Origin of the sequence: Rhizobium sp. L1K21 (assembly GCF_024055895.1) — a bacterium.
In the GTDB taxonomy this organism is placed as follows: Bacteria; Pseudomonadota; Alphaproteobacteria; order Rhizobiales; family Rhizobiaceae; genus Ensifer_A.
This window is the reverse complement of sequence record NZ_JAMXLE010000004.1, coordinates 230,687-285,745: the sequence shown is the minus strand read 5'-3', so window position 1 is coordinate 285,745 and position 55,059 is coordinate 230,687. Positions and strand designations below refer to the sequence as shown.

60 protein-coding genes and 1 tRNA gene (2 of these 61 only partly in view) are annotated in these 55,059 nt (G+C 57.3%); 35 read left to right on the top strand and 26 right to left on the bottom strand.

Going from position 1 to position 55,059, the window contains the following annotated elements; translation table 11 throughout:
- The 4 genes in view from mutT to NHF56_RS18400 are tightly spaced (at most 56 nt apart) and all read right to left on the bottom strand, a layout consistent with a single transcriptional unit that may run on beyond the window.
- Nucleotides 1-219: the 5' portion of an 8-oxo-dGTP diphosphatase MutT gene (gene mutT / locus NHF56_RS18415; protein WP_252807296.1), read on the bottom strand. Its footprint begins 192 nt before the window's first position; the window shows 219 of its 411 coding nt (coding positions 1-219); the start codon lies at nt 217-219; its stop codon lies beyond the left edge, outside the window.
- A complete protein-coding gene (locus NHF56_RS18410; protein WP_252807294.1) occupies nt 219-992 on the bottom strand; it encodes a GNAT family N-acetyltransferase in 774 nt (257 codons plus the stop codon). The genes mutT and NHF56_RS18410 overlap by 1 nt, the downstream gene beginning before the upstream one ends.
- Nucleotides 993-1,010: 18 nt before the next feature.
- Nucleotides 1,011-2,252, bottom strand: coding sequence for a bifunctional glutamate N-acetyltransferase/amino-acid acetyltransferase ArgJ (gene argJ, locus NHF56_RS18405; protein WP_252807292.1), 1,242 nt, complete (start codon nt 2,250-2,252; stop codon nt 1,011-1,013).
- A 56-nt stretch (nt 2,253-2,308) separates the two neighbouring features.
- On the bottom strand, nt 2,309-3,163 hold the full coding sequence (locus NHF56_RS18400) for a peptidylprolyl isomerase (protein ID WP_252807290.1): 855 nt from the start codon (nt 3,161-3,163) through the stop codon (nt 2,309-2,311).
- Between the two features lie 460 nt (nt 3,164-3,623).
- On the opposite strand from NHF56_RS18400, the gene secA reads away from it, so the two are divergent.
- From secA to NHF56_RS18385, 3 genes are all read left to right on the top strand, one after another.
- The gene (secA, locus tag NHF56_RS18395) at nt 3,624-6,305 is read left to right on the top strand and encodes a preprotein translocase subunit SecA (protein WP_252807289.1); all 2,682 of its coding nucleotides are present in this window, start codon (nt 3,624-3,626) and stop codon (nt 6,303-6,305) included.
- Between the two features lie 138 nt (nt 6,306-6,443).
- On the top strand, nt 6,444-7,859 hold the full coding sequence (locus tag NHF56_RS18390) for a lipopolysaccharide biosynthesis protein (protein WP_373456336.1): 1,416 nt from the start codon (nt 6,444-6,446) through the stop codon (nt 7,857-7,859).
- A gap of 37 nt (nt 7,860-7,896) precedes the next feature.
- Nucleotides 7,897-9,126, top strand: coding sequence for a GNAT family N-acetyltransferase (locus tag NHF56_RS18385; RefSeq protein ID WP_252807350.1), 1,230 nt, complete (start codon nt 7,897-7,899; stop codon nt 9,124-9,126).
- Nucleotides 9,127-9,143: 17 nt separating this feature from the next.
- Here the strand turns inward: NHF56_RS18385 and NHF56_RS18380 are convergent, their stop codons facing one another.
- Together NHF56_RS18380 and NHF56_RS18375 are read right to left on the bottom strand one after the other, a co-directional pair.
- Complete coding sequence (locus tag NHF56_RS18380; protein WP_252807287.1) at nt 9,144-10,778, bottom strand: AMP-binding protein; 1,635 nt, start codon at nt 10,776-10,778, stop codon at nt 9,144-9,146.
- Nucleotides 10,779-11,034: 256 nt separating this feature from the next.
- Nucleotides 11,035-11,119, bottom strand: a tRNA-Leu gene (locus tag NHF56_RS18375).
- 176 nt (nt 11,120-11,295) lie between these two features.
- Here NHF56_RS18375 and NHF56_RS18370 point away from each other — a divergent pair.
- Entirely contained in the window at nt 11,296-11,877 is a 582-nt protein-coding gene (locus NHF56_RS18370; RefSeq protein WP_252807285.1) for a YqaA family protein, read from the top strand.
- A gap of 12 nt (nt 11,878-11,889) precedes the next feature.
- Nucleotides 11,890-12,402: a disulfide bond formation protein B gene (locus NHF56_RS18365; protein ID WP_252807283.1), complete on the top strand. Its 513-nt coding sequence runs from the start codon at nt 11,890-11,892 to the stop codon at nt 12,400-12,402.
- Nucleotides 12,403-12,423: 21 nt separating this feature from the next.
- Here NHF56_RS18365 and NHF56_RS18360 read toward each other — a convergent pair whose 3' ends face one another.
- Nucleotides 12,424-12,981 carry an HNH endonuclease gene (locus tag NHF56_RS18360; protein WP_252807281.1) on the bottom strand — a complete coding sequence of 186 codons (558 nt, stop codon included), beginning with the start codon at nt 12,979-12,981 and terminating at the stop codon, nt 12,424-12,426.
- Between the two features lie 101 nt (nt 12,982-13,082).
- The gene (locus NHF56_RS18355) at nt 13,083-13,730 is read right to left on the bottom strand and encodes a DNA-3-methyladenine glycosylase (RefSeq protein WP_252807278.1); all 648 of its coding nucleotides are present in this window, start codon (nt 13,728-13,730) and stop codon (nt 13,083-13,085) included.
- A 47-nt stretch (nt 13,731-13,777) separates the two neighbouring features.
- Here NHF56_RS18355 and gluQRS point away from each other — a divergent pair, with 47 nt between their 5' ends.
- A complete protein-coding gene (gene gluQRS, locus NHF56_RS18350) occupies nt 13,778-14,668 on the top strand; it encodes a tRNA glutamyl-Q(34) synthetase GluQRS (RefSeq protein WP_252807276.1) in 891 nt (296 codons plus the stop codon).
- Here gluQRS and NHF56_RS18345 read toward each other — a convergent pair.
- A complete protein-coding gene (locus NHF56_RS18345) occupies nt 14,624-15,511 on the bottom strand; it encodes a YihY/virulence factor BrkB family protein (RefSeq protein ID WP_252807274.1) in 888 nt (295 codons plus the stop codon). The genes gluQRS and NHF56_RS18345 overlap by 45 nt on opposite strands.
- Before the next feature lie 63 nt (nt 15,512-15,574).
- Here NHF56_RS18345 and NHF56_RS18340 point away from each other — a divergent pair, with 63 nt between their 5' ends.
- The 7 genes from NHF56_RS18340 to NHF56_RS18310 all read left to right on the top strand — a co-directional run bounded on the left by NHF56_RS18340 (nt 15,575) and on the right by NHF56_RS18310 (nt 20,915).
- Entirely contained in the window at nt 15,575-16,417 is an 843-nt protein-coding gene (locus tag NHF56_RS18340; protein ID WP_252807272.1) for an SDR family oxidoreductase, read from the top strand.
- Between the two features lie 36 nt (nt 16,418-16,453).
- Complete coding sequence (locus NHF56_RS18335; protein ID WP_252807270.1) at nt 16,454-16,654, top strand: twin transmembrane helix small protein; 201 nt, start codon at nt 16,454-16,456, stop codon at nt 16,652-16,654.
- Between the two features lie 4 nt (nt 16,655-16,658).
- Complete coding sequence (locus NHF56_RS18330) at nt 16,659-17,237, top strand: cob(I)yrinic acid a,c-diamide adenosyltransferase (RefSeq protein WP_252807268.1); 579 nt, start codon at nt 16,659-16,661, stop codon at nt 17,235-17,237.
- 24 nt (nt 17,238-17,261) lie between these two features.
- Nucleotides 17,262-18,023: a rhomboid family intramembrane serine protease gene (locus NHF56_RS18325; protein ID WP_252807266.1), complete on the top strand. Its 762-nt coding sequence runs from the start codon at nt 17,262-17,264 to the stop codon at nt 18,021-18,023.
- 207 nt (nt 18,024-18,230) lie between these two features.
- A complete protein-coding gene (locus tag NHF56_RS18320) occupies nt 18,231-18,983 on the top strand; it encodes an electron transfer flavoprotein subunit beta/FixA family protein (RefSeq protein ID WP_252807264.1) in 753 nt (250 codons plus the stop codon).
- Nucleotides 18,984-19,007: 24 nt separating this feature from the next.
- Nucleotides 19,008-19,937, top strand: coding sequence for an electron transfer flavoprotein subunit alpha/FixB family protein (locus tag NHF56_RS18315; RefSeq protein ID WP_252807262.1), 930 nt, complete (start codon nt 19,008-19,010; stop codon nt 19,935-19,937).
- 102 nt (nt 19,938-20,039) lie between these two features.
- The gene (locus NHF56_RS18310; protein WP_252807260.1) at nt 20,040-20,915 is read left to right on the top strand and encodes a 3-hydroxybutyryl-CoA dehydrogenase; all 876 of its coding nucleotides are present in this window, start codon (nt 20,040-20,042) and stop codon (nt 20,913-20,915) included.
- 19 nt (nt 20,916-20,934) lie between these two features.
- Here NHF56_RS18310 and NHF56_RS18305 read toward each other — a convergent pair whose 3' ends face one another.
- The gene (locus NHF56_RS18305) at nt 20,935-21,609 is read right to left on the bottom strand and encodes a TlpA disulfide reductase family protein (protein WP_252807258.1); all 675 of its coding nucleotides are present in this window, start codon (nt 21,607-21,609) and stop codon (nt 20,935-20,937) included.
- Between the two features lie 22 nt (nt 21,610-21,631).
- Between NHF56_RS18305 and argH the strand changes: the two genes are divergently transcribed.
- From argH to NHF56_RS18285, 4 genes are all read left to right on the top strand, one after another.
- Nucleotides 21,632-23,026 (top strand): argininosuccinate lyase, encoded by a 1,395-nt coding sequence (gene argH / locus NHF56_RS18300; RefSeq protein WP_252807256.1) that lies wholly within the window; start codon nt 21,632-21,634, stop codon nt 23,024-23,026.
- Between the two features lie 71 nt (nt 23,027-23,097).
- Entirely contained in the window at nt 23,098-23,334 is a 237-nt protein-coding gene (locus NHF56_RS18295) for a lipoprotein (protein WP_252807253.1), read from the top strand.
- A 12-nt stretch (nt 23,335-23,346) separates the two neighbouring features.
- Nucleotides 23,347-24,612 (top strand): diaminopimelate decarboxylase, encoded by a 1,266-nt coding sequence (gene lysA / locus NHF56_RS18290; protein WP_252807251.1) that lies wholly within the window; start codon nt 23,347-23,349, stop codon nt 24,610-24,612.
- A 110-nt stretch (nt 24,613-24,722) separates the two neighbouring features.
- A complete protein-coding gene (locus tag NHF56_RS18285; RefSeq protein WP_252807243.1) occupies nt 24,723-27,323 on the top strand; it encodes a TIGR02302 family protein in 2,601 nt (866 codons plus the stop codon).
- On the opposite strand, the gene NHF56_RS18280 is transcribed toward NHF56_RS18285, so the two are convergent.
- From NHF56_RS18280 to NHF56_RS18270, 3 genes are all read right to left on the bottom strand, one after another.
- Nucleotides 27,324-27,683, bottom strand: a complete 360-nt coding sequence (locus tag NHF56_RS18280; RefSeq protein ID WP_252807241.1) for a response regulator — start codon at nt 27,681-27,683, stop codon at nt 27,324-27,326.
- A 128-nt stretch (nt 27,684-27,811) separates the two neighbouring features.
- Complete coding sequence (gene hpt / locus NHF56_RS18275) at nt 27,812-28,354, bottom strand: hypoxanthine phosphoribosyltransferase (protein WP_252807239.1); 543 nt, start codon at nt 28,352-28,354, stop codon at nt 27,812-27,814.
- A gap of 65 nt (nt 28,355-28,419) precedes the next feature.
- Nucleotides 28,420-29,079, bottom strand: coding sequence for a hypothetical protein (locus tag NHF56_RS18270; RefSeq protein WP_252807237.1), 660 nt, complete (start codon nt 29,077-29,079; stop codon nt 28,420-28,422).
- 160 nt (nt 29,080-29,239) lie between these two features.
- Between NHF56_RS18270 and ftsE the strand changes: the two genes are divergently transcribed.
- The 4 genes from ftsE to NHF56_RS18250 all read left to right on the top strand — a co-directional run bounded on the left by ftsE (nt 29,240) and on the right by NHF56_RS18250 (nt 32,569).
- The gene (gene ftsE / locus NHF56_RS18265) at nt 29,240-29,899 is read left to right on the top strand and encodes a cell division ATP-binding protein FtsE (RefSeq protein ID WP_252807236.1); all 660 of its coding nucleotides are present in this window, start codon (nt 29,240-29,242) and stop codon (nt 29,897-29,899) included.
- Nucleotides 29,892-30,902: an ABC transporter permease gene (locus NHF56_RS18260; RefSeq protein WP_252807233.1), complete on the top strand. Its 1,011-nt coding sequence runs from the start codon at nt 29,892-29,894 to the stop codon at nt 30,900-30,902. The genes ftsE and NHF56_RS18260 overlap by 8 nt, the downstream gene beginning before the upstream one ends.
- Nucleotides 30,903-30,984: 82 nt before the next feature.
- Complete coding sequence (locus NHF56_RS18255) at nt 30,985-31,692, top strand: YdcF family protein (RefSeq protein WP_252807231.1); 708 nt, start codon at nt 30,985-30,987, stop codon at nt 31,690-31,692.
- Nucleotides 31,693-31,783: 91 nt separating this feature from the next.
- A complete protein-coding gene (locus NHF56_RS18250) occupies nt 31,784-32,569 on the top strand; it encodes a 1-acyl-sn-glycerol-3-phosphate acyltransferase (RefSeq protein ID WP_252807229.1) in 786 nt (261 codons plus the stop codon).
- Here NHF56_RS18250 and NHF56_RS18245 read toward each other — a convergent pair.
- Entirely contained in the window at nt 32,553-33,098 is a 546-nt protein-coding gene (locus NHF56_RS18245; protein WP_252807227.1) for a gamma-glutamylcyclotransferase, read from the bottom strand. The genes NHF56_RS18250 and NHF56_RS18245 overlap by 17 nt on opposite strands.
- A 37-nt stretch (nt 33,099-33,135) precedes the next feature.
- Between NHF56_RS18245 and NHF56_RS18240 the strand changes: the two genes are divergently transcribed.
- On the top strand, nt 33,136-34,137 hold the full coding sequence (locus tag NHF56_RS18240; protein ID WP_252807225.1) for a DUF2125 domain-containing protein: 1,002 nt from the start codon (nt 33,136-33,138) through the stop codon (nt 34,135-34,137).
- On the opposite strand, the gene NHF56_RS18235 is transcribed toward NHF56_RS18240, so the two are convergent.
- The 3 genes from NHF56_RS18235 to NHF56_RS18225 are packed head-to-tail and all read right to left on the bottom strand — an operon-like array spanning nt 34,121 to nt 36,980.
- Nucleotides 34,121-35,044 carry a prephenate/arogenate dehydrogenase family protein gene (locus NHF56_RS18235; protein WP_252807223.1) on the bottom strand — a complete coding sequence of 308 codons (924 nt, stop codon included), beginning with the start codon at nt 35,042-35,044 and terminating at the stop codon, nt 34,121-34,123. The two genes, NHF56_RS18240 and NHF56_RS18235, sit on opposite strands and share 17 nt — an antisense overlap.
- Before the next feature lie 13 nt (nt 35,045-35,057).
- Nucleotides 35,058-36,161, bottom strand: coding sequence for a histidinol-phosphate transaminase (gene hisC / locus NHF56_RS18230; protein ID WP_252807222.1), 1,104 nt, complete (start codon nt 36,159-36,161; stop codon nt 35,058-35,060).
- Between the two features lie 57 nt (nt 36,162-36,218).
- On the bottom strand, nt 36,219-36,980 hold the full coding sequence (locus NHF56_RS18225) for a class I SAM-dependent methyltransferase (RefSeq protein ID WP_252807219.1): 762 nt from the start codon (nt 36,978-36,980) through the stop codon (nt 36,219-36,221).
- Nucleotides 36,981-37,067: 87 nt separating this feature from the next.
- Here NHF56_RS18225 and gloB point away from each other — a divergent pair, with 87 nt between their 5' ends.
- Together gloB and NHF56_RS18215 are read left to right on the top strand one after the other, a co-directional pair.
- Nucleotides 37,068-37,799 carry a hydroxyacylglutathione hydrolase gene (gloB, locus tag NHF56_RS18220; RefSeq protein ID WP_252807218.1) on the top strand — a complete coding sequence of 244 codons (732 nt, stop codon included), beginning with the start codon at nt 37,068-37,070 and terminating at the stop codon, nt 37,797-37,799.
- On the top strand, nt 37,796-38,221 hold the full coding sequence (locus NHF56_RS18215; RefSeq protein ID WP_252807216.1) for a cupin domain-containing protein: 426 nt from the start codon (nt 37,796-37,798) through the stop codon (nt 38,219-38,221). Before gloB ends, NHF56_RS18215 begins: the two co-directional genes overlap by 4 nt.
- A gap of 19 nt (nt 38,222-38,240) precedes the next feature.
- Here the strand turns inward: NHF56_RS18215 and NHF56_RS18210 are convergent, their stop codons facing one another.
- A complete protein-coding gene (locus NHF56_RS18210; RefSeq protein WP_252807214.1) occupies nt 38,241-39,116 on the bottom strand; it encodes a DMT family transporter in 876 nt (291 codons plus the stop codon).
- Between the two features lie 33 nt (nt 39,117-39,149).
- Complete coding sequence (locus NHF56_RS18205) at nt 39,150-39,923, bottom strand: DUF3108 domain-containing protein (protein WP_252807212.1); 774 nt, start codon at nt 39,921-39,923, stop codon at nt 39,150-39,152.
- A 262-nt stretch (nt 39,924-40,185) separates the two neighbouring features.
- On the opposite strand from NHF56_RS18205, the gene rpmB reads away from it, so the two are divergent.
- Nucleotides 40,186-40,476 carry a 50S ribosomal protein L28 gene (gene rpmB, locus NHF56_RS18200; RefSeq protein WP_252807210.1) on the top strand — a complete coding sequence of 97 codons (291 nt, stop codon included), beginning with the start codon at nt 40,186-40,188 and terminating at the stop codon, nt 40,474-40,476.
- A gap of 123 nt (nt 40,477-40,599) precedes the next feature.
- Nucleotides 40,600-41,238 (top strand): queuosine precursor transporter, encoded by a 639-nt coding sequence (locus NHF56_RS18195; protein ID WP_252807208.1) that lies wholly within the window; start codon nt 40,600-40,602, stop codon nt 41,236-41,238.
- 65 nt (nt 41,239-41,303) lie between these two features.
- Here the strand turns inward: NHF56_RS18195 and NHF56_RS18190 are convergent, their stop codons facing one another.
- On the bottom strand, nt 41,304-42,296 hold the full coding sequence (locus NHF56_RS18190; RefSeq protein WP_252807206.1) for an esterase-like activity of phytase family protein: 993 nt from the start codon (nt 42,294-42,296) through the stop codon (nt 41,304-41,306).
- A gap of 168 nt (nt 42,297-42,464) precedes the next feature.
- On the opposite strand from NHF56_RS18190, the gene NHF56_RS18185 reads away from it, so the two are divergent.
- Nucleotides 42,465-42,791 carry a hypothetical protein gene (locus tag NHF56_RS18185; protein ID WP_252807204.1) on the top strand — a complete coding sequence of 109 codons (327 nt, stop codon included), beginning with the start codon at nt 42,465-42,467 and terminating at the stop codon, nt 42,789-42,791.
- A 21-nt stretch (nt 42,792-42,812) separates the two neighbouring features.
- On the opposite strand, the gene cobT is transcribed toward NHF56_RS18185, so the two are convergent.
- The 3 genes from cobT to NHF56_RS18170 all read right to left on the bottom strand — a co-directional run bounded on the left by cobT (nt 42,813) and on the right by NHF56_RS18170 (nt 46,403).
- The gene (gene cobT / locus NHF56_RS18180; RefSeq protein ID WP_252807202.1) at nt 42,813-44,711 is read right to left on the bottom strand and encodes a cobaltochelatase subunit CobT; all 1,899 of its coding nucleotides are present in this window, start codon (nt 44,709-44,711) and stop codon (nt 42,813-42,815) included.
- Nucleotides 44,712-44,720: 9 nt separating this feature from the next.
- Nucleotides 44,721-45,710, bottom strand: a complete 990-nt coding sequence (cobS, locus tag NHF56_RS18175) for a cobaltochelatase subunit CobS (RefSeq protein ID WP_252807200.1) — start codon at nt 45,708-45,710, stop codon at nt 44,721-44,723.
- A gap of 66 nt (nt 45,711-45,776) precedes the next feature.
- A complete protein-coding gene (locus tag NHF56_RS18170; RefSeq protein WP_252807198.1) occupies nt 45,777-46,403 on the bottom strand; it encodes a J domain-containing protein in 627 nt (208 codons plus the stop codon).
- 124 nt (nt 46,404-46,527) lie between these two features.
- Between NHF56_RS18170 and NHF56_RS18165 the strand changes: the two genes are divergently transcribed.
- The 4 genes from NHF56_RS18165 (at nt 46,528) to NHF56_RS18150 (ending at nt 48,441) form a co-directional block, all read left to right on the top strand.
- Entirely contained in the window at nt 46,528-46,809 is a 282-nt protein-coding gene (locus NHF56_RS18165; RefSeq protein ID WP_252807195.1) for a BolA family transcriptional regulator, read from the top strand.
- A 30-nt stretch (nt 46,810-46,839) separates the two neighbouring features.
- Nucleotides 46,840-47,478: a TetR/AcrR family transcriptional regulator gene (locus NHF56_RS18160; RefSeq protein ID WP_252807193.1), complete on the top strand. Its 639-nt coding sequence runs from the start codon at nt 46,840-46,842 to the stop codon at nt 47,476-47,478.
- A 107-nt stretch (nt 47,479-47,585) separates the two neighbouring features.
- Nucleotides 47,586-48,068 carry a DUF2852 domain-containing protein gene (locus NHF56_RS18155; RefSeq protein WP_252807190.1) on the top strand — a complete coding sequence of 161 codons (483 nt, stop codon included), beginning with the start codon at nt 47,586-47,588 and terminating at the stop codon, nt 48,066-48,068.
- Between the two features lie 199 nt (nt 48,069-48,267).
- A complete protein-coding gene (locus tag NHF56_RS18150; RefSeq protein ID WP_252807188.1) occupies nt 48,268-48,441 on the top strand; it encodes a DUF1328 domain-containing protein in 174 nt (57 codons plus the stop codon).
- 86 nt (nt 48,442-48,527) lie between these two features.
- Here NHF56_RS18150 and NHF56_RS18145 read toward each other — a convergent pair whose 3' ends face one another.
- From NHF56_RS18145 to NHF56_RS18135, 3 genes are read right to left on the bottom strand one after another with little or no spacing between them, the layout of a single operon-like run.
- Nucleotides 48,528-49,826 (bottom strand): HlyC/CorC family transporter, encoded by a 1,299-nt coding sequence (locus tag NHF56_RS18145; RefSeq protein WP_252807349.1) that lies wholly within the window; start codon nt 49,824-49,826, stop codon nt 48,528-48,530.
- Nucleotides 49,826-50,947 (bottom strand): 3-dehydroquinate synthase, encoded by a 1,122-nt coding sequence (gene aroB, locus NHF56_RS18140; RefSeq protein WP_252807185.1) that lies wholly within the window; start codon nt 50,945-50,947, stop codon nt 49,826-49,828. Before aroB ends, NHF56_RS18145 begins: the two co-directional genes overlap by 1 nt.
- Nucleotides 50,937-51,536 (bottom strand): shikimate kinase, encoded by a 600-nt coding sequence (locus tag NHF56_RS18135; RefSeq protein ID WP_252807183.1) that lies wholly within the window; start codon nt 51,534-51,536, stop codon nt 50,937-50,939. Before NHF56_RS18135 ends, aroB begins: the two co-directional genes overlap by 11 nt.
- A 71-nt stretch (nt 51,537-51,607) precedes the next feature.
- Between NHF56_RS18135 and NHF56_RS18130 the strand changes: the two genes are divergently transcribed.
- The 4 genes from NHF56_RS18130 to NHF56_RS18115 form a co-directional block, all read left to right on the top strand.
- Nucleotides 51,608-51,763 carry a hypothetical protein gene (locus NHF56_RS18130; RefSeq protein ID WP_252807181.1) on the top strand — a complete coding sequence of 52 codons (156 nt, stop codon included), beginning with the start codon at nt 51,608-51,610 and terminating at the stop codon, nt 51,761-51,763.
- 12 nt (nt 51,764-51,775) lie between these two features.
- A complete protein-coding gene (gene xerD, locus NHF56_RS18125) occupies nt 51,776-52,723 on the top strand; it encodes a site-specific tyrosine recombinase XerD (protein ID WP_252807179.1) in 948 nt (315 codons plus the stop codon).
- Between the two features lie 44 nt (nt 52,724-52,767).
- On the top strand, nt 52,768-53,715 hold the full coding sequence (locus NHF56_RS18120) for an acetyl-CoA carboxylase carboxyltransferase subunit alpha (RefSeq protein ID WP_252807177.1): 948 nt from the start codon (nt 52,768-52,770) through the stop codon (nt 53,713-53,715).
- Between the two features lie 207 nt (nt 53,716-53,922).
- Nucleotides 53,923-55,059, top strand: partial view of a L,D-transpeptidase family protein gene (locus NHF56_RS18115; RefSeq protein WP_252807175.1) — the 5' portion only. It continues 54 nt past the right edge of the window; the window shows 1,137 of its 1,191 coding nt (coding positions 1-1,137); it begins with the start codon at nt 53,923-53,925; the stop codon falls past the right edge of the window.

Here is a 55,059-nt window from a genome sequence, read left to right as displayed (position 1 = left end):
CGGCGCAAGACAGGCCGCCTTTGTGGAAATTCCCAGCTCTTCCTGCAGTTCGCGGATCAGCGTCTCTTCGGGCGTTTCGCCGGGCTCCACCTTGCCACCCGGAAACTCCCAAAGTCCGGCAAGGTTCTTTCCTTCTGGCCGCTGGGCCAACAACACCCGATTGTCCGCGTCCACCAACGCGCAAGCCGCAACAAGCAGGATTTTGCGTTCTTCAGCCATCAGATTTTTGCCCTTCGCCAATACCGGTAACGATAGGCTTCCTCAAAACCAAGTTTCTTGTAGAGGGCTATGCCCGCTTCGTTGGACGCCTCCACCTGAAGCCAGGCCGTCAAGGCGCCGCGCAGCTTGGCCCAGCGCAAGGCACCCGCAGTAATGGCAAGACCAATGCCCTTGTGGCGCATTTCCGGCAGCACAGCCACCTGCTGAAGACCTGCCAGATTGCCGTCGCGCACACAAAGTGTCACGGCTTGAACGCCCGCCCCTTCATGCTCCGTAAAGAACATGCCCTTTTCCGGCTCAATCGCTTCAATCATACGCAACATCGCATCGTAGGACCGGGCAAATTTTGAATCGATCTCGGCACAGGCGTCGGCAAACAGCACAGCATCCTGGCTCGGCAGAAGATCGACACCTGCGTCGATCTGACTGCCTTCAAGACGCATGGTTTGAACGATCGATTCCGCCTCAGCAACGAAACCGTTTTTCTCAAGCACTGCATTGACGTCAGGCGCGCAAAGCGGCGTCTCTTTCACCACAAAAGGAATGTCCGCCGCTGCAAAAGAGGCTTCGATTGCAGCGAGCCGCTGTTCAATATTGCCGGTATCACCCGGATCGAGCGGCACAAGGCAATTGGCACGCTTTGTCAGGTTACCGGGCGACTGCCGGATCTGCCAGCTGCCATCATAGCGCACCACCTCTGCCGGCCAGGCACGAAACCCTGCTGCCTCAAAACGCCTGACAGTTGGCAAATTGTTCCTTGCAGGTGTCTGCATCAAGGGGGCACTCACTGATCAGCTGCGGTAGTCACCATTAATGGCGACATATTCCTTTGTTAGGTCGCAGGTATAAACCGTGGCCGTCCCCTCTCCGAGCCCCAGATCCACACGAACCGGTATATCCTCCAGCTTCATGACGGCAGACGCGGCAGCCTCCGAATAATCCGGATCGCGCTCCCCATCAACGGCCACCCGCACATCACCGAACCAAATGGCGAGCCGGTCGCGGTCGGCCTTCTCCCCGGCCTTGCCAACAGCCATGACAATACGGCCCCAATTGGCGTCCTCGCCGGCAACCGCTGTCTTCACGAGCGGCGAGTTGGCAATCGAAAGCGCAATCACCTTCGCCGCCGCATCGCTTTCAGCGCCCGTCACGGTGATTTCCACCATCTTGCGCGCACCCTCGCCGTCACGCACCACCTGCAGAGCAAGGTCCTTCAGGAGATCGTTCAGCGCGCTACGGAACGCAGAAAGCACTTCATCGGATGCACTTTCAATCTTTGGCTGACCCTCATCAGCGGCAGCGCCCGTCGCAAACAGCATCAGCGTATCGGATGTCGAGGTATCGCTATCGACGGTGATGGAGTTGAACGAGGGGCCAACCCCTTGCGAAAGCAGAGCCTGAAGCACCACTGACGGGATGGCGGCATCCGTAACCACGAAAGACAGCATCGTTGCCATATCCGGCGCAATCATGCCCGCACCCTTGGCAATCCCGTTGATCGTGACTTGAGTTTCGCCGATCTTGACGCTGCGTGTTGCCACCTTGGGATAGGTGTCGGTGGTCATGATTGCCTTTGCAGCTTCAAACCAGCCGTCTTCCTGCGCATCCACGACCAGCGTATCGAGAACACCGGCAAATTTCGTCGCATCAAGCGGCTCGCCGATAACACCCGTCGAAGCGAGAAAAATCTCACCCTCGCTGCAGCCTGCTGCTGCGGCAGCCGCGCTGGCTTCCAGTGCGGTAGCTGCCGCCCCCTTCTTGCCGGTAAAAGCATTTGCATTGCCGGAATTTACCACGAGCGCACGCGCAACCCCGCCAGCCAAATTCTTGCGGCAGAAATCGACCGGAGCCGAAGGGCATTTGGACTTGGTGAAGACGCCTGCGACCGAGGCCGGCTGGTCGAACACCATCATCATCAGATCTGTGCGGTTGTTGTATTTGATGCCTGCAGCCGCTGTGGCCATTCGCACACCGCGCACAGGCGGCATTTCGGCAAAGCTTTTCGGTGCAAGGGGTGAGACGCTCGCGGACATGGCAAAACCCTGATCAAAGAAACCGGGGCGGCCAAAACCGCCCCGCAACGACAATATTACTGTTGTGCCTTGGTGACTTCGTCGTAACCCTTTTTCAGGTCTTCATCCTTGATGTCGATTGTCGTCTCGGACTTGAGCTTCTTCAAAAGGTCGACATAACGGTCACGCACGATCAATTGGCGGATCTGATCCTTCACCTGATCAAGCGGCGGCGGTGCAGCTTCACGCTTGTCTTCCACCTTGATCACATGAAAACCGAACTGCGTTTGAACCGGCGTCTTTGTATATTCGCCCGGATTGAGCGCGAATGCAGCCTCTTCAAACGGCTGTACCATGCGGCCAGGGCCGAAATAGCCGAGATCACCACCATCGTCCTTGCTCGGACCTGTGGATTTTTCCTTGGCAAGCGTCACGAAGTCGGCACCCTTGTCGAGTTCGGCGATAATCGCCTTGGCCTCATCTTCGGTCTTCACGAGAATATGGCGGGCATGCACCTCGGTTTCCGCCGGCGCTGCAGCAACTTCCTTGTCGTAACGCGCCTTGATGTCCTCGTCGGAAACATCACCGACAATATTGGTGCGAAAATAGGTATTGTGAAGCTCGTGCTCGCGAAGAAACTGCATACGGCTCTTGAAGTCCGGCGTGTCGGCAAGGCCTTCTGAAGCTGCAAGCGCTGCAACAACCTTCACATCAATGGCTGCCGAAAGCGCCGCGATGCGCTTCTGCTCCGGCGGCAGGTTGGCCAGCTGCGGATCGAGATTGGCAACACCCAGCGCCAGTTCGGATTCGTGGATTTCCATGTCGCCAACCTTGGCAACCACCGGATCGTCACCAGCAGCATAAGCGGTGGAAACCTGCACACCCATGGCAGCGGCCAAAACCAGCCCGGCAATTCCTGTCTTGAAGAACATTACGTACCTTTCGCTCCAAAAACCGATCTTTACATCTCCGGCCCGTCGCCGTTTCGACGCAAAAACCATCTAAATTCAAACCTCGTAGCGCTTCAAAAAAGGCATTTTCAAGCTGAACAGCCATGTTTGAGCCGCTTTAATCGTCTGACGCACATTGCAAAAATCGAAGCCAATTGCTCGGCTCTGATTATCCCAATGCCTGGAAAACAGCCTTTAGGCACTGAAAACAAAGGTTTTTTTACCCATGTTTTGCGCCAAGCACCATGTGTTGAGCGGGTTACGGAGGTAACATTTGCCGCAGACACGAGTGGCAAGTCCCGTTGACATCAAATTGCCCCCCTCTTATCTGTCACGCAACTTCAAGTCCAGAACAGTTTCAGGGCGGGAGCGAAAACGGGCTTCATTCTTGAGTCTGCAGTCACGCTCTCCTCACGGATTAAAGATTAGAAAGGACCATTCAATGGTCAGCCTTGGCGGTATTGCCAGTAAGATTTTCGGCTCGTCCAACGAGCGTAGAATTAAGTCATACAGGCCAAAGGTGGCTGCAATCGGCGCTCTGGAAGAGGAGATGCAGGCACTCACCGACGAGCAACTCACCGCCAAAACGGCAGAATTCAAAGCAGCGCTCGCCGACGGCAAGACACTAGATGACATTCTCATCCCGGCATTCGCAGTCGTCCGCGAGGCAGCGAAACGTGTTCTCGGTATGCGTCCCTTCGATGTACAGCTCATCGGCGGCATGATCCTTCACGAAGGCGGCATTGCAGAAATGAAGACCGGTGAAGGTAAAACGCTGGTCGCTACCCTTCCCGTTTATCTGAATGCACTTGCCGGCAAGGGCGTCCATGTCGTGACGGTCAACGACTATCTGGCAAGCCGTGACGCCGGCCAGATGGGCAAGCTTTACGGCTTCCTCGGCCTGACCACCGGCGTGATCGTTCATGGTCTCGACGATCAGCAGCGCGCAGCCGCTTATGCCTGCGACATCACATACGCCACCAACAACGAGCTTGGCTTCGACTATCTGCGCGACAATATGAAATATGAGCGCCGCCAGATGGTTCAGCGCGGCCATTTCTTCGCCATCGTTGACGAGGTGGACTCCATTCTCGTCGATGAGGCGCGCACGCCGCTCATCATTTCAGGCCCGCTGGACGATAAATCCGATCTCTACACCACCATTGATGCTTTCATCCCGAGGCTGACCGAGGACGATTACGAGATCGACGAAAAACAGCGTTCTGCCAACTTCTCAGAAGAAGGCACCGAAAAGCTGGAAAACCTCTTGAAAGAGGCCGGCCTCCTGAAGGGCGAAAGCCTCTACGATGTGGAAAACGTCGCGATCGTTCACCACATCAACAATGCCTTGAAGGCCCACAAGCTTTTCACCCGCGACAAGGACTACATCGTCCGCAACGACGAAATTGTCATCATCGACGAATTCACGGGCCGCATGATGCCGGGCCGCCGCTATTCCGAAGGCCAGCACCAGGCGCTCGAAGCCAAGGAACACGTGGCCATCCAGCCCGAAAACCAGACGCTGGCGTCCGTCACCTTCCAGAACTATTTCCGCATGTATGACAAACTGGCCGGCATGACCGGCACGGCCTCCACGGAAGCGGAAGAATTCGCCGACATCTACGGCCTCTCAGTCGTGGAAGTCCCAACCAATCTGCCGATTGCGCGTATCGATGAAGACGATGAAGTCTATCGGACAGCAGAGGAAAAATACAAAGCCATCATCGAGGAAATCAAAGCCTGCCACGAAAAGGGCCAGCCGGTTCTGGTCGGCACCACCTCGATTGAAAAGTCCGAACTGCTGGCAACGCTGTTGAAACAATCCGGCTTTGACAAGTTTGCCGTGTTGAACGCACGCTACCACGAACAGGAAGCCTATATCGTCGCGCAGGCCGGCGTGCCGGGTGCTGTCACCATCGCCACCAACATGGCAGGCCGCGGCACCGACATCCAGCTTGGCGGCAACGCCGAAATGCGCTTTGAGACCGAGCTCGGCGACATGGAACCGGGTCCGGAGCGTCAGGCCAAGGAAGCGGCCATCCGCGAGGAAATCAAGGCTCTGAAGAAGAAGGCGCTTGATGCCGGCGGGCTTTACGTTCTGGCAACCGAACGTCATGAAAGCCGCCGTATCGACAACCAGCTGCGTGGCCGATCCGGTCGTCAGGGTGACCCCGGTCGCTCGAAATTCTACCTGTCGCTTCAGGACGATCTGATGCGCATCTTCGGCTCCGACCGCATGGACGGCATGCTGCAGAAGCTTGGCCTCAAGGAAGGCGAAGCCATTGTGCATCCCTGGATCAACAAGGCGCTTGAGCGCGCCCAGAAGAAGGTTGAAGCCCGCAACTTCGACATCCGCAAGAATCTTCTGAAATATGACGATGTTCTCAACGATCAGCGCAAGGTCATCTTCGAACAGCGCATCGAGCTGATGGATGCAGAAGACCTCGAGGAAATCGTGACCGATATGCGTCACGAAGTCATCGACGTTCTGGTCGGAACCCATATCCCGGAACGCGCCTATGCCGAACAATGGGATGCGGAAGGCTTGAAGGAAGAGCTGCGCACATTGCTCAACCTTGACCTGCCGGTTGAAGCCTGGGTTCAGGAAGAAGGCATTGCCGAGGAAGACGTGCGCGAACGCATCATGGAGGCCGCGGACAAGGCTTCTGCCGAAAAGGCAGAACGCTTCGGCGGCGAAGTGATCAATTATGTCCGCCGCTCCGTCCTTCTGCAGACGCTGGACAATCTGTGGCGCGAACATATCGTCAATCTCGACCATCTTCGTTCTGTCGTCGGCTTCCGCGGCTATGCCCAGCGCGATCCGCTCCAGGAATACAAGCAGGAGGCCTTCGAGCTGTTCCAGGCCCTGCTGGCCAATATGCGCCGCATGGTCACCGCCAACATGTCGCATGTCGAAATCATGCAGCAGCCGCAAGAGCCGGAGCTGCCACAGATGCAGGCGCACCACATCGATGGCTCTACCGGGCAAGATGAGTTTTCCGACAGCCAAGCAGGCCGCGATCCAAACGATCCGACGACCTGGGGCCGCGTTGGCCGCAACGAGCCCTGCCCCTGCGGTTCCGGCAAGAAATACAAACATTGCCACGGCCAGATCGAAGCCTGAGACCTGTCGTCATGAAAATCCAAAGGCCGGAGCGAAATCCACCCGCTCCGGCCTTTTCGTGTCTGCAATCCAAACCCTTTGTTAACGCTGAGAATGCCACAATAGCGTGTCGACAAACGGAAATCGAAACCAGACTTCATGGCCATGCTGCAGCAGCCGGAAAATCATGTTCGGGGCGGATATCGGGTAAAGCTTGAAAAGCTGGCCGCGTCACTGCACGAGGTCATGAAGGGCACTGATCCGCAGGCGCGGGCCCAGCGCATGGCGCTTTTTGCCTTTGCCATCCGCGTCACCGGCGCTGCAATCGCCTTCCTGTCTCAGGTCATCCTCGCGCGGCTCATGGGCGATTTCGAATATGGCATCTTCGTTTTCGTCTGGGTGCTTGCCATTCTGCTCGGAAATTTTTCGTGCCTGGGGTTTCACACCGCCATCATCCGCTTTCTGCCGCAATATCAGAGTGCAGGTGACAATGCGAAAATACGCGGTCTGGCATCTGCTGCGCGCACCATTGCCATGCTTGCCGCCACGGGCGTGGCTGCCGTTGGTGCCGCCGGTCTTTACGTGTTCGGTGATTTTGTCGAATCCTACTACGTTATTCCACTCTATCTCGGTGCCGTCTGCCTGCCGCTGATTGCACTCGGCGACGTCATGGACGGAACGGGGCGTGCAAATGCCTGGCCCATCGGCTCGCTGGCACCGACCTTCATTGTCCGCCCCACGCTCATCATCGTCTTCATGGTCATCGCTGCCTGGCTCGGTGCAGAACACACTGCGCGCGTCGCCATGATTTGCGCCCTCGCGGCTACTTATGTCACCTCCATCGGGCAATTCTTCATCGTCGCCTGGCGCATGCGCCGAAATTTCCCCTCGGACATGCGCGAAACTGAAATTCCGCTCTGGTTTCGCATGGCCTTGCCGATCTTTCTCATTGAAAGCATCTATTTCCTGCTCACCAATTCGGATGTCGTGGTTGTCGGCATTTTCTTAACGCCCGAACAGGTAGCCATCTATTTTGCCGCCGCGAAAGTCATGGCGCTGGTGCACTTCGTCCTCTTCGCCGTCAAGGCTGCCGCAAGCGCCCGCTTTTCGGCAATCTATTCGGAAGGCAACCGGCAGGACCTGGCCGATTTTGCCGTGCAAGCCGCACGCTGGACTTTCTGGCCGTCCCTCGCCATCGGTCTTTTCATCCTTGCCATCGGCAATTTCCTCCTGTCCCTCTTCGGCCCGAACTTCACCGAAGGCTACACCATGCTCACGATCCTATTGATCGGTATCCTCGCAAAGGCGTCCATCGGGCCAGGCGAAGGCCTGTTGACCATGGCCGGCGAGCAGAACCTTTGCGTCAAGATCTATGCATTCGCGCTTGCCTCCAACATCACACTCAGTGTCCTGCTCATTCCGCTGATCGGCCTTCCTGGCGCTGCAATCGCAACAGCGGGTGCCATGATCATCGAGGCAACCTTGCTTTCGCTCGGCGCCTATTTCAGGCTCGGCTTTCTGCTAACCGCTTTTTCAAGACCAATCCTTTCAGCCCCTGCGGGCAACGGCAAATGACATGACTATGGAAACGGGATTACCAGACCAAAATCCGATGCTCGAAAATATCGGGATCGACCTGGAGCGTGACGCACCACTTGCCGGTGAGCAGAGCATTGCTGTCGGTCGTGAGGGTCGCGCCGTCCATTTTTATCCTGCAACCGTCGGCTATGAATTGCAGGACGAACTCGATTATCTCTCCAATCGATCGATAGAGCGCAACGTCTTCTTCACAGGCCGTTTTCTCGCCCCCGCTTTGCCGCGCCTGGAAGACCGAAGCATCCGCATGGCCATCCTTCGGGATGAGGCCAACGGCAAATACCGTGCCCGTATTCTCATGCCCTACACGATTGAACGCCCCGGCTTTGCCATGGGTGCGCCCATCATTCGAACATGGTCAAACGCCTTCGGTCCATTGGGAACACCACTGGTGGACGCTGAAAATGCTGCCGAAAGTATCGATGATTTCCTCGAGGCACTTGGCAGGCCTGAAGCGAAAAAACCGCCGGTTCTCGTCCTGCCGGATGTCCGCCTTGATGGCCAGGTAACCCAGCTCTTCCGCGCCATTGCCATGAGCAAGAACCTGCCGGTCACCCAGGCCTCGCTTTACGAGCGTCCGAAGCTCGAAAGCCTGCTCGATGGCGAGGCCTATCTCGCCAACTCCTTTTCTGCCAAGCATATGCGCAATTTCGCGCGCCTGTGGCGCAAGCTGGAAAAGCAGGGCTCGCTCTCCTACCAGGTTGCCCGTCAGCCGGAGGAAATTCGCCAGCGCATGGAAGAATTCCTGATGCTGGAAGCCGCCGGCTGGAAAGGCCGCAAGCGCTCGGCGCTGGTCAACGACCGTTATCACGCCGCCTTTGCGCGCGAAGCCGTGCACAACCTTTCGCAAACCGACAATGTGCGTATCCACACAATCGACTTCAACGGCAAGGCGATCGCCTCCCTCTTGGTGTTCCTGATCGGCGGCGAAGCCTACACCTGGAAGACAGCATTCGATGAGGCCTATGCGGCCTATTCGCCAGGTGCCCTCTTGATGGCTCAGGTGACCGAATGGCACTTGGATGATGCCAACATCGTGCGAACGGACTCCCTGTCTACACCCGAGCATCCAGTCATGAGCCGCTTCTGGAGAGAGCGTTACCAGATGGGCACGCTAGTGATCGGCCTGCAGCCAAACACCGACCGCGATATTCGTCAGGTAGCCTCTCAGTTGCACCTCTATCGCAACACGAAAAACGTCGCCCGCAGCATCCGAAACCGCATCATGTCGCTGCGCAACAGATAGCCGCTATAGCTGCTGTTTCACTGCGCAGCTGCAGCGGGTGGCTCACGCAGGAGCCTGCGTATCACCTTGCCTGTCGTGGTCATTGGCAGACTGTTGATAAACTCGATCTCGCGCGGATATTCATGCATGGAAAGGCGCGTTTTCACCCAGTCGCGAATGCTGGATTCCATTGCGGCATCCGCTGAATGTCCAGGCTTTAAGACCACGAAAGCCTTCACGATTTCCGTTCGCAACGGGTCAGGCTTGCCGATTGCCGCCGCCAGTTGCACCGCCGGATGCCCGATCAGGCAATCTTCGATTTCGCCAGGCCCGATACGATAACCCGAAGAGGTAATCACATCGTCGTCGCGGCCGAAAAAGTGGAAATAGCCTTCTTCGTCCATGACGCCCTGGTCGCCCGTGCGCATCCATTCGCCGACGAATTTGGCCTCGGTCGCGTTGGGGTTGTTCCAATATTCCAGAAACATCACCGGGTCCGGCCGTCGAATGGCCACCTGTCCGGTAACACCCGGTGGACGGATATCACCATCCTCGTCGATAATCGCCACCGCGTGGCCAGGCACAGGCTTACCCATCGATCCCGGCTTTGTGATGCCATATTCAGCGCTCGCAGCCAGAATGAAATTGCATTCCGTCTGCCCATAAAATTCATTGATTGTGATGCCAAGTTCGGACTTCGCCCAAAGATAGGTCTCCCGCCCCAGCGCCTCGCCAGCAGAACCAATGGTTCTCAGCTGCAGATCATATTTGCCGCGCGGATTTTCCACCGGACGCAGAAGCTTCAGTGCGGTTGGCGGAATAAAGGCATTGCGCACCTTCATTTCGGAGAGGATACGATAGGCAAGATCGGGGTCGAATTTTTGCGCGGGTGACGCCACGACAGGAACGCCCAGCATCAGCCCCGGCAAGAGACAGTTCAACAAGCCGCCCGCCCAGGCCCAGTCCGAAGGCGTCCAGAGCTTGTCGCCCGCCTGCCCAAGTCCCGGATGGACAAACTGCATGCCGGGAATATGACCCGCCAGCACCCGGTGTCCATGCAGCGCCCCCTTCGGCGGCCCTGTGGTCCCAGACGTATAGATCATCAGTGCAGGATCGTTCGGTCCAGTTGCCACCACATCGAAAGCCGACGGATGCCCCTCCAGAATCGTCTGAAAATTCTCAGCCCCCTCAGCCTCACCATCGACAAGCACAATATGCTGCAGCGCCGTCAGTTTGTCGCCCAACCCTTCCAGCTTCGAAAGACCGAAGCGATTGGTCACCAGCACGCAAGCGCCGGAATCGCGCAAACGATATTCCAGCGCATCCGGCCCGAAAAGCAGCGCCAAAGGCAGTGCAATTGCGCCCATCTTGTAGGCCGCCACATGCGCGATCACCGTTTCAAACGACTGCGGGAGAAGAATGGCCACCCGGTCGCCTGCCTTCACACCACGCGCGACGAGCGCGTTTGCAAAAGCATTCGATTTCGCCGTGAGCTGACCATATGTCAGTGCAAGATGATGGCCGTCTGCCGAAAAATGCTCAAGGCAAACCCGGTCCGGCGCCTTCAGCGCCCATTGGTCGCTGACAACGTCACCGATATTGAACCGTTGCGGAATATCCCAGACAAACCCGTCTCTCAGATCTTCGTATCGGTCACCGTCGGGTAGCAGCATATGCACAAATCCTATTGTGCAGTGCACATATCATTTTTATGACAGTGAACGCAACCGACCTGCAATTTCACGGTAAATTCTGGGCTAAATCTCAAGCAGGATTTCGGCGACCACACTAATGCAGGAAGAAAGATGCAAGGGTGAGGTGGCTCTCCTCGAGCCCGGAGGGTTCGCAAGGTCAAGCGACCGCCGCCGGTCGTCCGCGCTCCCTCTGAAGTGAAGCGATCAAAGATCGCGGCAGCGTGAACAGAGAAAATGGTGCCCCCTTCCGGACTCGAACCGGAACTCCTTTCGGAACCGCATTTTGAGTGCGGCGCGTCTACCAATTCCGCCAAAGGGGCTTACGGAGCAAGAAAACTTGCCTTGGTCGTGGCCGGACTATACGAAGCGCGCGGGTTCGGTCAACCAGAAAATGCGGCAGGTCTCAAAACTATCGAATCCGCGCTGCGGAAATCATTTACTCAAGCAGGAAACCGGGCTATGCCAAGCCCGAGCTTTTCAACAACCGGCCTTTTTCATGCTGAGAAAATTATACGACTGGACGCTGTCGCTGGCGAAAACGCGCTATGCCGAACAGGCCCTTGCCGCGATATCCTTTGTCGAGAGTTCGTTCTTCCCGATCCCGCCGGATGTTCTTCTGATCCCAATGGTCATCGCCAAACCGGCAAAATGGTTGCGGGTCGCCTTCATTTGCACCGTCGCCTCGGTCCTCGGCGCGGTTCTGGGCTATGCAATCGGCATGTTTCTCTATGAAGCCATCGGCCAGCCGATCCTTGCCTTTTACGGCAAGGAGAACGCCTTCGAGCAGATCGCCGAGTGGTACAACACCTGGGGTGGATGGGGTGTGCTGTTTGCCGCACTGACACCCTTCCCCTACAAGGTGCTGACCATCTTTTCAGGCGCCACAGGGCTCAATTTCGCCGTTTTCATCATCGTAAGCATCATTGGCCGTGCCGGGCGCTTCTTTCTGGTTGCATGGCTGCTTGGCCGCTATGGCGAGCCAATCCGGCTTTTTATCGAAAAATATCTCGGCCTTCTTACGGTCCTGTTTGTCGTTTTACTGTTCGGCGGATTTTATCTCATCCGCTTCGTGTTTTGATGGAGTCACCAGATGTCAGGAAGCCTCATTCAAAAGCCCGCTTTTGCGCCAACGCTTCTTGTGACTTTGGGCATGGCAGCCGCAGTCGGCAGCGCCTTGGCGTTTCAATATATCGGCGGCTATATTCCCTGCCAGCTCTGCTACATCCAGCGTAACCCATATTATATCGGAATTCCGCTCGGCTTGATCGCCCTGTTGCTAATGGCTTTCGATGCGCCGCCAAAACTGGTGCGCATTGTTCTCCTGCTCATTCTGCTGCTGATGCTGGTTGGAGCCGGTCTCGGCATCTATCATTCCGGTGTCGAATGGCACTTCTGGGAGGGACCCGCGTCCTGCTCGGCACCTGTTGACAGCGTTCCATCCAGCGCCAACGATCTGTTTGCGGACCTGAACAAGATCAAGGGACCATCCTGCACAGAAGCCGCACTGCGCGTGCTCGGCCTGTCCTTTGCCGGCTGGAATGTGGTTGCGAGCCTGATCCTGGCAGCAATCGCCTTCTGGGGGCTGCGCAAGACGGCGCGCTGAGCCGACAGACCCGCGAAGGGATCAGGGCTGCAGTTCGGTATCCCAGTAGAGAAAATCGATCCAGCTTTCGTGCAGATAATTTGGCGGGAAAGCCCGGCCATTATTGTGCAATTCCTGCACGGTGGGGTGCCAGGGCTTCTGATGCGGATACATGCCCGCCTGCTTGGGCAGCTTCGAGCCCTTGCGCAGATTGCAGGGCGCGCAGGCCGTGACGATATTGTCCCAGCGCGTCTCCCCGCCATGCGCACGCGGCACCAGATGATCGAATGTCAGTTCTTCCTTCGAGCCGCAATATTGGCACTCGAACCGGTCACGAAGAAACACGTTGAAGCGGGTGAAAGCCGGATAACGCGCCGGTTTCACATAGCTTTTCAGGCACACGACGCTCGGCAGACGCATGGAGAAGCTGGGCGATGAAACCTCATGCTCATACTCGGCGATGATGTTCACGCGGTCCAGAAAAACAGCCTTGATCGCGTCCTGCCAGGACCACAAGGAAAGAGGATAATAACTCAGTGGCCTGTAATCTGCATTGAGTACAAGCGCAGGAAGCGACTGAGGTGAAACTGCAATCGTCAAGTGACACTCCTGATCGATTCGGCATCTTCATTTTCTATACTAGGCTTGTTTTGACAGTATTGTGAAGGGCCTATAATTCTTTGAAGAATCGGGGCAGACCATTATCCAAAGACATTTGTCTCACGCCGCATCTGCCGCGAATAATAAGCCCAGAAAAGCCGGGCTGCGACCGAGCGCCACGGAGACCACAGAGCGGCAACAGATGCGAGCGCCGCGCCCTTTTGCCGCATTTCAAGGCCGAGCCCGTGCGCCACTGCATTCTGCAGCGCCACATCGCCAACCGGAAATATATCCGCATGGCCCGCACAAAACATCAGATAAATCTCTGCCGTCCACGGCCCCAAACCCTTGATGGCTGTCAGCTGCCGGACTGCATCATCCGGCGCAAGCGCGCAAATGCCATGGAGGTCGAGTTGGTTAAATGAGACAGCCTCGGCAGCGGCAAGAAGCGTGCGTGCCTTCGCGCCTGAGAGACCGACAGCGCGCAGCTGCTCCTCGCTCAGGTCATGAAAAGCCAGAGCTTCCATCTGTGGTCCGCAAAGCGTCTGCAACCGCTCCCAAATCCGGTTTGCCGCCGCACGCGAGATCATCTGCGACACGATAATATTCGCCAGCCCCTCAAACCCGGGTGGCTGAAGCCTTAAGGGCACATCCCCCGCCTGGGCAATCACCGGCTCCAGACGCGGATCGGCCGTAGCAAGCGCTTCGAGCCCCTCATCCACATCGCCCATGTGTCGGATTACCCGCATATCATCTTCACCCTTGGCGTCCTCTCGCTTTCCTGCCAGAAAGAAGCATGTCTGCCCTGTCCGGTCAAAAGCCCGTTTTCCGTTTTGCGCCCAGCCCCAATGGCCTGCTCCACCTCGGCCATGCCCTCTCCGCCATTTTGAATTTCGAAATGGCAAAGGCCGCGAACGGACGTTTTCTCTTGCGTATGGAAGATATCGACATCGCAAGATGCAAGCCGGAATATGAAGAGGCCATTGAGGAAGATCTCGCCTGGCTCGGCCTTGACTGGGAAAAGTCGGTCCGCCGGCAATCCGAACATATTTCCGAATATGCTGCGGCGTTGGAAAAGCTGAAGGCGAAAGGCCTGATCTACCCCGCTTTCATGAGCCGAACCGAAATCAGGCGTTGGGTAGAGAACTATGAAGCAGAAGGCGCTGAGTGGCCACGCGATCCCGATGGCGCACCGCACTATCCGCCAGATGATAAAGCCCTTTCAGAGCATGAAAGTGCGGCCCGGATCGCATCCGGCGAAAAGCATGTTTGGCGTCTCGATATGGAAAAGGCGGTCAAGCAGCTTTTCCAAGCGCTGACCTTCACCGAGACTGGCCCCGCCCATACGGGCCTGCTTCCGGCAGACCCGGCACGGTGGGGCGATGTCATGCTCTGGCGATGGGATGCGCCCTCAAGCTATCATCTCTCCGTTGTGGTCGATGATGCTCTGCAAGGTGTCAGCCATGTCGTGCGCGGGCTTGATCTGTTTTACGCCACTTCGGTTCATCGCCTGTTGCAGACCCTGCTCGGCCTGCCCGAACCGATCTATCACCATCACCGCCTCATCCTCGGTGAGGATGGGCGCAAGCTCTCCAAAAGCAATGCGTCCACTGCCCTTTCCGCCCTTCGTGAACAGGGTCTCTCAGCCGGGGATTTGCGAATCCTCATCGATCAGCCCACCCTTTGAAAACAGTCTGAAGACCCGAAACTTCATCATTGCCGCATTGATTTCCGCCCCGATGATGAAGATCACACCGATCATATAGAGGAACACCAACACAATCATGATCGAAGCCAGACCTGCATAGGTGCGGGTGTAATTGGCGAAAGTGCCGATATAAAAGGCGAACAGGTAAGCCGCGGCAGCCCAAACGATCAAGGTAAACAGGATGCCAGGCAAAACCTGGTAAAACTTGCGTCTGCCCGCCGGCATGAACATGTGCGAGATGAATAGAGCAGCTGTCACGACGGCAATGGTGATTACCGCACCCCAGCTCTTGAGCACTTCGATCGGGGCCTTCAGCAAAGGCGCGAACTGTTCCACATATTGCGCCGCCAGCGGAATGAAAACGAGAAGCAGGCTCACAGCGGCAAGTCCGACGACTGCCGCAAGAACATAAGCCAGACTGATCAGCCGCGTGATATACCAGGGCCGCTGTTCATAGACGCGATAGGCACGGTTGAGAGAGATTCGAAGCGCTTCCACGCCGTTGGAGGCAAAATAGGCCGCGGCCAGAACAGAAATGGTCAAAAGACCACCATGCTGGATGGTCAGAACCTGCACGACCTCTTTCGAAATCGGCTCGGCAATCACCTCGGGCCAGGTGTCGAAAATCAGATGAACCGCCGTTTTCGAAAACTCATCCGCGCCGAGAAAACTCGCCAGAGCGGTTCCGAAAATCATGAAAGGAAAGACCGCCAACAACGACGACAAAGCGACGTGGCTTGCCATTGCCCAGCCGTCCTCTTCAGCGAAATGATAGAGCGCGTCATAAAGAACCTTGTAGATGACGCGGATGAATATGGGCATCGAATCTCACTTTCTGTAAGCCTGAATATGGAAAACGAATCGCACTTTGTACAGAACGGCTCCATGTCCAATTACGCCAACGCCCCGCGAACCATCATTGTAACAGGTGCCTCCTCCGGCATCGGTGCCCATTGCGCCCGCGCCCTCAAGGCCGATGGATGGCGTGTTTTCGCAACCGTGCGAAAGGAAGAACACCGTCTCCCGCTGGAGAACGCAGGCATTGAAACGTTCCTCATGGACTATCGCGACATCGAAAGCGTTCGCGCTCTGGCGGCAGCCGTTTTCGAGCGTACCGGTGGAACACTGGACGCGCTTTTCAACAACGGTGCTTATGGCCAGCCCGGTGCTGTCGAGGATATTCCGGTCGAAGTCTTGCGCGCGCAGTTTGAAACCAACGTCTTCGGCTGGCACGAACTGACCCGTCTTGTAATACCCGCCATGCGCAGACAGGGCCATGGCCGCATCGTTCAGTGCTCGTCCATTCTCGGATTGATCCCCTATCGCTGGCGCGGTGCTTACAATGCTTCAAAGTTTGCCCTTGAGGGGCTGAACATTACCTTGCGGATGGAGCTTCAGGGAACCGGCATTCATGTCAGCCTCATTGAGCCCGGCCCCATTCGGTCGCGTTTCATCACCAATGCGCTCGCCAAGATCGAGGAAAATATCGACGTGGAAGCCTCCCCGCATGCCGCGGAATACGTGCGTCAAATGGCGCGCCTGCGCGGTGAAACTTCCTCACCCGGAAAACTCGGTCCCGAGGCTGTTTACACCGTGCTTAAACACGCCTTGACCGCGCGACGTCCTAAACCCCATTATCCCGTCACGAGGCCCGCCAAACAGGGCCTGATGTTGAAAAAGCTGCTCCCCGCCACAATCTTTTACAGGATCATCGGACGCTTGGGATAAAGCAGTCAAAGGGCAACGGCCCGAAGGAAGTTTTAAATGGGTGGTTTCACCGGCATACTGGCATTTCTCTTCATGGGCGCAGTGGTACTCGTCCTCATACGCGGTCTCTGGAACATGCTGAAAGGCGGCAGCGCCAACACGTCGAACAAGCTCATGCAGGCCCGCGTGATCCTGCAGGCCGTAGCCGTCGCGCTGATCATGCTCACGCTCTGGCTCACCGGCGGCGGGCGCGGCTGATATCATGGTTAAACTCAACAAGATCTACACAAAAACCGGCGACGACGGCACGACGGGACTGGCCGCTGGCCCGCGCCGCATGAAAAGCGACCTCCGCGTTGATGCTTACGGCGTCGTCGATGAAACCAATGCCTGCATCGGGCTTGCGCGTCTTTCGACGGCAGACATGCCGGAAATTGATGGCGTGCTGGCTGAAGTGCAAAACGGTCTCTTCGACCTCGGAGCCGATCTCGCCACCCCTGAAACCGGCGAGCCGCTGGGTTATGAGCCTCTGCGCATTACCGAGCATCAGGTTGAAACACTTGAAGCTGCCATCGACCGCCTGAATGCGCGCCTGGAACCTTTGAAATCCTTTGTCCTGCCTGGCGGCTCGCCGGCCTCTGCCGCCCTTCATCTCGCCCGCACCGTCAGCCGGCGCGCTGAGCGGCTTATGGTGGAGCTTGCCGCCAGAGACGACGAAAAGGTCAATCCCGCAGCCATCCGTTACATCAACCGCCTTTCCGACCTGCTCTTCGTTGCGGCCCGCGTCGCCAACAAGGATGGAACCGAAGACGTTTTATGGGTTCCCGGCAAAAACCGGTAATCGCCACACAACAGGGTTTGCCCGATGTTCATTCCGCTGCATGACCGAAATGCGCTCGAGCACATCCGTCGGCCTTATGTGACCTACGCACTGGTCGCCACCAATCTTCTGGTCTGGGCCTTCACGGCGATCTTGCCGGTGGACACGATATATGCCATCGACGCCGGCCTGGGTTTTATTCCCTCCATTTCCATGGGCAACAAAATCCTCGATCCCTCGCTCGTCATCGTGCCGGACGGCTGGACGGTGATCACCTATGCCTTTCTGCATCAGGATTTCTGGCATCTGGCGTCCAACATGCTGTTTCTCTGGATCTTCGGAGACAATATCGAAGATGCGATGGGGCATTTCCGCTATCTCGCCTTCTATCTCCTGTGCGCCACCGCAGGTGCCCTCTTTCACGGCCTCGTGACGTTCGACCCGGATGTTCCGCTGATTGGCGCGTCGGGTGCCATTGCGGGCGTCATCTCCGCCTATCTCATTCTGCATCCCAAGGTGCGGCTGTGGGTTCTGGTTCTCTTCCGATTTCCCTTGCCCCTGCCTGCAGCCATTCCGCTTCTTTTCTGGGTATTGCAGCAATTCTATTTTCTGGTCGTCGACACAGAGGGCACCGTCTCATGGGGCGCACATGCCGGCGGCATCATTGCAGGGGCCCTTCTGGTGCTCGTCATGCGCCGTCGCGGCGTGCCGCTCTTTGATAGGCCTTTGCAAACAACAGCAAGCATTGTTCACGCGGATGGATCAGCACCGGAAAAACCGCCGCCGCTAAAGTGGGGGCGGGAGTGATTTCACAAGAGTGGAATTCGCTTTGCAGCCGGCGGGCAATATTGACGCGGACGTAAACGTCAGTTATTTCGATCACAAAATTTTGCTGTCTATTGGCCATTAGCGTTGTATTTGGAGGAAAAACGCTTATCCATGTCGCCATTCAGCCATCGAAGTCGATCGATGTTAGCGCATTTTCCTCACAAACATTGAAGGAAGGACCCTGGTATGAAAATATTGGTAACGGTCAAGCGGGTCGTTGATTACAACGTCAAGATCCGCGTAAAAGGCGATGGAACGGGCGTTGAACTTGCAAACGTCAAGATGTCGATGAACCCGTTTGACGAGATTTCCGTTGAAGAAGCACTTCGCCTCAAGGAAGCCGGCAAGGCTGAAGAGGTTGTTGTTGTCTCCGTTGGTCCTGCCAAATCGGAAGAAACCATCCGCACCGCACTTGCCATGGGCGCCGATCGCGGCATCCTGATCGAGACAGACGAGACGGTTGAACCGCTCGCCGTTGCCAAGCTCGTCAAGGGTGTTGTCGATGAAGAAAAGCCAGGTCTCGTGATCGTTGGCAAGCAGGCCATCGACGACGATTCCAACCAGACCGGCCAGATGCTGTCAGCGCTTCTCGGCTGGGCGCAGGGTACCTTCGCCTCCAAGATCGAAATCCTCGACGACACCAAGGCCAATGTGACGCGCGAAGTCGATGGCGGGCTGCAGACCATCGAAGTCAAGCTTCCCGCAATCGTTACCAGCGACCTGCGTTTGAACGAGCCGCGTTATGCATCGCTGCCGAACATCATGAAGGCAAAGAAGAAGCCGCTCGACAAGAAGAGCCCGGCCGACTACGGCGTTGACCTTTCCCCGCGTCTGACCGTTTTGAAGACGGAAGAGCCTGCTGGCCGCAAGGCTGGTGTCAAGGTCGCCGACGTCGCCGAACTGGTTTCGAAACTGAAAAACGAAGCTGGCGTACTTTAAGTTAAAGGACGGAGAAAAAAGACAATGACAATTCTTCTTGTTGCAGATCACGATAATTCCGCCCTGGACAGCCAGACCGCAAAGGCGCTTTCCGCAGCCGCTGAAATCGGTGGTGATGTCCACGTGCTGGTCGCTGGCGCAGGCGCCAAAGCGGTTGCCGATGAAGCCGCCAAGCTTTCCGGTGTTGCCAAGGTTCTTCTGGCAGACGATGCCGCCTATGGAAACAAGCTCGCAGAACCGGTTGCCGACCTCATCGTATCGCTCGCCGGTTCTTACGATGTCATCATCGCTGCAGCCACCACATCGGGCAAGAACATCATGCCGCGCGTGGCAGCACTTCTCGATGTCATGCAGATCTCGGAAATCACCGAAGTCGTATCCGCCGACACCTTCAAGCGCCCGATCTATGCCGGCAATGCCATCCAGACGGTGAAGTCTTCCGACGCCAAGAAGGTAATCACCGTTCGCACGGCCTCCTTCAATGCTGCCGCTGAAGGTGGTTCTGCCTCCGTTGAAACGGTTTCGGCGGCTGCCAATCCGGGCCTGTCCTCACATGTTGAGGACAAGTTTGCTGAATCGGACCGTCCGGAACTCACCTCTGCGAAGATCATCATCTCCGGTGGTCGCGCGCTCGGCTCGTCTGAGAAGTTTCAGGAAGTCATCCTGCCCGTCGCCGACAAGCTCGGTGCTGCTGTTGGCGCTTCGCGCGCTGCCGTCGACGCAGGCTATGCTCCCAATGACTGGCAGGTTGGCCAGACGGGTAAGGTGGTTGCCCCTGAACTCTACATTGCCTGCGGCATTTCCGGTGCCATCCAGCACTTGGCCGGCATGAAGGACTCAAAGGTCATCGTCGCCATCAACAAGGACGAAGAGGCACCGATCTTCCAGGTTGCCGACTACGGCCTGGTTGGCGACCTCTTCGAAATCCTGCCCGAGCTCGAAAAGGCCCTCTGAGGGGTGGAAATTCGCGCAAGCGGGCTCTAGAATTCGATACCGGGCTTCAAAACATGAAGCCCGGTATTTCTGTTTCAACCTTACCGGATAAAAGGCACTCAAATGGCAATTCAGAAAGTTGGAGTCGTTGGCGCGGGTCAGATGGGCAGCGGCATTGCGCAGGTCAGCGCCGTCTCCGGTTATGATGTCGTGCTTTATGATCTGGACAAAGACCGCGTCGACGCAGCCATCGCGGCCATCGGCGGGCATCTGGGTCGTCAGGTCGCCAACAACAAGATGGAACCGGCAGAACGCGAAGCCGCGCTGGCGAAAATCAAGGGTACCGTAGACATCAATGACCTTGCAGACGTGGATCTTGCCATTGAAGCCGCCACCGAAGAAGAAACCGTCAAGCGCAAGATTTACGCGCAGATCTGCCCGGTCCTGAAGCCGGAAGCGCTGCTGGCCACCAACACGTCCTCCCTGTCGATCACCCGTCTGGCTTCAGCCACGGACCGCCCGGAGCGTTTCATGGGTATCCACTTCATGAACCCTGTGCCGGTGATGAAGCTGGTGGAACTGGTGCGCGGCATTGCGACGGAAGAACAAACCTTCAAGGAAGCCCGCGCCTATGCCGATTCCCTTGATAAGACGGTCACGGTTTCTGAAGACTTCCCGGCCTTCATCGTCAACCGCATCCTGCTGCCGATGATCAACGAGGCCATTTACACGCTCTATGAAGGCGTTGGCTCTGTCGAGGCCATCGACACCGCCATGAAGCTCGGTGCCAATCATCCGATGGGTCCGCTTCAGCTGGCTGATTTTATCGGCCTGGATACCTGCCTCTCCATCATGCAGGTCCTTCACGATGGTCTGGCCGATTCCAAATACCGCCCCTGCCCGCTTCTGGTGAAATATGTCGAGGCTGGCTGGCTCGGCCGCAAATCCGGCCGGGGCTTTTATGATTATCGCGGCGAGGTTCCAGTTCCGACCCGCTGAAACCGCCGCTCATAAACGATCAGACACCCGTCTGATCGTTTACGGCCTTGATCAGGTTCAGCGCATCCGGACCATCCCAGACCGCCGGCCCATTCATGTGGGCAATCAGGCAGCCCCTGGAATCAATCAGCAGGGTGGAAGGCAGCCCGAAGACCAGTCCTTCCTTTTTCAAAGTATTGAAAATCTTCAGGGAATTGTCGCGATAAAGCTCCAGCGCGCTGACACCTGTTTCCGCAAGGAAGGTTCGCGGCTTCTCGTCGCTCTCGTCCGTATCGATATTGATCGCCACCACTTCGAATGTGTCCGAGCCGGCTGTCTTCTGCAGCGCATCGAGCGCTGGCATTTCCGCACGGCAAGGGCCGCACCACGTTGCCCAGAGGTTTACGAGAAGCGTCTTGCCGCCAAAATCATCAAGCGACATGGCCTTGCCTTCACTGTTCTGGAAAGAAACCGTGTCGAACTTGCGCGGCGTGTCGGCAATCAACGCGGCCACCTGACCCTTGATCAGTGGTTTGATCGCCGCCATTCCCTCCGGCGAAACCGCACAATCGGCCTCTGCCGCGGCAATTTCAGTGTCACCATTGCCATAGGCCGTAATCTTCATGTAAACCGCACCGGCGCCAACGACCATACCTGCGGCAGCTGCCAGCGCCAGCAGTTTCATGGACGGCAAACCAAACGAGTTTTTCTGCATTTCATTCTCCAGGATCAGACCAATGGCCGAAGACAAAAAGACCTCAAACCAGATGTGGGGCGGACGTTTCGCCTCCGGCCCTGACGCGATCATGGAGGAGATAAACGCCTCTATCGGCTTCGACAAGAAGCTCTACGCGCAAGATATCGAAGGTTCGATCGCCCACGCCACCATGCTTGCCAAGCAAGGCATCATCAAGGATGAGGACCTTGAGCAAATTGTCGCGGGACTGAACACCATCCGTGACGAAATCGAAAGCGGCAAGTTCGAATTCTCACGCAAACTTGAAGACATACATATGAATGTCGAAGCCCGCCTGCGCGACATGATCGGTGCAGCCGCAGGCCGCCTGCACACCGCCCGCTCACGCAACGACCAGGTCGCCGTCGATTTTCGTTTGTGGGTCAAACAGGAACTGCAGAAAACCGAAAAGGCGCTGACCACCCTCATTTCGGCCTTTCTGGATCGTGCCGAGGAACACGCCGCCACTGTGATGCCGGGCTTCACCCATCTCCAGACCGCACAGCCCGTGACCTTCGGCCACCACTGCATGGCTTACGTGGAAATGTTTGGCCGCGACCGCCTGCGTGTTCGCCATGCCATTGAGCATCTGGACGAAAGCCCCCTCGGGGCTGCCGCGCTCGCCGGCACGCCATACCCGATTGATCGGCACATGACCGCAGAAGCGCTCGGCTTCCGCGAGCCGACCCGCAACTCTATCGACACCGTCTCCGATCGCGACTTCGCGCTGGAGTTTCTGTCGCTTGCTGCCATCTGCGCAACGCATCTTTCGCGCCTTGCCGAAGAAATCGTCATCTGGTCCACGCCCCAATTCGGTTTCATCCGCCTGTCGGATGCTTTCTCCACCGGCTCCTCCATCATGCCGCAGAAGAAAAACCCCGATGCTGCCGAACTGGTCCGCGCCAAGACAGGCCGCATCAATGGCGCGCTGATTGCCCTGCTCACCGTCATGAAGGGGCTGCCGCTCGCATATTCCAAGGATATGCAGGAAGACAAGGAACAGGTCTTCGATGCCGCCGCCAACATCGAGCTGGCCATTGCCGCGATGACCGGCATGGTGCGCGATCTCACTGTCAACGAAGACAATATGCGCAAGGCCGCTGGCTCCGGTTATTCCACTGCGACCGACCTTGCCGACTGGCTTGTGCGTGAACTCGGCCTGCCCTTCCGCGATGCCCACCATGTCACTGGTGCCGCCGTCGCCGCCGCCGAAAAGAAAGGCACCGATCTCGCCGGCCTTTCTCTTGAGGAACTGAAGGCCATTCACGACGGAATCACGGATGATATTTACAACGTCCTGACCGTTGATGCCTCGGTTGCCAGCCGCAAGAGCTTCGGCGGAACAGCCCCCGATCAGGTGCGTTCGCAAATCGCCTATTGGCGGGATCGCATCTGATCCCGCTGATCGATCAACGTTGTTGATCTTGCTTCAACACGAATGAGATGCAAAATGCGGCGTAATCCGCTATGACAGCCTTCAACGAGAGTGCCAACGGAAAGACCATGCCACATCATTTGCGTAAGATCTCAGTCGCCGTCCTGATCGGCGTGTTTGCGGCAACGGCGCTTTCCGGCTGCGGCAGAAAAGGCGATCCGGAAATTCCCTCGGAATTGCCGGCAACGAACAACAGCAACACCGCAGCTCCGGCCAACAACAACAATCGGGTCGACGACACACCCTTCGTGCTCGACCCGCTGCTTTAAGGTATCTGAACCTTGAACCATTTCGAATATCGAGACGGCGTTCTCTACGCCGAAGACGTTCCCGTGCCGGAAATTGCAGCACAAGTGGGAACCCCGCTCTACATCTATTCCAGCGCCACGCTTGAGCGCCATTACAAGGTTTTTGCCGAAGCGTTCCAAGGCCTGGACTCGCTCGTGTGCTACGCCATGAAGGCCAATTCCAACCAGGCCGTCCTCAAAACGCTCGGCAAGCTTGGCGCGGGTATCGACGTAGTTTCGGAAGGCGAATTGCGCCGTGCACTGGCCGCCGGCATTCCCGCCTCCCGCATCATGTTTTCCGGCGTCGGCAAGACCGCCCGCGAGATGGATTTTGCGCTTTCGCAGGAAATCTATTGCTTCAACGTCGAATCCGAGCCTGAACTCGAGGCCTTGAGCGCCCGCGCAACTGCGCTCGGCAAGACAGCCCACGTCTCCATCCGTATCAATCCGGATGTTGACGCCAAGACCCACGCCAAGATTTCAACCGGCAAGAAAGAAAACAAGTTCGGCATATCCTATGAGCGCGCCCGCGAGGTTTACGCCCGCGCCGCCGGCTTGCCGGGCATCAAGGTCAGCGGCATCGATATGCATATCGGCAGCCAGATTGTTGATCTGCAGCCGTTCAACGATGCGTTCAAGCTTCTGCGCGAGCTCGTAGAAACGCTGCGCGCCGATGGTCATACAATCAGCCACCTCGATGTTGGCGGCGGCCTGGGCATTCCCTATACGGACTCCAACGAACTGCCGCCTCTGCCCTCAGATTACGCAAAGGTCGCCCGCGACCAGCTCGGCGATCTGAATTGCAAGATCATTGCCGAACCCGGTCGTCTCATTGCCGGCAATGCCGGTATCCTCGTCACCGAGGTCATTTTCGTCAAGGACGCAGGCACAAAAGCATTCGTCATCGTCGATGGTGCAATGAACGATCTCGTGCGCCCCACGCTTTATGAAGCCTACCACGCGATCAAGCCGGTCAGGCTTCCGCCCATGGATGCGCAACGCATCAAGGCTGATATTGTCGGACCGGTCTGCGAGAGCGGCGACTTTTTGGGTCTCGACCGAGAAATGGCGCGTCCCGAACCTGGCGACCTGCTTTATGTCGGCTCCGCCGGTGCTTACGGTGCCGTTCAGTCCGGAACCTACAATAGCCGTCTTCTGGTGCCGGAAGTGCTGGTCAGCGGCAACAAGTGGCATGTCATCCGTCCGCGCCCGACCTATGACGATCTGATCGGCCTTGATTCCATTCCAGACTGGCTTTGAAGCCAATCTGAGCCCAGCCGTCCCAGCTCAATTTCGCCAGTAACGCGCTTGTGCCTCGCCTTCGCCGCAAAGCGTGCTATGCTCGACCATGAGCTGAATCGGAGAGCTTGATGGCGGACGGTCAACAGGAGAGTTTTGCAATCATTGCCGCGCTCAAGCGCATCGCGCGGCACCGCATCGTCGCAAAATGCGTCCTCTTTATCGAGGCCCTTTTGCCACGCATCCTCTGGCCTGCCTCAATACTGCTGACATTCATTGCGCTTTCCTGGTTCGGCCTTTTCCATCTCATTCCGCCGCTTGCCGGTAAGATCGTGCTGGCGGCATTCGTGCTCGCCGAACTTTATGCGCTGAAGGACCTGGCCAAACTTCGCTGGCCGACCGATGAGGCCGCAGATCGCCGTCTGGAAATGCAGAATGGCTTGTCCCACCAGGCCATTTCCACACTGTCCGACAAACCTGCCGTCGACAGCCCGGCAGCACTTGCACTTTGGAACGCCCACCAGAAGCGGCTTGCGGACAAGATAAACCGGCTGGACGCAGGCACACCTGAACCCGGCATTTCGAAATATGACCCGTATGGCCTGCGCGTTTTGCCGCTTCTGGCTGTGGTCATTGCTTTCGGCTACTCCTATTCCAATCAGGGTGGCCGCCTGTTTGACGCCTTCAATCTGCGCGTGGAAAATCCCGACGCTGCCGAAATGCGCGCCGATGTCTGGGTCACGCCGCCGAATTATACCGGCAAGGCACCTATTTTCCTGACCTCCGGTGAACAGGCCAGCGGTCCGGTTCTCGTGCCCGAAAATTCTCAAGTGACAATTCGCCTCTCAGGCGGGGGCTTCCGCGAAGGCGAAACCACATTTCAGACGGCGAAAAGCGATGCGCCGGTCCCGCTCGTTCCTGAAAAGGATGCAAGCGTCGGCCAACAGGTCGCGCAAGCTCCCGCAGCCGAAAGCCGAAGCTACGCGCTTAAACTAACCTCTGATGGCCGGCTGGACGTGAACGGACAATCGTGGATGTTTACGGTCATAAAGGACAATCCGCCCGAAATTACCTTCGACAAGGAACCGGCCCGCGCGGCCAATGGCGCTCTTGAAATCGCCTTCTCCGCCAAGGATGACTATGGGGTCGACAGCGCCCATGCCATTATTGAACCTGCCGACCCGGCAGATGCAGAACATGCCCTTTACGATCCGCCCGAATACCGGCTCGATCTCGCCAAACGCAACGGCAGCGAGGTCAAAGGCGTCACCAGCCGCAACCTGACCGAACATCCGCTTTCGGGAAAACGTGTGAGGGTTACACTGGTTGCCTCCGACAGCGCCGGCAATGAGGGGCGAAGCCGCACAAAAGAAATCATCCTGCCCGCCCGCAATTTCCGCGAGCCATTGGCAGCGGCAGCGGCGGAAGAACGCCAGATATTCTCCCTCGACACAGCAAGACTCGACTGGGCAATCAAGCTGAACGAAGCGCTCTTCCTGCGCCCGGAAGAGACGATTGAAAACCTTACGCATTTCCTGCTCATGCAGTCTGCTGGCGCACGCATGAAGCTTGCCGACAATGAGGAACGGCTGAAGGAGACGGCTGACTACCTTTGGGAAATCGCACTCGGCATTGAAGACGGCAACCTGTCATTGGCCGAGCGCAACCTGCGCGATGCCCAGGAGAGGCTGGCCGATGCCTTGCAGAACAATGCAGGCGACGAAGAAATCCAGAAGCTGATGGATGAGCTGCGCCAGGCACTCAATGAATATATGCAGGCGCTTGCCCAGCAGCTTCAGCAAAATCCCGATGCGCGCATGCAGCAGCAGAACACACAGAACATTCTGCGTCAGCAGGATCTGGAGCGCATGCTCGACCAGATCCAGAACCTTGCCCAAAGCGGGGCGCGCGAGCAGGCCATGAACATGCTCTCGGAAATGCAGCGCATGCTCAACAATCTGCAGACTGCCGGTCCGCGCAACAACGGCTCACAGCAAAACTCTGAAATGCGCGAGCAGATCGACAAGCTTGGCGAGCTTCTGCAAAAGCAGAAATCGCTGATGGACGAAACCTACGGACTGGAGCAGGCCCTGCGTGACCGCATGCAGCGTGGCGATCAACCTCAGTCCGGGGACGAACAAGAACAGCAAAATGGCGGTCAGCGCCAAGAGCAGCAGAACGGCGATCAACAGCAAGGCGCTCAGGACGGCTCCCAGCAACGCGACCAGATGACCGCCGAAGAGCTGAAGGAAGCACTGAAGAAACTGCGCGCCCAGCAGCAGGCGCTCGGCGAACAGCTCGGTCAGTTGCAGGAAGGCCTGCGCAAGCAGGGTATCAAGCCCAATCCCGGCTTTTCCGACGCCGGGCGCGAAATGGGCAAAGCCTCCGATGCTCTCGGAAAAGGTGAAGGCGGCCGCGCTGTCGGCAGCCAGGGGCGCGCCATGGAAGCCCTGCGCCAGGGTGCATCCGAACTCATGGAACAGTTGGCTCAACAAGGCCAGGGTCAAGGCCAAGGCCAGGCCTTCAGCCAGCCCGGAAGGCCCGGCATGGACCCGCTCGGCCGTCCCTTGAATTCACAAGGCCCGGAATTCGGTGAAAACGTGAAATTGCCCGAGGAAGCCGACATCCAACGGGCAAGGGAAATTCTCGATACGATCCGCCGCAAACTCGGTGATAACCTGAGCCCGGAAATCGAACGTCTCTATCTGGAACGTCTGCTGGATATCAAATAATCAGGAGGCGAGCGCCTGTGCGACCGCCAGGCGAATATCGGGCAGCGAGAACGGCTTCGGTACAACGTCGATAATCTTGCGGGTCAAATCGTCCGCACGTTCGCGCTGTTCGGCATAACCGGTCATGAGAAGAATTTTCAGCCCCGGAAAATCATCCGAGGCACGGTGCGCCAGCTCAATTCCGTCCATCACCGGCATGCGAATATCGGAAAGCAGAAGGTCAAAACCACCTTCCTGCAGCATTTCCAGGCCTTCAGCGCCATCGGCAGCCTCGGTGGTATCGTGTCCGTCAAGTTGCAGGGCGCGGGCTACAAACATGCGCAGGGAATCCTCGTCTTCGGTTATCAGAATTCTGGCCACGTCGTGCTCCCTGGGTTTCTTGTTTGATAACGACGAGAAAACACCAGAGTTCCTTTTATCCGCGTAAACAGGTAGGGTAAATTTTTCCTTCCCTTGACCCAAAGCGGCACACAAGCTGCCCGGTCCGGTCAGGCATCACCCTTCACGACACCCACAAACGGCAATTCGCGGAAAGCATAGGCTGCATCCATGCCGTAGCCGACCACGAAGTAATCGGGACATTCAAAGCCCACATAATCAGCCTCCAGCTTCTCCTGCCGCTTCACACTCTTGTCCAGAAGAACAGCAATTGAAACGTGGCGCGCGCCGCGTTCATACATCAGGTCACGGGCAAATTGCAGCGTGCGGCCGGATTCGAGAATATCGTCTATCAACAGGATATCGCGATCCTTCACATCGCTGTCGATATCCTTGATGATCTTCACGCCCTTCGAGACGGTGCCTGTGCCGTAACTGGAAAGCGTGATGAACTCCACTTCGGGCGCAAGCCCGGAATTATGCAGCGCACGGATCAAATCGGCCGCAAAGATGAAGGAGCCTTTCAGCACTGCAATCACCAGCAGGTCTTTCACCGGGCCGGCGGAAATTTGTGCAGCCATTGTCTTGTTGCGGGCGTCAATTTCCTCCGCCGTAAACAAGGGCTCGATAATCTTTCCGCGAACAACGGGCATCGGCATTCTCTCCGGTTATGAATAGTGGAAGCTGAGTTCTAGGGTCCGGACCGTCTCTAACACGATCAATATTGTGCCGCACCCGCTGAAACCGAAACCTTCGGCAGTTTTCCACCGGGATGGGGCATGCGGAGTGAAAACGGCGCACTTTGTCCAGCAGACAGCACCGGCTGATCAAGCTTGAAAACGGTAATTGAGGGCGTATCACCCGATGATTCGAAATGCGCCGAAAGCTGCGGCGTCGGCAAGTCGCGCCCCGTAACGTTCTTCACACTTCCGGTGACTTCAACGATGCGCAATCCGTTGGAATCCAACACCGATGTGCTGAGCGCCGTAACAGCAACCCCGCCTTGCGCCTTCTCCCGCACTGCCGGTTGACCGCCGGAAAAAAAGAAAATACCCGCAAAAACCACGAGAAAACTGGCCCCGACAAGGCCGGCAAAACCCTTCGTGCTGAACCGCTCCAGAAGCCTTTCCATGCTCAGCAGCGCCGCATAGAACATCACCACAGACCAGTGGATCTCGGTCTGTGAGCCTCGTTTGCCAAAGCGATTGTCATTCAAGATTTCATAATGCGCTCTCAGCGGCGAATTGATCACCTCAAAATCGACATCAACGATCTCCACAGGACGCTGAACTGTTCTTCTACGTGTCGGCGCGTTTTCCGGAGGGATGACGTCATAGGTCGCATGAGCCCGCTTTCGCGCAAAATTCGAACCGTTCATGGCAAGCGGCTCCCTCGGCTGGCCCGGAAAGACTGGATGCAGAAAATCAGGGCATTGAAACGAATCCTTATGAGACGTAAACGATAATGGTTAATGCTTCGCAAAGCGGCGGGCAGGCACTGACGGCAAAACCGCCAAACATGAGGACATCGGACACACCGTGATTCATTTCGAAAATGTCGGTTTGCGCTACGGCCTGGGGCCGGAAATCCTGCGCGATCTGACATTCGATATCCCTCAGAGTTCGTTTCAGTTTCTCACCGGCCCTTCCGGCGCGGGCAAGACCACCTTGCTCAGACTGCTCTTCATGTCGCTGCAGCCCACCCGCGGCCTCATCCGCATGTTTGATCGCGACATCGCCACCATAGACCGCCGCGAATTCCCCATCCTGCGCCGCCGTGTCGGCATCGTGTTTCAGGATTTCCGCCTGCTTGAGCACCTCACGACCTATGAAAACGTTGCCCTGCCACTGCGCGTGCGCGGCAAGGATGAGGCGAGCTACAAGCGCGACGTGATTGAACTTCTGAAGTGGGTGGGCCTTGGCGAGCGCATCAACGTGCTTCCCCCGGTTCTCTCCGGCGGTGAAAAACAGCGCGTCGCCATCGCCCGCGCGCTGATCGACCGGCCCGAAATCCTGCTCGCCGACGAGCCGACCGGCAATGTCGATCCGCCCATGGCCCGCCGCCTCTTAAGCCTGTTCATGGAGCTGAACCGCCAGGGCACCGCTGTGGTCATTGCCACGCACGATTTCTCGCTGATGGATCAGATCGATGCACGCCGCATGATCCTGACCGAAGGACAGTTGGACATCTATGAGTAAGCTGCCGCAAAAAGGCGTGCCGCCCAGGGCCCAAAAGCCGAAGCGGCCCGAGATGAAGGTCAGGCCGCAGGGCTCCATTGTGCCTGCAGCCAATGTCCAGGGCACCGCTCTGATGGCCGTGATTGCCATCATGTCCTTTCTTGCATGCCTCACGCTGGGCGGCGTCAGCATGGTGCGCGCCACGGCCGCCAGCTGGCAAAGCCAGATTTCGCGCGAGATCACCATTCAGATCCGTCCGGTGGACGGGCTGAACATGGACGCCGCCCTCATCGAGGCGCGCGATCTGGCGCTCACCTTTCCCGGCACCAGAGACAGCAAGATCGTTGACCGCGAGGCAACAGCCCGCCTGCTGGAGCCCTGGCTCGGTGCAGGCCTCGATATTGACGAGCTTCCGGTTCCCCGCTTGGTGATCGTCACCATCGATGAAAACAGCCCGCCCGATTTCGCCAAAATGCGCGAAGTCTTGAAAGAGAAAATCCCGCAAGCCTCGCTTGACGACCATCGCACCTGGGTGGACCGTCTCGTTTCAATGGCACGCACCACGGTTGCCATCGGCACCGGTATTCTCATTTTGGTTTTTTCGACCATGGTACTGACGGTGGTTTTTGCAACACGCGGTGCGCTCGCCGGCAATCGCCACATTGTCGAGGTTCTGCACTTCGTGGGTGCCGAAGCCTCCTTCGTTGCCAATGAATTTCAAAAACACTTCCTGAAAATCAGCCTCAAGGGCTCTTTGATCGGCTCCTTCCTGGCCGCTCTTTTCTTCTTTCTCGCCTCATGGTGGCAATCGCAATCACTGGCCACCCCGCAAAGCGATCAGGCCACCGCCCTGTTCGGTCAGTTCACACTCGGCATCGGCGGCTATGTCGGTATCGTATTGACTTTGCTGCTGATTGCGGCGCTCACCACGTTCACTGCACGCCTCACCGTGATGCGTACGATTGACGAAATCGACCTCATTCGCTCCGACCCGGCAAGAAGCGACGGGTTGATATCACAATAATCTGAAGCAAAGACTCCATTTTCCTTGTGCGACGGAGGATTTGGCGCTTTTTTATCGCCAGAAACAATCGCTAGTCTGAAACATGATCGATTCGAAGAGACGGACCAACAGCTGGGCAAGGCAAGCCGCCACGTCCCGGGGCAATCGCCCTGGGCGGCGACCGAAGCTTCGTATTCTGACCTATCTCATCATTCTGGTCGCCGGCCTGATCATAGGCAGTTTTTTGCGTTTTGCAGATACGGTGGCCAAATTGACCCCGCCTGAAAACCCGAAGGCTGACGCGATTGTCGTGCTCACCGGTGGTTATTTGCGCATCGAGCAGGCTGTCACGCTTTTGGAAACGGGAGCCGGGAAACGGCTTCTCATATCGGGCGTTCACCCCAAAACCTCCGCCGATGAAATCAGAAAACTCACCCGCGCACCCGAAGCGCTCTTCAGTTGCTGTGTCGATCTCGGACGCGAAGCGCTGGACACGATCGGCAACGCTCTGGAAACGGCGGCATGGGTACACAAACATGATTATAAGAATGTGCTTGTCGTAACCAACAACTACCACATACCGCGCTCCCTGACCGAACTGTCAAACGCCGATCCGCAAACCAATTACATCGCCTATCCGGTCGTCAATACGGATCTCAAGCGGGGCAACTGGATGGATAATCCCGTGGTCCTGCGCTCTATGTTGTCTGAATATCTCAAGCTCACCCTGGCACAAATTCGCTCTGGCCTCGGCTTTTCCGGCCACAGCAGCTTGCGCAACGAAACGGTGTCAGCTGGCACAAATCCTTGAAAACTGCATTCTTTTTATTGCAAAGAATTTCGTGTAGTCAGTCAGCCCGAAGCTTGAAAATGGTCAGGAACGGGCATGCGGAGAAAATGAAATGATCCTGATACGGTCGATCGCGTTTACGATTGCGTTCTATCTGAACCTGATCGTTCAGATGATCATTTTCTCACCCATCTATTTCATCATGCCGCGCAAAAAGGCCTATTTTGTCCCGAAATTCTGGGCGCGCAGCAACCGCTGGCTCTTCGACAAGATCGGCGGAACTACGTTTGAAATCGACGGGCTTGAAAACCTGACCGCCGAGCCTGCCATCATATCGCCCAAGCATCAGAGCACCTGGGACACGATTGCCTTCGTCCCCTATATCGAAGATCCAATCTATATCCTCAAACGCGAACTCCTCTGGATACCGCTTTTCGGTTGGTACGCCGCCAAACAGCGCATGATCCCCGTTGACCGCGCAGCACGCGGCAAGTCGATGGTCGCTGTCATGGAGCGTGCCAAAGAGGAAATGGCAAGCGGGCGTCAGTTGATCATCTATCCGGAGGGCACCCGCCGTCCTCCTGGGGCAGAACCGGTCTACAAATTCGGTATTGCCCGCCTCTACCGCGATCTGCAACTCCCCGTCATTCCGATCATCCACCACGGCGGACTGTTCTGGCCGCGCCGCAAGCTCATCAATCAGCCCGGCCATTTCAGGGTCAAGATTCTGCCCGCTATTCCGCCCGGCATGGATCACGAAGTTTTCTTCGAGCATCTCGTCGAATTGATGGAGCGCGAAAGCGACGCGCTTCTGGTGGAGACCATCGAAGCCAACCCGCACCTGAAGCTGCCGCCAACAGCAGCAGCACGCTACAAGCAACTCAAGCAGGAAGCTTGATCTCTTCCATCCGGCGCACCACCTGCTCCAGCCAGCCGTCGCGAATGCCGATTTCGCGCAGATGCTGCACGGTGTTGCGCACATAAACATCATTTGGCCCCGATTGTCCGACCGCGCTTGCGGCTATAATGGCAGCCTCCTCTGCATCAATCTTGCGGGCATATTGCTCATGGCTGCGATCTGCCACAAAGGTGACCGCCTGCACTCTCCGGCGATCAGCAAGAAGCGTCGGCACGATGCGTTCCATATAGACATTGGTCACCAGCTCACGTTCTCGCAGATAATCGAGAACTGCTTCCCGATGCGCAGGCGCAACCCGGAAAGCCACACCCCTGCAGCTGCCGCCGCGGTCAAGCCCCAGCACAAGACCCGGCTTGTCCTGCGTTCCACGATGCACCCACGAGCGGATGCAAAGCGCCCGGTGATAGCCGAAAGCACGGGCCAATTGTCGCTCTTCGAAGGGAAAATCCGGCCGCCACATCAGCGATCCGTATCCGAACACCCAAAAATCTTCCATTTCCTGCGCCAAATCATTTATCTCTGCGTCGGCAATTGAGGAGTTCTATATGTCATCCCCCAACCAGAACAAAAGCGTTTCCGGCAAAATTCTCATTCTCGGCCTTTGCATCATCGCATTTTGCCTCCTCTACACCGGTGCCTGGTTCTGGGCAGCGGGCAAAACCAAAACCTGGGTGACGGACGATCTTGCCAATGGCAGCTTCAACGGCATCAACGTCCAATGCGCCAATTCAGACGTCAGGGGCTATCCTTTCCGCATCGGTATATTCTGCGACACCATCACCACTGAGGGCGTCCAGCCCGGCACGCAAGCATCGTTCGGGGCGTTTCGTTCAGCCGCGCAAGTTTACGCCCCCGGCCACGCGGTTTTCGAACTTGACGGACCCGCTGTCGTGCGGCCCGAACGCGGTATTCTGGCCTCTCTGGATTGGGATCTCCTCCACGGCAGTGTTGTCGCTGGCCTTGACGGGATCGACCGGACCTCCATTGAGACAAACAATGCCAAGATCGACTTGCAATCAGATCTTGCCGACGAGAGCCTCGGCATCACGCTCCAGCACGGCGAACTGCACATGCGCCGCAACAATGACGATCTGGACATTGCAGCCTCCACGCGAGGCACCAGCCTCTCCTCAACACTGCCCTACAGCACATTGCCACCATTTGGACTTTCGTCCGATCTTACGCTCACAGGCTACGCGCCGTTTCTGGCAGGCCAGCGCCCGCTTTCCGGTCAGGCCGTGAGCGGCGAAATCCGCCACCTTGCACTCGATTTCGGCGAACAGGGCAGCCTGCAATTGAGCGGGCCCTTCACCAAGGAAGCCGACGGCATTCTGTCCGGTGAATTCGATGTGAAGGCCACAAATTTCAAGATGCTCGGCACCGTCCTGAAAGAGGCGTTTCCTGACGCCACCCAGGCGATCAATCTGACGGAACAATTGCTGCGCGGGCTGACCGGCGACGGCGAAACGGCAAGCGTTCATCTGTCGGTCAGACGCGGTTCCGTCTTTCTCGGCTTCATCCCGCTGGGGGTCATTCCCCCGCTTTAGACGCCGTGTGCGCACGCCCGAAATCAGGCTCCGCCGTATCCTGCCCGGCCTCGATGATGGAGCGGCGGACGGCACGCGTGTGGGTGAAGAGGTCAAAGAGCTTCTCGCCATCGCCCCAGCGGATCGCCTTTTGCAGATAGGCGAGATCCTCTGAAAAACGCGCCAGCATTTCCAGAATGGCATCTTTGTTGTGCAGGCACACATCGCGCCACATGGTGGGGTCGGAGGCAGCAAGGCGCGTGAAATCGCGGAAACCCGAGGCAGAATATTTGATGACTTCCGATTCGGTTACGGTTTCCAGGTCCGCCGCGGTGCCAACTATATTGTAGGCTATGATGTGCGGCACATGCGAAACGATAGCCAGCACTTTATCATGATGCGCCGCATCCATTTCATCGGTCTTTGAACCAAGCGCCGCCCAAAAGGCTTTCAGCTTTTCAAGCGCATCAGCATCCGTCTCCGGCAGCGGTGTAAACAGGCACCAACGTCCTTCAAACAACCCTTCAAAGCCTGCATCGGGGCCTGAATGTTCCGTACCGGCCAGCGGGTGGCCGGGAATGAAGTGAACACCCTCTGGCACATGCGGCAGCATCTGCGCAATCACCGACGATTTTGTGGAGCCCACATCGGTGAGGATGGCACCAGGTTTCAGACTGTCCTTGATCGCTTCCGCCACCGCGCCCGAGACACCCACGGGCACCGAGACAATCACCAGATCAGCATCACGAACGGCCTCTGCGAGATCGGTCGTATAGACATCGCCAAGCCCCAGTTCTTCAGCCCGCTTCAGCGTCTTTTCGCTTCGGGTGGAAATGACGATCCGATCAGCCAGCCTTCTCGACCGCACATCCCGCGCAATCGAAGAACCGATCAGGCCGATACCAAGGAGCGAGATTGTCTTGAACATTGAAGCCACGTTTTCACCGTCCCATAAATTCGCCAAGCGCTTCGACCACACCGCGGTTTGCCTCTTCCGGGCCAACAGTCATGCGAAGCGCATTCGGCAGACCATATCCGGCAACGCCGCGCAAGACATAACCACGGGAGGATAAGAACGCATCGGCATCCACCGCTCTTTTGCCATCCTCATCGGGAAAATGGATGAGCACGAAATTGGCAACAGACGGCGTGACCTTCAGCCCGATCGCCGTCAGGGCGTGGGTCAGCTTGTCGACCCAGGTGAGGTTGAAATCGGCAGCCTTTTCGATAAACGCCTGATCGCGCATGGCTGCAGCGCCCGCCGCAATCGCCGCCGCATTCACATTAAACGGTCCGCGAACGCGGTTCAGCGCGTCCAGAATGCCTGCCGGTCCGTAAAGCCAACCGATCCGCAGCGCCGCCAATCCGTAGATTTTCGAAAACGTCCGCGTCATCACCACATTCTTGGACGAAGCGACCAGTTCAACACCCGCCTCATAATCATTCCGGCGAACATATTCCGCATATGCCGCATCAAGCACCAGCAGCACATGCGATGGCAGCGCAGCGTGCAGCCGGCGAATATCCTGCATCGGCACATAGGTTCCAGTCGGATTGCCGGGATTGGCGATAAAGACCGCCTTCGTCTTGTCCGTCACCGCCGCGAGGATCGCATCGACATCGACCCGCAAATCCGTCTCCTGAACGACAACAGGTTTGGCACCCGCAGCCAATATCTGGATCTTGTAGACCAGAAATCCGTGCTGCGTGATGATCGCCTCATCGCCCGGTCCCAGATAGGTATGGGCCAAAAGACCCAAAAGCTCATCGGAACCGTTGCCGCAGATAATATTGGCCGGATTCAACCCGTGCGTATCGGCAATGGCATTTCGCAGCTCTCCGGCTTGGCCATCGGGATAAAGCTCGAGATGTTCACCCGCCTGCCTGAAAGCTTCAAGCGCCTTAGGGCTTGCGCCGAAAGGCGTCTCATTGGACGAAAGCTTGTAAACCTTCGCAACACCCTCCACGTGATCCTTGCCTGGCACATAGGCGGCAATGTCCATCACACCGGCGCGCGGAACAGGCGAAGTCTTCTCGGCACACATCTTGAATTCCTAAAAATGACACTGAGGTCTTTGATGCGGGCCTTGGAATAAAGGGCTTCAGGGCGTTTGTCGAGGGGTGTGCGGCATCCGGGTGGTCGGCACGCCGTGCGGCGCAAGCACCGGCACGAAGACACGCCGTGAGGCTCGTTCGGCCACCGGCAGCCCCTGGTAAAGCCGCTTGTGGGCCTCCACGATGATGACACCGGAAAACACCGGCCAAAGCACGCGGCCCAACCGCTCAAAGCCCTGTCGTGCCTTCAGAAGCGCCCGCGATCTGCTCGGCGGAAAAAGCAGCGCCTCGCTGGTTGCACCCGGCGTGAAATTCGCTTCGCGCAGCAGGCTCATCAGCTGCCCGCGCGAATAAGGCCGCCCGGCTCCGAAAGGGGTATGGTCAAAACGCGCCCAGACGCCGCGCCGGTTCGGCGCAACGATCACCAGCCGACCGCCCGGCGCAAGTATCCGCCACATCTCCATCAGCGTCTCACGCGGGCTTTCGGTGAATTCCAGCGAATGCACCATCAGCACCCGGTCAATCGAGGCATCGGGAAGCGGCAGTTCCTCGTCAAACACAAGCGCCGTCGAGGAGGGTTCCCCCAAAGGCCAGTTCACAGCCCCTTGACCGGCGGGCATGAAGGCAAAGGTGCGCTCGGTGTCAGCCCGGAAGCGATCGAGATAGGGCGGCGCATAGCCGAGCCCCACCAACCGCTCATCCGGCAGCGGCGACCAGACCGAAGACAAGGCCATTGAAATGGAATGCTCCGCCAGCCGCCCAAGCGGCGACAGGTAAAATTCCCTGAGATCGACGATATCCGTGTGCATTAATCCTGATGTAATCCGCCCTTGTGTGGACATCAAGCGGCGAGAGACTACATTGGCTTTCGAGCGATACAAATATGGAGACGGAAAATGGCTGACCTTGAAATCGAACTCTTCCCATGTCTATCCGACAATTTCGGGGTTCTGATCCACGATCCGTCCAGCGGCCAGACCGCCTCCATCGATGCCCCGGAAGAAGGTCCCATTCTGGAGGCGTTGAAGCGTCGCGGCTGGAACCTCACGCATATTTTCATCACCCATCACCATCACGACCATGTCGGCGGCGTTGAAGCGCTCAAATCGCAGTTCAAAGCCAAAATTTTTGGCCCTGCCCGAGAGAAAGACAAGATCGCCAACCTTGATCAGACCTTCGATGACGGCGACACATTTGAATTTTCCGGACACCCCGTTCACGTCATTTCGACACCCGGCCACACGCTGGGCCACATCTGCTATCACCTGCCTGAAGACAAGCTGCTTTTTGCCGCCGACACGCTCTTTGCGCTGGGCTGTGGCCGGGTCTTTGAAGGCACAATGGAAGACATGTGGCAGTCGCTCACCAAACTCGCCGCCCTGCCCGACGATACGCAGGTCTATTTCGGGCATGAATATACCCAATCGAACGCGCGCTATGCCGTGACCGTGGAGCCCGACAATGCAGCCCTCATTGCGCGTGCGGCGGAAATCGACGCAGAACGCGCAGCGGGCCGCTTCACAGCCCCGACCAGCATCGGCACGGAAAAGGAAACTAACCCCTTCCTGCACGCCGATAGCGCAGAGCGCTTTGCCGAAATCCGCAAAGGGAAAGACAATTTCAAATGAAGGCGGACACCATCGTCAAGAAGTTGGGCATGTTTCGCCACCCTGAAGGCGGGTGGTACGTCGAGACTTTCCGCGACCCCAAGGGGGGGCCACGCGGTCACTCGACCGCCATTTATTACCTTCTGGAACAAGGACAGAAATCCCATTGGCACCGCCTGCATGATGCAACGGAGGTCTGGCACCACTATGCAGGTGCACCCATGCGGCTTTCCATCTCGCCCCAGGGAACCAGCGTCCAGACATTCGATCTCGGTCCTGACATCCTGTCCGGCGAACAGCCTCAGGTGATCGTGCCGGCCAATTTTTGGCAGTCGGCAGAGCCTGTCGGGGAATGGTCGCTTGTCGGCTGCACCGTCTCACCCGGATTCGATTTCGAGATTTTCGAGCTTGCACCCAAAGACTGGAAGCCAACAGCCGAATAGGAAGGCTGAAAAAGCGGACTCAAGGAGCCATACGGCGCCTGCGCAACAGCATGTCTTTGGCAGCTAGCAATGCTCCCAGCGTAATCAGCAGCGCCGCCCCGCCAATCCGCCAAGTCAACTCGGAGAAACCGGCAGCAATCAGCACCAGAACGGAAAGCAGCGGTGCAGCGTAGCTGGACACGCCGAGTAGCTGGATGTTGCCGCGCTTCACACCATAGTCCCACGTGTAAAAGGCAAGCCCCACCGGCATCAACCCGAGGCCAAGCACGGCAAGCCACTCGCCCCCGGTTTGCGGCCACACGGTCGTTTCCAGAGCCAGGTGGCTGATCAGCGACAAAAAAGATGTCGCCATGCAAAAGGCCGTCACCGCTTCTGTCGGTACCTGCCCGAAACGGCGCGACAGAAGCGAATAGCCGGACCAGAAAAAGGCGCAGGCAAAGGCGGCCAGATAGCCGAAGACATAAGCCCCATCCAGCTGCACCCCATTGCGTGAAACAATCAGTACCGAGCCTGCAAGCCCCAAGAGACCGCCCACAATGTGGTGCCACCCAAGCCGCTCGCCCGGCAGCAGTGCCGAACCCAAGACGATAAACAGTGGCCACAGATAGGCAATCAGGCTGGCATCAGCCGCCGGTGCATTTCGAAGCGCGGTGAAATAGAGGAAGTGATAGCCGAAAAGTCCGCCAATACCGATCAGCCACACGATGAATGGCTGCTTCAAAAGCACCAGCCGCTCAGGCCTAGCAATTAAAACGACAATACCCGGCAGGCTTCCGATTGCAAAGGTCATGGCCGAGAGCTGAAACGGCGGCACCGAACCCGATGCCGCAGTAAAAAGTGCGAGCAACGCCCACATCAGGACAGCGGTAAACCCGATAAACGTCGCGCTCTTCATCTTTGCCCCCGGCCGGCTTTGTTTTGGCCAGAGTCAGCTTCCGAAGCGGGTTGCAGATATAGCCAATGTTCCAAATTGCGTTGGAATTTTCACGTATACCGGGGCATATACATCGGCAATCGGCGACTTCGCAAGCCACACCTCAAAGCCCTTGGACTGCTGGACCTTTTCCAGATCGCTATGGCCTTTGTGGTAGCCGGATTTGACCTTGAAATCGACGCGGCAAACCTGCACCTTTTCTGCCACCTTTCCCTTTCGGTAGGTCGTTTCGCCCTTCGGCGACAGGTTGAGCTCCATGCGTGTTTCCCCATCGAAAACCGGCACGGTGCCGCGGCACACGCTGCCGCCACTTGCCGGCAGGATCAACGCTGTCATGGGGTCCGCAATTGCACGCAGGTCCGATTTGCTGACCGCCACCCATTCGGCGGGAAAAGCGTCGCGCTCAGGTGTGCGCGAAAATTTCGTGATATTTCCGTTCGAGAAGGCCACTTCGAAACCGCGCTCGGCCTTGCCGATCTTGTAGGTGGTTCGATAAGAATCCGGCTGAAAGCCGCTATTGCTCACCTTGCCATTGGCCGCAGCCGAACCACTCCACTTCTTGAAGGCATTCACAAGTCCTACGGTTGAAAAGTTTCCGGCGATGCGGAAATCCCGCCCGTCGATACTGGTCTTGAACGAAGCCTTCGCCAGAGGCAGCCCCGAAATGGTGATGGCATAGTCGGTTACGCTTGCTCGCGTTGCCGGAAGCGCCTGCGCCGGGACCATGACTGCCAAGGCGAGGCAAAAGGAAAGAGATGATGTCTTCATCGCACTTTGTCCGAATCTGCAAGTTGTTCGCCTGACGGTCAAACGACCGTTTGGCGATATTAACACAATGCGGTATTTATGCGCCGACTTAGCTGAATGCAGCATGAACCGGCAATTTTTGCCTGAATCGCCACGACTGTCTTGACTGCTGCCGCCAGTGTGACTATAGAACCGCAACTTTCCAATCAGGACTGAGAAGGTTGGCGCTGGTTACGGCACCGGAAGCCTGTTGCCTCAAGGTCCTTAAAACAAAGGTGTTATCATGTCGCGTGTTTGCGAATTGACCGCCAAGGGCGTACAGTCTGGCAACAATGTGAGCCACGCCAACAACAAGACGAGACGCCGGTTCCTTCCGAACCTGCTCAACGTTACGCTGATCTCCGATGCACTCGGCCAGCGTTACCGTCTTCGCGTTTCGGCTGCAGCGCTTCGCACTGTTGAGCACCGCGGTGGTCTCGACCAGTTCCTGCTGAAGGCAAAAGACGACGAACTCAGCATGCGTGCGCGCCTGCTGAAGCGTCAGGTTGCCAAGAAGCTGGCAGAAGCCGCTTAATTCAAGCGCTTAAATCATACGGAATGTGAGGCTTGAAGCAGACGCTTCGAGCCTTTTTCCTTGCGTCCATGCAAGGCATCCGGTTTGTTCACTCCAACTGGTGGCATCACCCAGGATAAAAAAATGCTGAATACGATTTCACGCACCCTGCCCTTCGTAGCCCTCATGACTCTTGTGGTCGTGGCATCCAATTTCCTCGTCCAGTTTCCGATTCCCGGCACTGTTTTCGGCATCAATCTTGCCGATCTGTTGACCTATGGCGCCTTCATCTATCCGGTGGCATTTCTGGTCACGGACCTGACCAATCGCCAGTTCGGCCCCCGTGCCGCCCGTCTTGTGGTTGTAGCAGGCTTCGCAATTGCGGTCGCCTTTTCCATCTGGGCGTCCACACCGCGCATTGCCGTCGCCTCCGGTTCTGCCTTCCTGCTGGCGCAGCTTCTGGATATTTCCGTTTTCAACCGACTTCGCCGCTCGAGCTGGTGGAAAGCACCGCTGCTGTCATCACTCCTCGGTTCGGCCCTGGATACGGCGATCTTCTTCTCGCTCGCCTTTGCCTCCCCTTTTGCCTTCATCGGCGCAAATGATGACTTCGCCATCGGCTCCGCTCCCATCCTGGGGATTGTCGCAATGGAAGCGCCCCGCTGGGTTTCATGGGCGCTGGGCGATTTTGCCGTGAAGATGATTGTCGGCCTTGTCATGCTGCTGCCCTATGGCGCAGTCATGAGCCTGGTAAAGCCGATGCCTGTTTCAGAAGCTGCCTGAGTTCAAAATCAAAACAGCAGCATTTGATCCTTTGCCGCGGAGCGTCCTGCTCTGCGGCTTTTTATTTATTGAAGAAGCCTGAATTCCAGCATCAGGGTTCGCTGCAAAAGCGAAAAGTTGTCGTCGGACACCACCAGCACATGCGTGCTGCCGTCTGGCGCCGCAAAGGCCTCAAGCCCTTCCATATTGTCGATCTGATAGCCGGAATCGGCTTCCAGAACCACGTCGCCGTCCACAGTCGCACCGGGCTTGATCGTATCGGCCTTGATGCGGCGCATACGCATGCCGATGCCCATTGTCAGGCCAAAGCGCCGCTCCAATATCAAGAGGTCGCCATTCGGCAGAAACGCTCCATCCGTCACCGCATAGGCCGACTTTTTCTTCACATAGAAGATGCCCTTGCGCGGCCCTTCCAGCACGGCAGCCAGAAAATTGCCGTCCTTGTTGAGGCTGTCTTCCATGATGGTCACCGGACTGCCCTTCAGCGGTCCTGACGCCGGTGCAACAACCACAGTTTCAGTGCTCTTGTTCGCCTCCAGCTGCTTCTTGTTGATAAGCATATCAAGGCTGCCAACGGGCCGCGCGGTCTCAAAGCCGGGATCAGGATAGGCGTCGATCCGATACGCGCGCTCGAATCCGACGAGAACCTGCCCCCTGCGCAACGCAACGCTCTCGGAATCGACCCGCCACCGCTCATTGCCGACACGTCCCCGCTTGTCCAGGATAGGGCTGATCCGCACGTCAGAAAGTGTCGAGAGCTTTCCCGCAGTGTCGCGAACGATCGCGCCGGTAATCCAATCACCCGTGTCGAGAACGCCGACAAAATGCTTCTGATCAGGCCTTAGCCGTAGAGCCGACCAGCCGCCCAGCGAACCATCACTGGAAACGAGTTCAATCCCGCCGATAAACTCCGCCTTGCCGAATTTCGTCGCTTTCGAGCCCGGTTGGAAATAGTCGATCACATTGGCGCTGATCGTCCTATCGCTCGCAAAAGCCGGTTGAAGCATCAGAACAGCTGCAAACGCCGAACAAGCCAAAGGCTTCAAATTGCGCCACATTCGGCATTTCCCTTCCGATTCAAGTTCAATACGCATTCCCACAACCCTGCTTAACCGCTTCGCCAAACCCGTGCCACCCCAAATTTCCGCGAAAGCCCCGGCCAAGCTCCGCCTGCTTTCATAGGCTGTACCGTAAGTATTCAACCCTTAATGATTGAGGACATCGCAATGTATGCCAGCATGACGCAGGACATTACGGCCACCGCCTCCCGCCAGGAGAAGGCCAAGGCCAAAGCTGAACAGGTCGAACAGTTCTTTCTCGATTGGCAGGACATGTCGCCGGCTGAAAGGATCCGCGCGGAATATCTCGCCAGCCACGACATGACCGAAGAGGACCTTGCCGCACTCAGCGAAGATGAGCGCGCCAGGATTGAAGAAGAGATCAAGGAATACGTGAAAATGCGGCTGACCGGCGTGGTCGACAACGATAATACCCCGCAGTCTCCGACCACCGCGCTGGCAAGTCAACTTGCCCGGCAGGAACTGGAGAGTTGATCCGGGACCGTTAGACTTGACCTAGCTTGCGCGGCGCGTCCGCCGACCGCCTGCCTGGCTTTCATCAGCAAAAAGCTCGGCGAGCTGCTCCGTCATCGCGCCTGCCAGCTCGTCGGCATCCACAATGGTCACGGCGCGGCGATAATAGCGCGTCACGTCGTGGCCGATACCGATGGCCAGAAGCTCGACCGGCGATTTTGTCTCGATCTGCTCGATGACCGCGCGCAGGTGCCGCTCCAGATAGTTCCCCGGGTTCACCGACAGCGTGGAATCGTCCACCGGCGCACCGTCCGAAATCATCATCAGAATACGCCGCTGCTCCGAGCGCGCCAAAAGCCGGTTATGCGCCCAGATCAGCGCTTCCCCGTCGATATTTTCCTTCAGAAGCCCTTCCCGCATCATCAGACCCAAATTCGGGCGTGCGCGCCGCCAGGGGGTGTCGGCGGACTTGTAGATGATGTGGCGCAGATCGTTCAGACGGCCCGGCGACTGCGGCTTGCCCTCGGCCAGCCACTTCTCACGCGATTGACCGCCCTTCCAGGCCTTGGTCGTGAAACCCAGAATTTCCACCTTCACGCCGCAGCGTTCCAGCGTGCGCGCCAGAATATCGGCACAGGTCGCAGCAACGGTAATCGGACGACCACGCATGGAGCCCGAATTGTCGATCAGCAGCGTCACGATCGTATCGCGGAAATTCGTGTCCCGCTCCATCTTGAACGACAAGGGCTGCATCGGATCGATCACCATACGCACAAGACGCGCAGTATCGAGATAGCCCTCTTCCAGATCGAAATCCCAGGAGCGGTTCTGCTGCGCCATCAGGCGGCGCTGCAGACGGTTGGCAAGGCGGCCAACGGCACCCTGAAGATGCGCCAGCTGCTTGTCGAGAAAGGCGCGCAGACGCGCAAGCTCTGCCTCGTCGCAAAGCTCTTCGGAGGCAATCACCTCGTCAAACTCCTGGGTAAAGACGTGATAGTCGACCTTCTCGTTGAAATCGTCGAAAGGATGGTTCGGGCGCTTGGTTTCGCCGGGCGTTTCAGAATCGTCCTCACCCTCTTCCATCATGTCGTCGTCGGAAATCTCCGCGCCGTCCATTTCGCCATCGTCCATCTGCTCCTGAGAGGCTTCATTCTCTTCGGCAGGCGATGAATCGTCGCCGGCTTCTTCCTCGGCGCTTTGCTGGTTTTCTTCCTCAGAGCGCGGCTGATCGTCATCGGACTCGTTGTCCTGATCGTCATCGTCCTGGTCGTAGTCGCCGTATTCTTCCGCCATATCCATGGAAGAAAGCATGCTGCGCACGAGTTTTGCGAAGGCTTCCTGATCGTCGATTGCTTGCGGAAGCGCATCGAGATCTTTGCCCGCCTTGTCTTCGATAAACTCCCGCCAGAGTTCAACCACCTTTCCGGCGGACTGGGGTGCTTTGCGGCCCGTCAGTTTTTCGCGCACCAAAAGCGCCAGCGCTTCATTCAGCGGCGCTTCCTCGCGCTTGGTCACAGAACCGAAATTGCTCTTCGATAGACGCTCGTCCAGCGCCACGGCCAGATTGTCAGCGACACCGGCCATGCGGTTGGCGCCAATGGATTCCACACGCGCCTGTTCAACAGCATCGAACACCGACCGCGCATCGTCACCCTGCGGCGAAAGAACGGCGTGAACGCGCGGCTCGTGGCAGGCTTTTCTGAGCGCCATGGAATCGCCAAGCCCGCGGGCCAGCGACACTTCGCGCACCGTCGGGCGTTTGCTGATTTCGGGCAAGCGAATGCGCCCACCTGCCATGCCGGGGCGCTCAGTGGAAAAGGCAACCTCCACCTCCGGATCGCCTGCAATCGCCCGCACGCAACCCGAAATCGCCCGCCGCAACGGTTCGGTATCCACCGGACCGCCGGGTTTGGCTCTGGAATTGTCGCCTTTGCCTGCCATGTCGTCCTCTTAAGCGGAAAGAACGAGGTTGGCCGCACTTTCCTTCAGCTCAACGCCGAATGCGCGCTGATAGTGTTCAGCCACCAGAGCGCGCTCCAGCTCGTCACACTTGTTGAGGAAGGTGAGGCGGAATGCAAAGGCGATATCGCCAAAGATTTCTGCATTTTCCGCCCATGTGATCACCGTCCGCGGGCTCATCACGGTCGAAAGATCGCCGTTGATGAAGGATGCACGGGTCAGGTCAGCAACGCGCACCATGGCGGAAATCTTCTCGCGGCCTTCCTTGGTGTTGAAGCTCTTCACCTTGGCCAGAATGATATCGACTTCATTATCATGCGGAAGATAATTGAGCGTGGTTACGATAGACCAGCGGTCCATCTGCGCCTGGTTGATCTGCTGCGTGCCGTGGTAAAGGCCGGTCGTGTCGCCAAGGCCCACCGTGTTGGCGGTCGCAAAAAGACGGAAAGCCGGGTGCGGACGGATAACGCGGCTCTGGTCGAGCAGCGTCAGACGACCGGAGGATTCCAGAACGCGCTGGATCACGAACATCACATCCGGCCGGCCGGCATCATATTCGTCGAAAACGAGCGCAACATTGTGCTGATAGGCCCAGGGCAGAATGCCGTCCTTGAATTCGGTCACCTGCTTGCCGTCTTTCAGAACGATGGCGTCCTTGCCCACGAGATCGATACGGCTGACATGGCTGTCGAGGTTTACGCGAACGCAAGGCCAATTGAGCCGGGCTGCCACCTGCTCGATATGGGTCGACTTACCCGTTCCGTGATAGCCGGACACCATCACGCGGCGGTTATGAGCAAAACCGGCGAGAATGGCGAGCGTGGTGTCCTTGTCGAACAGATAATCGGGATCGAGATCGGGAACGTAAGGATCGCCTTCAGAATAGGCCGGAACCTTGATGTCGCTGTCGATGCCGAAAACCTCACGAACGGAAACGGTGGTATCGGGCAGGTTGGTAATCTCAAGATCAATCTTGCTCATCACTACTCCAAGGGCGGGCAACAACAAAGCCCGCTAACTGTCATCTTGCTTTCGTATCGTTTTCGCTTAGCAGAAACCAGACTGTTTTAACAATTGGTACGCCTGAACAACGGCACGAAATCGTTCTTCAGACCCACGGTCACCGCCATTTGCATCTGGATGGTGCTTTTTGACAAGCGCTTTATAACGCGACTTGATGTCCGCAGATGTTGCATTTGCGTCAAGGCTGAGCGTTTCGAAAGCTTTGCTCTCAAGCGCTTTCAGCTTCCGCTGGCGCGGTTCAGGCCTCTGTTTTTTGCCCGACTCATTGAAAAAATTGAACGGATCATTCACGCGCCGATAGGCACCTGCCGAGCCGGATTTCAGATCGCTTTGGGACGGCCCGTGTTTGGAGGACTTGTTGACCCCCATCGTCCATGTCGGCCGATGGCCGGTAATGGCTTCCTTCTGGTAGCGTGCAATCTCGCTGTCGGAGAGGCCGGAGAAATAATTGTAGCCCTTGTTGTATTTCTGGACATGCTCAAAGCAGAACAGAAAATATTCCCCTTCCGCATTTCGCCCCACCGGTGCACGGTGTTTGCCAGGTTCGTTGCAGCCGTCCCACTGACATGTCGGCGCAATGGGCTCGGCTTCCCGCTCCGCTCTCGGCTTGCGCGTTCTGATTTTGTCGAAATATTTGGAATCAATCTTCATTAGGCACCAATTATGGGGTTCTTGGCCGAGAACAACAAGAATTGACAAAGGCGAATGTTACTGGCTTTGTGGGACCATTTTTCGCAACATTTCCAAAACCCGGAATAGCGGTTAAAAGCAGGATATGACGAGACAGGAAAACATCGAATCGGCACTTCAGGCTGCTTTTCATCCCGAGCGGCTTTTTGTCATCAACGAGAGCCATCTTCACGCCGGCCACCGCCCGCCCGAAGAAGAAGGTCCGGAAACCCACATGCGCGTGCGCATTGTCTCCGCTGCTTTCGAAGGTATGGGCCGCGTTGCCCGCCACCGTGCCATAAATGATGCGCTGAACGCAGAATTCAAGGATGGCCTGCATGCGCTGGCTGTCGAAGCAGCCGCCCCCGGCGAACCAACACGCTGGTAATCCCCAGCCAGCAATGTAAATATACCTAACATGAGCGAAGAACGGAAATCGCGCGAAAAGCGTGGCTATCACCATGGCAATCTGCGCGAAGCCTTGATCGAGGCCGCGCTGAAGCTGATTGATGAGCACGGCTCCGATGGTGTGACGCTTTCGGAAGCTGCCCGCATGGCAGGTGTCAGCCCTGCCGCGCCTTATCGCCATTTCAAGGATCGCAACAGCCTCATGGCCGCTGTTGCAGAACAGGGCTTTGAAGCCTTCGCCGGCCAGCTCGAACACGCAAGCGCCAAGAGCAACAACGGCCCCATGCAGAAACTTCTGGATATCGGAGAGGCCTATCTCGATTTCGCCCGCAAGGCACCATCCCATTATGCGGCCATGTTCGAGGCCGGCATTGCCCATGGTTCAAGCCCGGCGCTTTCACGTGAAAGCGATCGCGCTTTCAACGTGCTGCGGACTGCCGCGACAGAGGTCCACGCCATTTTGCCGCCGGATCGGCGCGCGCCTGCCTTGATGATTGCACTCCACATCTGGTCCATGACCCACGGCATCGCATCGCTGTTCCTGCGCGGTGATACCGCGCGGCGAAATTTGCCCGTCAAACCGGAAGAATTGCTCGAATCCGGTGTCATCATCTATCTCGACGGTCTCGGATATTCCGGCCAAACCTGACCGCCTGCTGCGAAATCACGCAAAAATCGACTTGGTAACCCTTGACTCTCGCTTCGCGCTATCCATTTATGTAAATGTTATTAACATTAACACCAACGGAGACAGAGATGCACATCGCCTCGAGACTTGATGAGGGCGGCAGGGCTGCATGGATTGCAACCATGATCGTCGGTTTCATCATTTTCTGGCCTCTCGGACTTGCCATCCTGGCCTACACAATATGGAGCGGAAGAATGAGCTGCAGATACGGTCATGCGAGTGAAATGAAGAACGAGTGGCGCGCCTACAAGGAAGAGTGGCGGGCACGCAAACGCGAGATGCGCAACATGTGGCGCAGCGAGCGCAGCCGCTATCACGCAGCCACCGCCCCCAGCGGCAACAGCGCGTTTGACGACTACAAGGCTGAAACCTTGCGCCGTCTTGAGGAAGAGCAGGAACAGTTCAACGAGTTCCTCGACAACCTGCGCAAGGCCCGCGACAAGGCCGAGTTCGACCAGTTCATGGCCAGCCGCCGCAACGTGGTCGATCCGAACACCACGCAGGACAATAACGATGGCAACCACAATGGTGGTTCTGTCCCCAGCGTTTAATGTTGTTCAGAGACCGGCGTTCAGGTCAAAGGTATACCCCGCATTCAGGCTGAATGCGGGGTTTTTCATGTCTCAACTGTAGCCTTCCTGTGACGACAAAGGGAACCAAATCCCAGCCACGACGTTATGACCACGATTATGTTGAATAAGCGCCCGGTCGCTTGCCGGGTCGCCTTGCAAGCCGGAAGGAATAAACATCATGCTGAAATGGGCACTGATCTTTCTCGTCATCTCGCTGGTCGCCGGTCTCTTCGGCTTCACAGGTATCTCTGCCGCAGCCGGTGGCATTGCGCGAATCCTCTTCTTTATCGCCATCGCGATCTTCCTGATCTTCCTGGTGCTGGCATTCCTCGGCGTCGGAATCGTTGCCTGATCAACGGCAAAAGGCCCGCTCATCGGCGGGCCTTACATCTGCAGTTACGTTATCGTTCAATCGAGGGCGATTGAACGCGCCACACTCTAAAGATCACCATCCACCGCAGGCCGGATGCGCAATCGCGTAATCCGGTTCTTCTCCCGTTTCATCACGATGAAACGCTTGCCGTAGAAGGTAAACGCCTGGCGCTCCTTGGGTATCGATTTCGATTCGTGGATCACCAGCCCGGCAATCGTCGTCGCCTCTTCGTCCGGCAGCTTCCAGTCGAGCGCACGGTTGAGGTCGCGCACAGGTACGCCGCCATCCACCACGATCGAACCATCTGCTTCCTGACGAACGCCCTGAATATCCAGATCGTGTTCGTCGGAAATATCGCCGACGATCTCTTCCAGAATATCTTCCAGCGTTACCAGCCCCTGCACCTCGCCATATTCGTCCACCACGATGGCAAAATGCATCTTGCGGCGCAGAAATGCGTTGAGCTGATCTTTCAGGTTGGTCGTATCAGGCACAAACCACGGCTTCTGCGACAGTTTGACAATATCGATCTTGGTCGGATCGGCATCCACATCCGCCATTGCGCGCAACAGGTCCTTGGCGTGCAGAACACCGATGAAATTGTCCGATGAACCCCGCCACACCGGCATGCGCGTATAGGGGCTATCAAGGGCTGCACGCACATTCACTTCCGGCGGGTCATCGGCATTCAGCGCCTTCATGGCCACCCGGTGGATCATGACGTCGGAAACTTCGAGTTCTCCCAGATCAAGGATACCGCCCAGCCGGTCGCGGTCGGCCTTCACCACCGAACCCTCGCGGTGCAAGAGGTCCACCGCACCGCGAATTTCTTCATGCGCCGATAGCATGGATGTGTCGCTTGCAAGCGTGAACCCGAAAATGCCCAGAATTTTGCGCACCAGCCAGTTCACCACGCTCGAAAGCGGCCCCACAACCAGCACGAAAGCATGGATCGGCCGCGAAACGGCAAGCGCAAACCGGTCCGGCGAAGCAATCGCCCAGCTCTTCGGCAACACCTCGGCGAAGACCACCAGAAGCGCCGTCATCGCAAGTGTTGCAATGGCCACACCGGAATCACCAAACAGGCCGAGAAACAGGCTGGTGGCGAGCGCCGAAGACAGAATATTGACGATATTGTTGCCGATCAGCAATGCGCCGATCAGCCGGTCACGCCGCTCAATCAGAGCGTTCACAATGCCGGCCCGCTCTTCTCCGTTATTTTGCAACGAGTGCATGCGCGCCCGCGACACCGCGGTCAACGCCGTCTCAGAACCTGAAAAGAAGCCTGACAGGCAGATCAATCCGAGGATTGAAACAATGGATACCCAATAATCTGCCAGAAATGCGATGATGCTCTCGCCCATCATGTCTCCAGTTTTTCCTCAAGAAAACGCTTCACCTCAGATGGTGGCACATCCTTGGCGATGAAAGACTGACCAAGCCCCCGCGTCAAAATAAAGGTCAATGCACCGCCGGAAACCTTCTTGTCCTGGGCAATCGCGTCCATCAGCCTGTCTGCCGATGGCATGTCGCCTGGAATCTGCTGGATGGTTGTCGGCAGACCCACCTCTTTCAGGTGCTTCTCCACGCGGGCAGCAACATCAGGGCTTGCAAGGTTCATGCGCGCGGAAAACTGATGCGCCAGCACCATGCCGATGGCCACACCCTCGCCATGCACCAGCCGCGCCCCATCATATTGCACCGCAGCCTCCAGCGCATGCCCGAACGTATGGCCGAGATTGAGAAGGGCGCGCTCGCCGCTTTCGCGCTCGTCCGCCGCCACCACATCGGCCTTCGCCTGGCAGCTGACCGCAATCGCCTCGATGCGGGCCGCTCCACCGGCAAACACATCACGCCAGTTCGTCTCAAGCCAGGCGAAAAAATCAGGCTTGTTGATGAGGCCATATTTGGCAACCTCGGCATAACCCGCGCGGAACTCACGTTCAGACAGCGTGTTTAGAACATCCGTATCCGCCAGCACCAGCTCCGGCTGATGGAAGACGCCCAAGAGGTTCTTGCCGTGGCTGGTATTGATCCCCGTCTTGCCGCCGACGGAGGAATCCACCTGTGCCAGCAGTGATGTCGGTATCTGGATGAAGCGTGATCCGCGCCGCACGATGCCGGCTGCAAACCCCGCCAGATCGCCGATCACACCGCCGCCAAGCGCTACAACCGAATCGCCGCGTTCAATGCGCGCCGACAAAATGGCATCGCACGCCTGCATCAGAAATTCATGGGCTTTCGTCTTCTCGCCCGGCGGCAGGGTGAGCGAAGAGACCTCGAAACCTTCCGCCTGAAGGCTCTCTGTCAAACCCGGCAGATAAACCGGCCCGACATGCTGATCGGTAATCACCGCAATTCGCCGGCCTTTCAGCCGCGCGGAAATCTCGCTTCCGGCAGCAGCAATCAGCCCCGGCCCGATGAGAATGTCATAGGAACGTTCACCCAGCGAAACACGCACCTTGCGCGCAGCATCATTCGGCATCGACTGTTTCTTCCTTCACGCCCTCAAGATAGGCGACAACAGCCGCCATGACATCGTTGGCGACCTCTTCCTTTTTCACATCGCGCGATTTCACATGCACATCGGCAAGCGCATAGATCGGGTAGCGCGTTTCCAACAAGGTCTTCAGCGTCTGTTTCGGATTTTCCGTTTTCAGGAGCGGCCTTGAACTGCGCTTGGAAACGCGAGTCCACAACAATTCGAGATCCGCATCCAGCCAAACGGAAATGGCGTTGTGCTCCTTCACCAGCTTGCGGGTCTCATCATTGATGAAGGCCCCGCCACCGGTTGAAACCACCCTCGGACCATTGTCGATCAGCCGGCAGATCACGCGGGCTTCCAGCGACCGGAATTCCGGCTCGCCGTAATTGGCAAACAGATCATTGATCGACATGCGCGAAACGGTTTCGATTTCCTTGTCCGAATCGACAAACGGCAGCCCCAGCTCCGCGGCAACCATCTTGCCGATCGCCGTCTTGCCTGCGCCCATCAATCCGACGAAAACAAGATTACGCTCGCCCAGCAATTCGCGGGTTTTTCTTGCAATTTCCGTTTGGCTCACGGGCGCCATCTCAACTCGTAACCTTGCCTTAATGCTTCGTGCACTTCATATAGGCTCTGGTCTACCCTCTGGAGACGTGAATGCCTACCCTTTTCAGGTTTTTGTTCTGGTGCGCTGTTATCGCGGGCACGATATATGCCATTATGCTGGCGCTCGTCTACGGCGTGCAGCCGACACCGCGCGAGAAAACCATTCGCATTCCGTCTGAACGGGTGAATGAGCGACCCAACCAATAGGGACCAGAGGCCTTGGCCGATCTTTCCGCTGCCCATATCGAAGCCTTTCTGGAGATGCTGAGCGCCGAACGCGGTGCGGCCCGCAACACGCTTTTATCCTATGAGCGCGATCTCGACGATGCACGGACTTTCCTCATGGACCGCGGCACCCGCCTCACCGACGCCGCATCGGCAGACCTTTCCGCCTATATGAGCAATCTCGCCGGTCAGGGTTTTGCATCGTCATCACAGGCGCGGCGGCTTTCGGCTCTTCGCCAGTTCTACAAGTTCCTATACGCCGAAAATATTCGAACAGACGATCCCTCCAGCATTCTGGATGCCCCCAAAAAGGCGAGACCCCTTCCAAAAACACTATCGACGGAAGACGTCGACAGGCTGATTGCACAGGCCGAGCAGGAAGCCGCAAAGACAGGTCCGGGCCAACTGGAGCGTCTGCGCATGCACGCGCTTCTGGAACTTGCCTATGCCACTGGCATGCGCGTCAGCGAACTCGTGACCCTGCCCGCCAAGGTTCTGGATGCCGAGGGGCGGTTTCTGGTCATCAAGGGAAAGGGCTCCAAGGAACGGCTCGTCCCCTTATCGCGTCCGGCAATGGCCGCGCTGAAAGCCTATGGTGCCGAAATGCAGGCCAAAGCCTCAGAAAAAGAGCGCGAAAGCCCGTTTCTTTTTCCCTCGCGATCAAAGGAAGGCCACCTGCCGCGACAGGTCTTTGCCCGCGACCTGAAATCGCTGGCCGCGCGCGCCGGAATTCGCGCCAGCGCCATCTCCCCACACGTGCTGCGCCACGCCTTTGCCAGCCATTTGCTGGAAAACGGAGCCGACTTGCGCGCCGTGCAGGAATTGCTTGGACATTCCGACATTTCGACAACACAAATCTATACGCATGTGCTTGAAGACAGGCTTCATAGGCTGGTTCAGGAACATCACCCCCTTGCCAAACAGGCAAAAAAGCGGGATTAGGGGCACGTTTTCAAAGTACGCGCGTAAAAAGCGGAAGAGGCGACATGCACAATTACCTCGATTTCGAAAAACCGATCTCCGACCTCGAAGGCAAAATCATAGAGCTGAAAAAGCTCGCCGAAGAGGATGAGAGCGTCAATACCGAAGACGAGATTGCGCGGCTGGAAGCCCGTGTTCAGGAAGCCATGGAAGATATCTATTCCAAGCTTTCCGCATGGCAGAAGACCCAGGTCGCCCGTCATCCCTCGCGCCCGCACTTCGTGGATTATGCGAATGCGCTTTTTGAAGACTTCACGCCACTTGCCGGTGACCGGGGTTTTGCCGAAGACGCCGCCATTCAGGCCGGCCTTGCGCGTTTCCGCGGCCAGCCTGTTGCCGTCATCGGCCAGGAAAAGGGCAACGACACCAAAACCCGCATCAAACACAATTTCGGCAGCGCCCGCCCCGAAGGCTATCGCAAGGCCATCCGCGTGATGGAACTGGCCGAGCGTTTTGGCCTGCCGGTAATCACCCTTGTGGACACGGCAGGCGCTTATCCTGGTATGGACGCTGAAGAGCGCGGCCAGGCGGAAGCGATCGCCCGCTCCACCGAAACCTGTCTCAACCTGAAAGTTCCGCTCGTTTCCATCATCATCGGCGAAGGCGGTTCCGGCGGTGCCATTGCGATTGCCACCGGCGACAAGGTCTTCATGCTGGAAAACTCCGTCTACAGCGTGATTTCGCCGGAAGGGGCCGCCTCGATCCTGTGGCGCGATTCAGCCCGCGCCCGTGAAGCGGCCACCAATATGAAGATCACTGCCGAAGACCTGAAGGAACTTGGCGTGATTGACGGGATCATCCCCGAGCCCGTGGGCGGCGCCCATCGCGATCCGCAGGCCGTCATCAAGGCCGCCGGCGATACGATTGCAGAAGCACTCGAAGAACTGGCCAAGGTCGAGGACCTGCGCAGCCACCGCCGCAAGAAATTCCTCGCGATCGGCCGAAATCTCTGAAATCCCGGCCGCAAAGCCCCTGAATTGCCGTAACTTCAACACATTTGCCATGTTTGGAGATGATGGGGACATTGCGCGTACACGATTTCGTGAAAAGCAGATGCAAAGTCATTCCGAGGTAAGGAAATATAAACTATAAAGCCTTCATGTTGGACGCCGAATATTCGCACCAACAAACCGGCTTGAATGGGTCTTACGGGCAGCCACGTGATTAAGCAGTTCATTACAGCCTTGGCGCTTCTGCTCATGGCAACGGTCATGACGTCCTGTGTACAGGACACACTCGACGTCACCAGCCTCAAGAACAAGGAAATCCGCATTTCCTCCAAGACGCGCAACAAGATTGCGGCGCTGGGCATGAAGCGCGATGCGCCGATCATGATCCGCATCTTCAAGGAAGAAGGCGTTCTCGAAGTCTGGAAGTCCAAGCCCAATGGCCGTTATGAAATGGTCACGGACTACAAGATCTGCGCCTGGTCCGGCATGCTCGGTCCGAAGAAGAAGGAAGGCGACCGCCAGGCGCCCGAAGGCTTCTACGACATCACGCCCGGCCTGATGAACCCCTATTCCAATTATTACCTGTCGATCAATATGGGCTATCCCAACGCCTTCGACCGTTCGCTCAGCCGCACCGGCAGTGAGCTGATGATCCATGGCGCATGCTCCTCGCGCGGCTGTTATTCGATGACCGACCTGCAGATGCAGGAAATCTATGCGCTGGCCAAGGAAGCCTTCGACGGCGGTCAGCGCTCCTTCCAGATCCAGGCGCTGCCCTTCCGCATGACGCCGGAAAACATGGCGCGCCATGCCAAGTCGGAACATTACGAATTCTGGAAGATGCTGAAAATCGGTTACGACTATTTCGAGCTCACCCATCGCCCGCCGGAAGTCGCGGTTTGCGAAAACAAGTATGTTTTCAACCAGATGGGCGCCAATGGCCTGAACCCGCGCGGCGCTTGCCCCGCACAGCTTCAGACACCGCCTGCGCTCGCAAGTGCCTACACGGCCTACCAGCAGGAATATGAAAAGAAGTTTGCTGCCGCCGAACGCAAATATGACGGCTACATCTGGGATGAACCGACCGAGGCCGAACGCAAGGCGCTCGTTGCCAAATGGCGCGCCCAGCACAAGGACAACCTCGCCTTCGCCCCGACCGGCAGCGCGCTCGAAGCCGGAAAGCTCGTGAGAATCAAGGAGCTTCAGGAACAGCAGCAAGCCGAGGCTGAGGCAAAGGCCAATCGCGAGCTGGCGCAAAAGGCAGCCGAGGAAACGGCCAAGACCACTGCCCAGGTGGCGGAAGTGCCCGTTCCCGAAGCCAATCCGACTGCCTTGCAGGAAGAACAG

Coding starts and splice junctions, on each gene's coding strand:
- NHF56_RS18340 (WP_252807272.1), top strand. CDS start 15,575: ATGTCCAATTACGCCAACGCCCCGCGAACCATCATTGTAACAGGTGCC.
- rpmB (WP_252807210.1), top strand. CDS start 40,186: ATGTCGCGTGTTTGCGAATTGACCGCCAAGGGCGTACAGTCTGGCAAC.
- NHF56_RS18370 (WP_252807285.1), top strand. CDS start 11,296: ATGCTGAGAAAATTATACGACTGGACGCTGTCGCTGGCGAAAACGCGC.
- NHF56_RS18380 (WP_252807287.1), bottom strand. CDS start 10,778: ATGCTGCTACCCGACGGTGACCGATACGAAGATCTGAGAGACGGGTTT.
- NHF56_RS18250 (WP_252807229.1), top strand. CDS start 31,784: ATGATCCTGATACGGTCGATCGCGTTTACGATTGCGTTCTATCTGAAC.
- NHF56_RS18310 (WP_252807260.1), top strand. CDS start 20,040: ATGGCAATTCAGAAAGTTGGAGTCGTTGGCGCGGGTCAGATGGGCAGC.
- NHF56_RS18255 (WP_252807231.1), top strand. CDS start 30,985: ATGATCGATTCGAAGAGACGGACCAACAGCTGGGCAAGGCAAGCCGCC.
- argH (WP_252807256.1), top strand. CDS start 21,632: ATGGCCGAAGACAAAAAGACCTCAAACCAGATGTGGGGCGGACGTTTC.
- NHF56_RS18150 (WP_252807188.1), top strand. CDS start 48,268: ATGCTGAAATGGGCACTGATCTTTCTCGTCATCTCGCTGGTCGCCGGT.
- hisC (WP_252807222.1), bottom strand. CDS start 36,161: ATGTGTGCCGAGAAGACTTCGCCTGTTCCGCGCGCCGGTGTGATGGAC.
- NHF56_RS18315 (WP_252807262.1), top strand. CDS start 19,008: ATGACAATTCTTCTTGTTGCAGATCACGATAATTCCGCCCTGGACAGC.
- NHF56_RS18355 (WP_252807278.1), bottom strand. CDS start 13,730: ATGCGGGTAATCCGACACATGGGCGATGTGGATGAGGGGCTCGAAGCG.
- NHF56_RS18215 (WP_252807216.1), top strand. CDS start 37,796: ATGAAGGCGGACACCATCGTCAAGAAGTTGGGCATGTTTCGCCACCCT.
- NHF56_RS18185 (WP_252807204.1), top strand. CDS start 42,465: ATGTATGCCAGCATGACGCAGGACATTACGGCCACCGCCTCCCGCCAG.
- NHF56_RS18390 (WP_373456336.1), top strand. CDS start 6,444: ATGGCCATGCTGCAGCAGCCGGAAAATCATGTTCGGGGCGGATATCGG.
- NHF56_RS18120 (WP_252807177.1), top strand. CDS start 52,768: ATGCACAATTACCTCGATTTCGAAAAACCGATCTCCGACCTCGAAGGC.
- NHF56_RS18225 (WP_252807219.1), bottom strand. CDS start 36,980: ATGCACACGGATATCGTCGATCTCAGGGAATTTTACCTGTCGCCGCTT.
- cobS (WP_252807200.1), bottom strand. CDS start 45,710: ATGAGCAAGATTGATCTTGAGATTACCAACCTGCCCGATACCACCGTT.
- NHF56_RS18410 (WP_252807294.1), bottom strand. CDS start 992: ATGCAGACACCTGCAAGGAACAATTTGCCAACTGTCAGGCGTTTTGAG.
- NHF56_RS18165 (WP_252807195.1), top strand. CDS start 46,528: ATGACGAGACAGGAAAACATCGAATCGGCACTTCAGGCTGCTTTTCAT.
- NHF56_RS18385 (WP_252807350.1), top strand. CDS start 7,897: ATGCTCGAAAATATCGGGATCGACCTGGAGCGTGACGCACCACTTGCC.
- NHF56_RS18155 (WP_252807190.1), top strand. CDS start 47,586: ATGCACATCGCCTCGAGACTTGATGAGGGCGGCAGGGCTGCATGGATT.
- NHF56_RS18305 (WP_252807258.1), bottom strand. CDS start 21,609: ATGCAGAAAAACTCGTTTGGTTTGCCGTCCATGAAACTGCTGGCGCTG.
- aroB (WP_252807185.1), bottom strand. CDS start 50,947: ATGCCGAATGATGCTGCGCGCAAGGTGCGTGTTTCGCTGGGTGAACGT.
- NHF56_RS18160 (WP_252807193.1), top strand. CDS start 46,840: ATGAGCGAAGAACGGAAATCGCGCGAAAAGCGTGGCTATCACCATGGC.
- NHF56_RS18330 (WP_252807268.1), top strand. CDS start 16,659: ATGGTTAAACTCAACAAGATCTACACAAAAACCGGCGACGACGGCACG.
- NHF56_RS18285 (WP_252807243.1), top strand. CDS start 24,723: ATGGCGGACGGTCAACAGGAGAGTTTTGCAATCATTGCCGCGCTCAAG.
- NHF56_RS18260 (WP_252807233.1), top strand. CDS start 29,892: ATGAGTAAGCTGCCGCAAAAAGGCGTGCCGCCCAGGGCCCAAAAGCCG.
- NHF56_RS18210 (WP_252807214.1), bottom strand. CDS start 39,116: ATGAAGAGCGCGACGTTTATCGGGTTTACCGCTGTCCTGATGTGGGCG.
- NHF56_RS18190 (WP_252807206.1), bottom strand. CDS start 42,296: ATGTGGCGCAATTTGAAGCCTTTGGCTTGTTCGGCGTTTGCAGCTGTT.
- cobT (WP_252807202.1), bottom strand. CDS start 44,711: ATGGCAGGCAAAGGCGACAATTCCAGAGCCAAACCCGGCGGTCCGGTG.
- NHF56_RS18320 (WP_252807264.1), top strand. CDS start 18,231: ATGAAAATATTGGTAACGGTCAAGCGGGTCGTTGATTACAACGTCAAG.
- NHF56_RS18235 (WP_252807223.1), bottom strand. CDS start 35,044: ATGTTCAAGACAATCTCGCTCCTTGGTATCGGCCTGATCGGTTCTTCG.
- secA (WP_252807289.1), top strand. CDS start 3,624: ATGGTCAGCCTTGGCGGTATTGCCAGTAAGATTTTCGGCTCGTCCAAC.
- NHF56_RS18170 (WP_252807198.1), bottom strand. CDS start 46,403: ATGAAGATTGATTCCAAATATTTCGACAAAATCAGAACGCGCAAGCCG.
- gluQRS (WP_252807276.1), top strand. CDS start 13,778: ATGTCTGCCCTGTCCGGTCAAAAGCCCGTTTTCCGTTTTGCGCCCAGC.
- NHF56_RS18240 (WP_252807225.1), top strand. CDS start 33,136: ATGTCATCCCCCAACCAGAACAAAAGCGTTTCCGGCAAAATTCTCATT.
- NHF56_RS18335 (WP_252807270.1), top strand. CDS start 16,454: ATGGGTGGTTTCACCGGCATACTGGCATTTCTCTTCATGGGCGCAGTG.
- NHF56_RS18365 (WP_252807283.1), top strand. CDS start 11,890: ATGTCAGGAAGCCTCATTCAAAAGCCCGCTTTTGCGCCAACGCTTCTT.
- gloB (WP_252807218.1), top strand. CDS start 37,068: ATGGCTGACCTTGAAATCGAACTCTTCCCATGTCTATCCGACAATTTC.
- NHF56_RS18130 (WP_252807181.1), top strand. CDS start 51,608: ATGCCTACCCTTTTCAGGTTTTTGTTCTGGTGCGCTGTTATCGCGGGC.
- hpt (WP_252807239.1), bottom strand. CDS start 28,354: ATGCCCGTTGTTCGCGGAAAGATTATCGAGCCCTTGTTTACGGCGGAG.
- argJ (WP_252807292.1), bottom strand. CDS start 2,252: ATGTCCGCGAGCGTCTCACCCCTTGCACCGAAAAGCTTTGCCGAAATG.
- NHF56_RS18205 (WP_252807212.1), bottom strand. CDS start 39,923: ATGAAGACATCATCTCTTTCCTTTTGCCTCGCCTTGGCAGTCATGGTC.
- NHF56_RS18145 (WP_252807349.1), bottom strand. CDS start 49,826: ATGGGCGAGAGCATCATCGCATTTCTGGCAGATTATTGGGTATCCATT.
- NHF56_RS18295 (WP_252807253.1), top strand. CDS start 23,098: ATGACAGCCTTCAACGAGAGTGCCAACGGAAAGACCATGCCACATCAT.
- NHF56_RS18400 (WP_252807290.1), bottom strand. CDS start 3,163: ATGTTCTTCAAGACAGGAATTGCCGGGCTGGTTTTGGCCGCTGCCATG.
- NHF56_RS18135 (WP_252807183.1), bottom strand. CDS start 51,536: ATGGCGCCCGTGAGCCAAACGGAAATTGCAAGAAAAACCCGCGAATTG.
- NHF56_RS18345 (WP_252807274.1), bottom strand. CDS start 15,511: ATGCCCATATTCATCCGCGTCATCTACAAGGTTCTTTATGACGCGCTC.
- NHF56_RS18195 (WP_252807208.1), top strand. CDS start 40,600: ATGCTGAATACGATTTCACGCACCCTGCCCTTCGTAGCCCTCATGACT.
- NHF56_RS18325 (WP_252807266.1), top strand. CDS start 17,262: ATGTTCATTCCGCTGCATGACCGAAATGCGCTCGAGCACATCCGTCGG.
- NHF56_RS18270 (WP_252807237.1), bottom strand. CDS start 29,079: ATGAACGGTTCGAATTTTGCGCGAAAGCGGGCTCATGCGACCTATGAC.